The following is a 57671-nucleotide window of genomic DNA, read 5'->3' on the forward strand; positions in this document are numbered from 1 at the left end:
ACGTTAACCCCCGCCTGTTCAAGTACGCTACGGATCTTATCAAGGTAAAGGGGAGCCAGGGTTTCGTTGGTCACCAACATAACCTGATCGCCCGATTTCAGCGGTAAGAATGAAGCTGGTTCGTTAAACAAACCAGCCGCGATGGTGATAGGGTAACTACGTTCCCCGAGAGTAACTGTAATCCTCTCCATGACGCGACATCCACCTTAGTTACTTGTACCCGCTTACCGAGTATGTATTAAGCCAGAATCAGTTGCTTTCCAGCATATGAATAATCTGGTTTGCCACGACCTTAGCGCTCTGATCGTCGGTACGAATGGTCACGTCGGCAATCTCTTCATACAGAGGATTGCGTTCGTTGGCCAACGCTTCCAGAACTTCACGAGGCGGAGCTTCTACCTGCAACAGCGGGCGTTTCTTGTCGCGCTGCGTACGCGCAAGTTGTTTTTCGATTGTCGTTTCAAGATACACCACGACGCCACGCGCGGAGAGACGGTTACGCGTTTCACGTGATTTTACAGAGCCACCGCCGGTTGCCAGCACAATACCCTGTTTTTCCGTCAACTCGTTGATGACTTTTTCTTCGCGATCACGGAAGCCGTCTTCACCTTCTACATCGAAGACCCAGCCCACATCAGCTCCGGTTCGTTTCTCAATCTCTTGATCAGAATCGTAAAATTCCATATTGAGTTGTTGAGCTAACTGGCGCCCAATAGTGCTTTTTCCGGCACCCATAGGCCCAACCAGAAAGATATTGCGTTTCTCTGCCATTTTTTCGGTACTACTAAGACAATTCGTTAATGATAAACCCGCGTCGCAGACACCTTGCGCAGCAGGACATGAACTGAAACCTCATAAGATATTGCGAGAGTCAGACTGAAAATTATCTCAATACTCCAACGGGTTTGGCAACTGAATAAATTACCAAGACATATTGTAGACAACCCCGGAGGCAGCGTCGCCGGATAGCGACGAGAAGAACCAACTCTCAAATCGGTACTCCTTGTATGCTAAATACACCCCCACGTCAAATCCCTGAAACGTGTTCAGTGCAAAAACAGCGCGATTTCAGGCATAAATTATTCTGCCGCAACCAGTCTGGGGGTAATGAACACCACCAGTTCGCGCCGCTCGTTCTCTTTTCCATCATGGCTGAAAAGGGAACCAAGCCAGGGGATATCGCCTAACAGCGGGACGCTATCTTTAGCGGATTTGTTCTTGCGCGAAAAGATGCCGCCCAGCGCCAGCGTTTCGCCGCTTTTAACCTCGACCTGCGTATCGATCTCCTGCTTATCGATCGCCAGCACTTCGCCATCCGCCTGCTGTAGCACCTGGCCGGGAACGTTCTGGCTGATGTGAAGTTTCAAGCGAATGCGCCCCTTCGGCAAAACGGTGGGCGTCACCTCCATCCCCAGCACCGCTTCTTTAAACTCCACGGACGTCGCCCCGCTCTCGCCGCTGGAGACCTGATACGGGATTTCGCTCCCCTGCTTAATACTGGCGGGTTGCAGGTGCGAAGCCAGCAGTCGTGGGCTGGCGATAATATCAAGTTGCTGCTTCTGCTCCAGGGCGGAAAGCTCAAGATCCAACAAACGACCGTTGATGCGCCCGATGTTAAACCCGACGCGAGACGTGGCGGCCGCGACGGACAAATCGCTGGCAAGCGACGTCACCTGCCCTGGCGACCCGGCCTGTTGCGCGTCCGCCAGCGTCCACTTTACCCCCAGCTCACGCAGGCTTTTTTCATTTATGGTGACGATATGCGCCGCCAGTTCAACCTGCTCAACGGGGAGATCCATTTGCGCTGCCCACGTTTCCAGCGCCGCCAGCGCGGCGTTGTTATCCCGAAGCAATAACCGGTTGGTGCGCTTATCTACCGTCATACTGCCTTTGGCGCTCAGCAGCTTTTCTCCCGCTTTTGCCAGTTCGGAGGCATCGGCGTATTGCAGAGAAATACTGCGATCCTCCAGCGGTAAGTTGGCCCGCAGCCTTGTCTGCTCGGCCTCCTGCCGCGCGGCGTTTTCGTTTTGCCAGTGAACCGAGTGAACATGCAGAATATTCCCCTCCTGGCGCAGCACCAGCCCGGCGCTTTTTATGACCGTCTGCACCGCCTGCTTCCACGGCACATCCGTCAGACTCAGCGACAGCGAACCGCTGACGTCAGGCGAGACCACCAGATTCTTCTTCTCCTGCGCGGCAAGCGCCTGCAATACCTGAACAACAGGAACATCATCCACCACCAGCGTCACGTTTTGCGCTTTCCCCGCCTGTACGGCGGGCATCACGGCGATCAACGCTGCGGCTATCCATCGCTTCATTCACTTCTCCTTGTCGTTGCCACCGCCACTGTGACGGTTCACAGCCTTTACCGGTCTCAAGCGTTATGCTGTCTGCCGTCAGTCGGGAAATCGTCCAGCCGTTCTCCAGCACCTGATATTGTTCGACGCGCCGCCACTTCTGCTGGCTGTCTTTGAGAATGCCAGTCAGGCGCTCTCCCTGACTCACCACGCCCTGGTAACGCCACATCGGCAGTTCAGCGATCCGGCATCGGTCCTCCGGCGGTTTGAAGGGGTCGCGCATTCCGGTCAGCATCAGCAGGCAGCTACAGACCAACAGCCAGCGCTTAGTCATCAGTCAGCCGCTCCAGCTGTAGCGTCAACAGCAGTTCCGTCTCCTGCGGAACAAGCGAAAAGCGGTTGATGCGCATGCCACGCTCCGCCAGCCGACTGAACAGTTGCGGAACCGCCTCCCAGGAGGATGCCAGCGCCAGCTCGCCTCCCTGCGCGGAAGGCTGCCAGTGAAGAAGGCGTACCGGAGAGCGCTGAAAATCCAGAGGGGAAAAAGGCACGCGCTTGCTGGCCGACGCTAAACGAGACATATCCATTGATGCGGCGATCTGGCGCAGACCCCGCCACTGCCGGTCGATAGCCGCCCGCTGTTGCGCCAGCGCCGTTCGTTGCCGCTCCTGTTGCTGCGCGCCCGAAGAAAACGTGTATAAACAAACTAGTAATCCCAGCCCCAGGCTCCAGCCTAACCAGCAGAAGAGGCGGGTTCGCGGCAATAACCCGCACCAGAGGTCAAAAAGCGCGGCCATCTGCGAGGCTCCTTTTTAACGGGTAATGAAATTGCCAGCGTCCCTGCGCATCCTGCTGCGTTGCCCCACTCCCGGCTAACGGGAAATCAGGATGATGACGCAGCGCGGTTTCCAGCGTGTTTAACGCAAGAAATGTCGTCGCGTATCCCTCAAGTTCCAGCGTTCCCTGCTGCCAGGATAACCGGGTTAGCCACGCCTGCCCGGGCAACAGCGCCGCCATCCCTTCCAGCACGCTCTGCCAGCGCCGCGTCTGCTCATATTCCGTTTGCTGCTGCAACGCTTGCTGCCACGCGGTCTGCCGCTGCTGTAAGCGGGGTTGGATCGCCAGTAGCGCGGCGGCGCGCTCTTTCTCTGCGATCGGCCACTGTGCATCCGCCCGCTTTTGCGCCGTGAGCGTAACCTCATGGATGCACGCCAGCGCGATGGTCAGCAGCAGTGAACCGCTGAACATGACGCTCCAGAATCGCAGACATTCGCGCCGCCGGGACTGACGCCAGGGCAAAAAGTTGACCGGATGACTCATCAGCGCGGCGCCCCCATTGCTAATCCCAGCGCGATGGCAAAGGTATGGCCTTCCGGCGGAACGGGAGGCTGGCGAATGGCAACCGCGCACCAGGGTTCGAAGCCGCCCGCGCCGCACACCGTCAGACTTTCCGGCGCAATGGACAACGTCGCGGCAAGACTGTCGGCGCAGACCGCCTCTTGTAGCAGTTTTCGTCCCCACGCATAGCGCGTCGCCCACAGCCACTGTTCTTCGTCACGCCAGGCCAGACACTGCTGGTGCGCCAGCAGATAAGGAATAAAGCGCTGTAATGCGCAGGCATCCGGCGTAATCGCCGTCACCTGCATTTTCAGTTTTTGCGCCAGCGTTAATAAGGTCGCCACCTCCTTGCTTTGGGCGGCGGTCACGTTAAATGCCGGAGTCAGGGTATCTTCGCGATAGTCAAAGCGCAGGGCGTCAGGGGGCATATCCAGCTCACGCGCCATCGCGCCGGTCAGCCACGCCGTTTGTTCACGTTCGCGCAGCGCCATTTCCGGGCGCGGAAAATGCTTTTGCAGCGTCCGGCTGGCAGGGAAAGAGAGATAAATATGATGCCGGTGAGGAAGCGAACGACGCCACGGAAGCAACGCATCGACGAGCTGTTCTGGCTCGCGGAGATGCCCGTCAACGAAGGTACGTTCCGCCAGCGGCACCCGCCACCAGCGTTGTAAAGACCAGCCTGACGCGCCGCGAACCACGGCGACAGCCAGCGCCTCATGCTGCTGAATATGAAGGCCAATTTGCCAGAACCTGAAAGCCATTGCTTATGATCTCCTTATCAATGGTCGCTCTTACGGGTATATCAATGCGTCTGGCTTGCCTTTATACTACCGCGCGTTTGTTTATAAACTGCCCAAATGACACTAAATGGGAAATCTCCAGTGAAGTTCGTAAAGTATTTATTGATCCTTGCAGTATGTTGCATCCTGCTGGGAGCAGGCTCGATTTATGGCCTCTACCGCTATATCGAGCCGCAACTACCTGACGTCGCGACCTTAAAAGACGTGCGTTTGCAGATTCCGATGCAGGTTTACAGCGCGGATGGCGAGCTGATCGCGCAGTATGGCGAGAAACGTCGTATCCCGGTCACGCTTGACCAGATGCCGCCGGAAATGGTTAAAGCCTTTATCGCTACGGAAGACAGCCGCTTTTACGAGCATCATGGCGTCGATCCGGTAGGGATCTTCCGTGCGGCCAGCGTCGCGCTGTTCTCAGGCCATGCCTCACAGGGGGCAAGTACCATCACCCAGCAGCTGGCGAGAAACTTCTTCCTGAGCCCGGAACGCACGCTGATGCGTAAAATTAAGGAAGCGTTCCTGGCAATCCGCATTGAGCAGATGCTGAGCAAAGATGAGATCCTCGAACTTTACCTGAACAAGATCTACCTCGGCTACCGTGCCTACGGCGTCGGCGCGGCGGCGCAGGTCTATTTCGGTAAGACGGTCGATCAGCTCACCCTGAGCGAAATGGCGGTGATTGCCGGTCTGCCGAAAGCCCCTTCCACATTTAACCCGCTCTACTCGATGGATCGGGCGACGGCGCGTCGTAACGTGGTGCTGTCTCGTATGTTGAGCGAAGGCTACATCACCCAGGCGCAGTACGATCAGGCGCGCGGCGAAGCGATTGACGCCAATTACCATGCGCCGGAAATCGCGTTCTCAGCGCCGTATCTGTCGGAAATGGTGCGCCAGGAAATGTACAGCCGTTATGGCGAAAGCGCCTATGAAGACGGGTATCGCATTTACACCACGATCACCCGCAAAGTACAGCAGGCGGCGCAGCAAGCCGTGCGTAACAACGTGCTGGACTACGACATGCGCCACGGCTATCGCGGGCCGTCGAACGTGCTGTGGAAAGTAGGCGAAACCGCCTGGGACAACAAAAAAATCACCGACACGCTGAAAGCCCTGCCAACCTACGGGCCGTTGCTGCCCGCCGTCATTACCGGCGCGAATCCGCAGGAAGCCACCGCGATGCTCGCTGATGGCACCTCCGTGTCGCTGCGGATGGAAGGCGTACGCTGGGCGCGCCCTTACCGTTCGGATACCCAACAGGGCCCGACGCCGCGTAAAGTGACCGACGCCGTACAGACAGGCCAACAAATCTGGGTTCGCCAGATGGGTGATGCCTGGTGGCTGGCGCAAGTCCCGGATGTGAACTCGGCGCTGGTTTCCATCAACCCGCAAAACGGCGCGGTTCTGGCGCTGGTCGGCGGTTTTGACTTCAACCAGAGTAAATTCAACCGCGCCACGCAGGCGCTGCGTCAGGTCGGGTCGAACATCAAACCGTTCCTCTATACCGCCGCGATGGATAAAGGTCTGACGCTGGCGAGTATGCTGAACGACGTGCCGATTTCCCGCTGGGATGCTGGCGCCGGTTCCGACTGGCGGCCAAAAAACTCCCCGCCGCAGTATGCCGGGCCAATCCGCTTACGTCAGGGTCTGGGTCAGTCGAAAAACGTGGTGATGGTGCGGGCGATGCGCGCGATGGGCGTGGATTACGCCGCAGAGTATCTGCAACGCTTCGGTTTCCCGGCGCAGAACATCGTGCATACCGAATCGCTGGCGCTGGGCTCCGCGTCCTTCACCCCGATGCAGGTGGCGCGCGGTTATGCGGTAATGTCTAACGGCGGCTTCCTGGTAGACCCGTATTTCATCAGCAAGATAGAGACCGACCAGGGCGGCGTGATCTTCGAAGCGAAGCCGAAAATCGCCTGCCCGGATTGCGATATCCCGGTCATTTACGGTGATACCCAAAAATCCAACGTGCTGGAAAACAATAACGTTGAAGATGTCGCCATCTCTCAGGAGCAGCAAAACGCCACCGTGCCGATGCCAAAACTGGAGCAGGCTAACCAGGCGTTAGTGGCGCAAAGCGGAATGCAGGAATATGCTCCACATGTGATCAACACGCCGCTGGCCTTCCTGATTAAGAGCGCGCTGAACAGCAACATCTTCGGCGAACCCGGCTGGATGGGCACCGGCTGGCGCGCGGGTCGCGACCTGCAACGTCATGATATCGGCGGAAAAACCGGGACCACCAACAGCTCGAAAGATGCCTGGTTCTCCGGTTACGGCCCGGGCGTGGTGACTTCCGTGTGGATCGGCTTTGACGATCACCGTCGCGATCTGGGGCGCACTACCGCGTCCGGGGCGATCAAGGACCAGATTTCTGGTTATGAAGGCGGCGCGAAAAGTGCGCAACCCGCATGGGATGCTTACATGAAAGCCGTGCTGGAAGGGGTTCCTGAAGAGCCGCTGACGCCGCCTCCGGGCATTGTGACGATCAATATCGACAGAAGCACCGGGCAACTGGCAAACGGCGGTAACAGCCGCGCGGAATACTTTATCGAAGGCACTCAGCCAACGCAGCAGGCGGTGCATGAGGTGGGCACCACCATTATCGATAACGGTGAGACACACGAACTGTTTTGATCTTTTGCCGGATGGCGACGCCTGAGACGTCTTATCCGGCCTACGTTTTGTTGTAGGCCAGGTAAAACGTCAGCCGCCATCCGGCAATATAAATTACAACCGCCCCTGCCCCTTCAGCCACTCACGGACCAGGAACAGCGCGCTGACGTTTCGCGCTTCACTGAAATCCGGTTCTTCCAGCAGATCCATTAAATGCGTCAGCGGCCAGCGCACCTGCGGCAGCGGTTCCGGCTCGTCGCCTTCCAGTGATTCAGGATAGAGGTCTTCCGCTATCACAATGTTCATTTTGCTGGAAAAATAGGACGGCGCCATGCTGAGCTTTTTGAGGAACGTCAGATCGTTCGCACCAAACCCAACTTCTTCTTTCAGTTCCCGGTTCGCCGCTTCAAAAACGGTTTCGCCAGGGTCGATCAACCCTTTGGAGAACCCCAGCTCATAAGACTCCGTGCCCACGGCATATTCACGAATCAGAATCAGGTGATCGTCTACGATCGGCACAATCATTACCGCTTCACGAGTGGACGGACGCATACGCTCATAGACGCGGCGCACGCCGTTGCTGAATTCGAGATCCACACTTTCGACGTTAAACAGCCGGGATTTCGCGACAGTTTCAACTTTCAAAATGGTGGGTTTTTGTAATGATTTGCTCATCGTGAGAATCTATGCAGTGAAATCTGGTGCCATTGTGCGATATACAGCACGGTTTCGGCAATGTGAATTGCCGTTTATTTACATTTATGTAACGTAGCAAAAATTAATTCCCATTTAAAATTAAAAGTCAATAGGTTGAAATAACTCCAGGAATTTGCTGATATTCCGCTTTTGGTGGGTTTGCTATGATCCGCGTTCACTGGGATGCGCGTAAAAATGCTCAAGTTCAACTCCACGCTTGCCGATAGCCAACCACAGCATCACATTTATTCGACAGGGTGCGACTGACCACGCCTGACAGACTTAGTAAGATGGGGAAAGCATGAGCACCATTTTGATTTTCTTAGCTGCTTTGCTGGCCTGCTCTCTACTGGCAGGATGGCTACTCAGAGTAAGAGCCAGGCGGCAGAATCTGCCCTGGATCAGCGCCTTTTCAGACGCCGCGACGCGCAAGCTAACGCCGGAAGAGCGCAGTGCGGTTGAAAACTATCTCGACAACCTCAGTCAGATTCAGCAGGTGCCGGGGCCGACAGGCGCCAGCACCGCTCCCGTGTCGTTAACGCTGAATGCCCAGAGTAATAACGTCATTATTCTGACCCATTCCATTACGCGTTACGGCATTACGACCGACGATCCCAATAAATGGCGATATTACCTTGATTCCGTTGAGGTTCATTTGCCGCCGTTCTGGGAACAGTACATCAATGACGAAAATAACGTTGAGCTGATCCATACCGATACGCTTCCTTTGGTCATCTCGCTTAACGGCCACACGTTGCAGGAGTACATGCAGGAGACGCGCGGCTATGCGCTACAGCATACCTCCTCCACCCAGGCGTCGATTCGTGGCGAAGAGAGCGAGCAAATTGAACTGCTGAACATTCGTCAGGAAACTCACGAAGAGTATGCGCTCAGCCGCCCCGCGGGGCTGCGCGAAGCATCGCTGATTGTGGCCTCATTCCTGCTGTTCTTCTGTTGTTTAATTACGCCGGATGTCTTCGTGCCGTGGATTGCGGGCGGCGCAATTCTGCTGCTCGCCGCAGGTCTCTGGGGGCTGTTCGCTCCGCCATCTAAAACCTCGCTGCGGGAGATTCACTGCCTGCGGGGAACCCCGCGTCGCTGGGGGCTGTTTGGCGAAAACGATCAGGAGCAGATCAACAATATTTCGCTGGGGATTATTGACCTGATTTACCCTGCCCACTGGCAACCCTATATCGCACAGGATCTCGGGCAGCAAACGGATATTGATATCTATCTGGATCGCCACGTCGCGCGGCAAGGGCGTTTTCTCTCCCTGCATGACGAGGTGAAAAATTTCCCGTTGCAACACTGGCTGCGTAGCGCCGTTATTGCGGGCGGATCGCTGCTGGTGCTGTTTATGCTGCTCTTTTGGATCCCGCTGGATATGCCGATCAAATTCACTTTGTCGTGGATGAAAGGCGCGCAAACCATTGAGGCCACCAGCGTTAAACAGCTCCACGACGCCGGAGTTCGCGTGGGCGATACGCTGCATCTGAGCGGCAAAGGCATGTGTAATATCCATCAGTCTGGTAGCTGGACTGCGCAGCCGAACTCCCCTTTTATGCCGTTTGATTGCTCGCAAATCATCTGGAATGACGCGCGGACGCTGCCGCTGCCCGAGTCCGATCTCGTCAACAAAGCCACGGCGCTGACCCAGGCCATCAACCGCCAGCTGCACCCGAAGCCGGAAGATGACTCCCGCGTTAGCGCGTCGCTACGTTCGGCGATTCAAAAGTCCGGGATGGTATTGCTGGATGATTTCGGCGACATCGTATTAAAGACCGCCGATCTGTGCGCCGCCGAAGACGAATGCGTGCGCCTGAAAAACGCGCTGGTGAACCTCGGCAACAGCAAAAACTGGGCCGCGCTGGTCAAACGCGCGAATGCGGGCAAACTTGACGGCGTGAACGTTCTGCTGCGCCCTGTCAGCGCGGAGTCGCTCGATAACCTGGTGACGACCTCAACCGCGCCGTTTATCTCCCGTGAAACCGCGCGCGCCGCACAGGCGCTTAACAGCCCCGCGCCGGGCGGCTTCCTGATTATCAGCGATGAAGGCAGCGATCTGGTTGATCAGCCGTGGCCGTCGATGTCCCTGTACGATTACCCCGCGCAGGAACAGTGGGGCGCATTCCAGCGCCTGGCGCAGATGTTAATGCAAACGCCGTTTAGCGCCGAAGGGATCGTCACCCGTGTCTACACCGACGCCAACGGCACGCAGCACATCGGCCTGCACCGCATCCCGGATCGTTCCGGTTTATGGCGCTACCTTGGCACGACGTTGCTGATGCTCACCATGCTGGGCTGCGCCGCTTACAACGGTATTCAGGCGTTCAGACGTTATCAGCGTAACCGCACCCGTATGGCGGAAATTCAGGAATATTATGAAAACTGCCTGAATCCAAAGCTGATCGCCTCCCCGGAAAGCCTCATCTGACAGCTCACGGTATGCTACCCTGTAGCGCATATCCGGCAAAAGCCGCCAGGATTTGGCGGCAATCTCATCTGGAGAATTCCCATGCATATTGATATTGCCTGGCAGGACGTCGATACCGTTTTGCTGGACATGGACGGCACGCTGCTCGATCTGGCATTCGATAACTATTTCTGGCAGAAACTGGTGCCGGAAACCTATGGCGCACAGCAGGGAATCACTGCACAGGAAGCCCAGGACTATATTCGCCAGCAGTATCATGCCGTGCAGCATACGCTAAACTGGTACTGTCTTGATTACTGGAGCGAGCGGCTGGGTCTGGACATTTGCGCCATGACGACGGCACAGGGGCCGCGCGCCGTGCTGCGCGAAGATACCGTGCCGTTTCTGGATGCGTTAAAAGCCCGCGGTAAACGCCGCATTCTGCTGACCAACGCGCACCCGCATAACCTGGCGGTGAAGCTGGAACATACCGGTCTGGCATCACACCTTGATTTATTACTTTCCACCCACACATTTGGTTATCCCAAAGAGGATCAGCGGTTATGGCACGCAGTGGCTGAAGAAACGGGAATAAGCGCAGAGAAAACGCTGTTTATCGACGACAGCGAACCGATTCTCGACGCCGCCGCCCAATTCGGCATTCGTTACTGCCTCGGCGTGACCAATCCCGACTCCGGCATTGCGGAAAAGCAGTATGCACGCCATCCGTCGTTGAATGATTACCGCCGACTGATCCCCTCACTGATGTGAAGGAGACGCCATGAAAGAAAAGCCCTCTGTTGAGGTCCGACTGGATAAATGGCTGTGGGCCGCACGCTTTTATAAAACCCGTGCATTGGCCCGCGAAATGGTTGAAGGCGGTAAGGTGCACTATAACGGGCAGCGCAGCAAGCCGGGCAAGATTGTCGAGCTGAATGCGACGCTGACCCTGCGCCAGGGCAACGACGAGCGGACGGTAATCATTAAAGGCATTACCGAGCAGCGCCGTCCGGCAAGCGAAGCCGTTACGCTGTATGAAGAAACAGCGGAGAGCGTGGAAAAACGCGAAAAAATGGCGCAGGCACGCAAACTTAACGCATTAACCATGCCGCACCCGGACAGGCGACCGGATAAAAAAGAGCGCCGCGACCTGTTACGATTTAAACACGGCGACAGTGAGTGACTGTCACCCGCAAGAGAGATGATTATGCCGCAACATGACCAATTACATCGTTATCTGTTTGAAAACTTTGCCGTACGCGGCGAACTGGTGACCGTATCGGAAACCCTGCAACAGATCCTCGAAAACCACGCCTATCCGCAGCCGGTAAAAACCGTGCTGGCCGAACTGCTGGTCGCCACCAGCCTGCTGACCGCCACGCTGAAATTTGCCGGTGACATTACCGTGCAGCTACAGGGCGACGGCCCGCTGAGCCTGGCGGTGATCAACGGCAATAACAACCAGCAGATGCGCGGCGTCGCTCGCGTACAGGGCGAAGTGCCGGAAAACGCGGATCTGAAAACGCTGGTGGGCAACGGCTATCTGGTGATCACCATTACACCGGAAGAAGGCGAGCGTTATCAGGGCGTGGTCGGTCTGGAAGGCGACACGCTGGCGGCGTGCCTGGAAGATTACTTCCTGCGTTCCGAACAGCTGCCGACACGCCTGTTCATCCGCACTGGCGAGGTGGAAGGCAAACCGGCGGCGGGCGGAATGCTGCTACAGGTAATGCCCGCGCAGAACGCGCAGGCAGACGACTTCGATCACCTGGCGACGCTGACCGGAACCATCAAAACCGAAGAGTTGCTGACCCTTCCGGCTAACGATGTGTTGTGGCGTTTGTACCATGAAGAAGAAGTCACGCTCTACGACCCGCAGGACGTTGAGTTCAAGTGTACCTGTTCTCGTGAACGCTGTGCGGGCGCGCTGAAAACGCTGCCGGATGAAGAAGTGGACAGCATCCTGGCGGAAGAAGGCGAGATCGATATGCACTGCGATTACTGCGGCAGCCACTATCTGTTCAACGCGATGGACATTGCGGAAATCCGCAACAACGCCTCCCCTGCCGACCCGCAGGTGCATTAATCACCGGTGAAAGGCCTGATGGCGAATCGCTCATCAGGCTTACTCATTTACAGGTCGGATAAGACGCATCCGCGTCGTCATCCGGCCTGCTCCGCAAAATTCCGCACTTTTTGTTCATTTTTTCCTTCGTGGTGAATCGATATTTTATATGTAAGGGTTTCGTAAATTTCTTACATGAATGCGATTACACTCACAACATTCCCGCAGAATACACTCATTTTTAACGTTTTAAGAACATTTTCCACAACAAAAAAGGGTTCTCTGCCATAATAAGCGCCGCTTCGTGACAGGAGTCACAGCGTTTTCGGTCAATCGTGATTTTGTCCAGATACGTAAATCTATGAGCCTCGTCGCGGTTAACAAACCCTAAAAAACCCTACAATTTCAGGTAATACATATTGGCTAAGGAGTAGTGACATGCGCGTTAACAGCTTAACCCCGCAAGATCTCAAGGCTTATGGTATCAATGACGTTCAGGATATCGTTTACAACCCCAGCTACGACCTGCTGTACCAGGAGGAACTTGATCCTACTCTGGAAGGTTACGAGCGCGGCGTATTAACGAATCTGGGCGCCGTTGCCGTTGATACTGGTATCTTTACCGGACGTTCGCCGAAGGATAAATACATTGTCCGTGACGACACCACGCGTGACACGCTCTGGTGGTCCGACAAAGGCAAAGGCAAGAACGACAACAAACCGCTGTCCCAGGAAACCTGGCAGCACCTGAAAGGGCTGGTAACTCAGCAACTCTCCGGCAAACGCCTGTTCATCGTTGACGCCTTCTGCGGCGCTAACGCGGACACCCGTCTCTCCGTTCGCTTCATCACGGAAGTCGCCTGGCAGGCGCATTTTGTCAAAAACATGTTCATCCGTCCTGCGGACGAAGAACTGGTGGATTTCAAACCAGACTTTATCGTGATGAACGGCGCGAAATGCACCAACCCGCAGTGGAAGGAACAGGGGCTGAACTCTGAAAACTTCGTGGCCTTCAACCTGACTGAACGCATTCAGTTAATTGGCGGCACCTGGTACGGCGGCGAAATGAAAAAAGGGATGTTCTCCGTCATGAACTACCTGCTGCCGCTGAAAGGCATTGCCTCCATGCACTGCTCCGCCAACGTGGGTGAGAAAGGCGACGTCGCGGTCTTCTTCGGGCTTTCCGGCACCGGGAAAACCACCCTCTCCACCGACCCGAAACGCCGTCTGATCGGCGATGACGAACACGGCTGGGATGACGACGGCGTGTTTAACTTTGAAGGCGGCTGCTACGCGAAAACCATCAAGCTGTCTAAAGAAGCCGAACCGGAAATCTACAACGCTATCCGTCGCGATGCGCTGCTGGAAAACGTCACCGTTCGCGAAGATGGCTCCATCGATTTCGACGATGGTTCCAAAACCGAGAACACCCGCGTCTCCTACCCGATTTATCATATCGATAACATCGTTAAGCCGGTATCAAAAGCGGGCCATGCAACCAAAGTCATCTTCCTGACTGCCGACGCTTTCGGCGTGCTGCCGCCGGTTTCTCGCCTGACGGCTGACCAGACGCAGTACCACTTCCTGTCTGGCTTTACCGCTAAACTGGCCGGTACTGAGCGCGGCGTTACCGAACCGACGCCAACCTTCTCTGCCTGCTTCGGCGCGGCGTTCCTGTCGCTGCACCCGACGCAGTACGCTGAAGTGCTGGTCAAACGCATGCAGGCATCCGGCGCACAGGCGTATCTGGTAAACACCGGCTGGAACGGCACGGGCAAACGTATCTCCATCAAAGATACGCGCGCGATTATCGACGCCATCCTGAACGGCTCTCTGGATAATGCGGAAACCTTTAATCTGCCGATGTTTGACCTGGCGATCCCGACCGAGCTGCCGGGCGTAGAGACACGTATTCTTGACCCGCGTAACACCTACGCGTCACCGGAACAGTGGCAGGAAAAAGCCACCGCGCTGGCGAAACTGTTTGTCGAGAATTTCGAGAAATACACCGATACCCCAGCCGGTGAAGCGCTGGTCAGCGCCGGGCCGAAGCTGTAAAGAAACACGCCGGATGGCGGCTGCGCCTTATCCGGCCTACGGAGCATACGCTGTTGTAGGCCCGGTAAGCGTAGCGCCACCGGGCGCAATGCCGGATGGCGGCTGCGCCTTATCTGGCCTACGGAGCATACGTTGTTGTAGGCCCGGTAAGCGTAGCGCCACCGGGCGCAATGCCGGATGGCGGCTGCGCCTTATCCGGCCTACGGAGCATACGTTATTGTAGGCCCGGTAAGCGTAGCGCCACCGGGCGCTGAGAAACGAAAAGGGAGGCATTTCGCCTCCCTTTCTTATGCGTCTTTCGTCGAACCCGGCACGCGAGCGACCGGAATCGGCAGCCAGGCGCGAATAGAAAGCCCACCGCGCTCGCTGGAGCCAATCTCCAGCATACCGTTATGGTTATCCACAATACGCTGCACAATCGCCAGACCCAACCCGGTGCCGCTGGTGCTGCGCGCGCTGTCGCCACGCACAAACGGCTGGAACAGGTGCTTACGCTGTTCCGGCTTAATGCCCGGCCCATCGTCTTCAACCTGGAACCAGGCGCGATGCGGTTCCGTACCACTGCTGACCTTGATCCAGCCATTGCCATAACGGGCGGCGTTGACCACCATATTGGCGATCGCGCGTTTAATCGACAACGGATGCATTTTCACCTGAATACTGCCCGGTTGCAGCGCGGTATCAATTTCCCGCTCGTAGCCGCTTTCCGCTGCAATAACCTCACCCAACACGGCATTCAGATCGGCCATCTCCATCGGCATTTCCTGACCGGTACGCAGGTAATCGATGAATTGTTCGATAATGGCGTTGCACTCTTCGATGTCCTTATTAATGGACTCCGCGAGATAGCCGTCCTCTTCACCCATCATTTCGGTAGCCAGGCGGATACGCGTCAACGGTGTGCGCAAATCGTGGCTCACGCCCGCCATCAGCAAGGTACGGTCATCAGCCAGTTGCTTCACGCCCGCCGCCATATGGTTGAAGGCGCGGGTCACAGAGCGCACCTCCGACGCGCCATACTCGCGCAGCGGCGGCGGAATCATGCCTTTCCCCACCTGCAACGCAGCATGTTCAAGATCGACCAGCGGTCGGTTCTGGATACGAATAAACAACCATGCGCCGCCTATCGCCAGCAGCATAATCGCCAGCGTATAGCGGAACAGCGGGGAGAAATCGCCCTGATGGATTTCCGTCAGCGGCACGCGCACCCAGATATTGGGCGACAGCCAGGTTTTCAGCCAGACCACCGGCGAGCTTTTGTTGACCTCAACGCGCACTTCCGTCGGGCCGCCCAGCTGCTGCGCCATCTGATGGCTTAAGAATTCATAGTGTTGCGCCCAACGCAGCCCGGCCTCTTCGGCAGCCTCGTTGGAATAGAGAGAAATTCCCAGCTCACGATAGATTTCCCGGCGGAACGCAGGCGGCACCACCAGTTGCGTGCCGTCCTCCAGTTGCAGCTTATCGGTCATCAGCATACGAACTTCGTAGGCCAGAACCTTATTAAACTGCTGGAGGCTCGGCAGAATCGCAAAGTTCAGCACCACCAGATAAGTCGTCACCAGGCTGACGAACAGCAAGGTGACGATGAGCAGTAGCGTGCGGGCAAATGAACTTCGCGGTGAGAAGCGCATTCGCCTCATGCTTTAGAACCGTCCGGTACAAAAACGTAGCCCAGGCCCCAGACGGTCTGAATGTAACGTGGATGCGCCGGATCTTCTTCCACCATGCGGCGCAGACGGGAGATCTGCACGTCGATGGAGCGTTCCATCGCAGAGTATTCACGACCACGCGCCAGGTTCATCAGCTTATCGCGGGAGAGCGGTTCGCGCGGGTGGCTGACCAGCGCTTTCAGTACCGCAAATTCACCGCTGGTGAGCGGCATCGGTTCGTCTTCGCGGAACATTTCGCGGGTGCCGAGGTTCAGCTTGAACTTACCGAAGGCGATTACCGCTTCTTCCTGCGAAGGCGCGCCCGGCAGTTCGTTCGCCTGACGGCGCAGCACAGCGCGAATACGCGCCAGCAGTTCACGCGGGTTGAATGGCTTCGGAATGTAGTCGTCGGCACCGATCTCCAGACCCACAATGCGGTCCACTTCTTCACCCTTCGCCGTCACCATGATGATCGGCATAGGGTTGCTCTGGCTGCGCAGACGGCGGCAAATTGACAGGCCATCTTCGCCAGGCAGCATGAGGTCCAGTACCATAAGATGGAAGGACTCACGGGTCAGCAGACGATCCATTTGCTCGGCGTTTGCCACGCTTCGAACCTGGAAGCCCTGCTCGGTCAGATAACGTTCCAGTAGCGCGCGCAGGCGCATATCGTCATCCACCACCAGAATCTTATAATTCTCTTGCATTGTTTTACTCCCAAAGGTTCGCAACAATTGAATGTGTGTATTCTTAAAAAAGCTTACGTTCGTCACCAGCGAATTCTGGTATAAATTCCAGGCTAAATTGTTACAAAGCATATTTAACAGCAGCTTAAGTATACAATTAATCTTGCGACACATTATTTATTCTGCTGCGGCGATCACGTAATACGTATTGTGCGCATCGCCAAATAGTCAAAGGTAAATCAACGAGATGAAAACGCCCCTGATTACCCGGGAAGGGTACGAAAAACTCAAACACGAGCTGAATTATCTCTGGCGGGAAGAGCGCCCGGAAGTCACCAAAAAAGTGACCTGGGCTGCGAGTCTTGGGGACCGCAGCGAAAATGCCGACTATCAGTATAATAAAAAGCGCCTGCGTGAGATCGACCGTCGTGTTCGTTATCTGACCAAATGCATGGAAAACCTGAAAATCGTCGATTATTCCCCGCAGCAGGAAGGCAAAGTGTTCTTCGGCGCGTGGGTGGAGATCGAAAACGATGAGGGCGATATCCGCCGCTTTCGCATCGTCGGCTACGATGAAATTTTCGGTCGTAAGGACTACATCTCCATCGACTCGCCTATGGCGCGGGCGTTGCTGAAAAAAGAAGTGGGCGATCTCGCGGTAGTACACACGCCCGCCGGCGAGGCCAGCTGGTACGTTAATGAGATCGAATACGTAAAATAGCGCCGGAACAATCTGAAGCCCCCGCTGATGACTGGCAATTTTGCCAGTCAATCCGTATAACTATCCCCTGATTTTTTACTCAGATGAAACTAAATCCATGATGAATGATTCTTTCTGCCGCATTATCGCGGGTGAAATTCAGGCACGTGCCGAACAGGTAGACGCTGCCGTTCGCCTGCTTGACGAAGGGAACACCGTGCCGTTTATCGCACGTTATCGTAAGGAGATCACCGGCGGGCTGGATGACACGCAGTTGCGTAATCTGGAGACCCGTCTGGGATATCTACGTGAACTGGAAGACAGACGTCAGGCCATTCTCAAGTCCATTTCCGAGCAAGGCAAGCTGACCGATGAGCTGGCTAACGCCATCAACGGCACGTTAAGTAAGACCGAACTCGAAGACCTCTACCTGCCCTACAAACCCAAGCGTCGCACACGCGGGCAAATCGCCATCGAAGCCGGACTTGAACCGCTGGCTGACCTGCTGTGGTCAGATCCCTCCCACACCCCGGAAACGGAAGCGGCAAAATACATCGACGCTGACAACGGCGTGGCGGATGCCAAAGCAGCCCTTGATGGCGCACGCTATATCCTGATGGAGCGTTTTGCCGAAGACGCAGCGCTGCTGGCGAAAGTGCGCGATTATCTGTGGAAGAACGCCCACCTGGTCGCGACCGTCGTAAGCGGCAAAGAGGAGGAAGGGGCGAAATTCCGAGATTACTTCGATCATCACGAACCAATCGCCACCGTCCCTTCACACCGTGCGCTGGCGATGTTCCGTGGCCGCAACGAAGGCGTGCTGCAACTGTCGCTGAATGCCGACCCGCAATTCGATGAGCCGCCCAAAGAGAGCCACTGCGAGCAGATCATCCAGGATCACCTCGGCCTGCGTCTGAACAACGCTCCGGCGGATAGCTGGCGCAAAGGCGTGGTGAGCTGGACATGGCGTATAAAAGTCCTGATGCATCTCGAAACCGAACTGATGGGCACCGTGCGTGAACGCGCGGAAGATGAAGCCATTAACGTCTTTGCCCGCAACCTCCACGATCTGCTGATGGCGGCGCCTGCTGGCCTGCGCGCGACTATGGGTCTCGATCCGGGTCTGCGTACCGGCGTGAAGGTCGCTGTAGTGGACGGCACCGGTAAACTGGTCGCCACCGACACCATTTATCCACATACCGGTCAGGCAGCTAAAGCTGCGGTGGCGGTTGCCGCGCTGTGCGAAAAACACAACGTTGAGCTGGTGGCGATTGGTAACGGCACGGCATCGCGCGAAACCGAGCGCTTCTTCCTCGACGTGCAGAAACAGTTCCCGAAAGTGACGGCGCAGAAAGTGATCGTCAGCGAAGCCGGAGCATCGGTGTATTCCGCTTCCGAGCTGGCGGCGCTGGAGTTCCCGGATCTGGACGTTTCGCTGCGCGGCGCAGTCTCTATCGCCCGTCGTCTGCAAGACCCGCTGGCGGAGCTGGTGAAAATCGATCCGAAATCCATCGGCGTCGGCCAGTATCAGCACGACGTCAGCCAGACCCAGCTTGCCCGTAAGCTGGATGCCGTTGTGGAAGACTGCGTAAACGCCGTCGGCGTCGATCTCAATACCGCGTCCGTACCGTTGCTGACCCGCGTGGCAGGCTTAACGCGCATGATGGCGCAGAATATCGTCGCCTGGCGTGATGAAAACGGTCAGTTCCAGAACCGCCAGCAGTTGCTGAAAGTGAGCCGTCTGGGGCCGAAAGCCTTTGAACAGTGCGCGGGCTTCCTGCGCATCAACCACGGCGATAACCCGCTGGATGCCTCTACCGTTCACCCGGAAGCCTACCCGGTGGTCGAGCGTATTCTTGCCGCCACCCAACAGGCGCTGAAAGCGCTGATGGGCAACAGCAGCGAGCTACGCAATTTGAAAGCGGTGGATTTCACCGACGACAAATTCGGCGTGCCAACCGTTACCGACATCATCAAAGAGCTGGAAAAACCGGGCCGCGACCCGCGTCCAGAGTTCAAAACCGCGCAGTTTGCTGATGGCGTAGAAACCATGAACGATCTGCAACCGGGCATGATTCTGGAAGGCGCCGTAACCAACGTCACCAACTTTGGCGCGTTTGTGGATATCGGCGTACATCAGGACGGTCTGGTGCACATCTCTTCCCTGTCGAATAAGTTCGTCGAAGATCCACACACCGTGGTGAAAGCGGGCGACATCGTGAAGGTGAAAGTGCTGGAGGTTGACCTGCAACGTAAGCGCATCGCGCTGACCATGCGTCTGGACGAGCAGCCGGGTGAAACCAACGCCCGTCGCGGCGGCGGCAACGATCGCGCCCAGGGCAACCGCCCGGCGGCAAAAGCGGCGAAGCCGCGTGGTCGTGATGCGCAGCCTGCGGGCAACAGCGCCATGATGGACGCGCTGGCGGCCGCAATGGGTAAAAAACGCTAATCAAGCCTTATGCTTGTAGGCCGGATGAGGTATCTATACCGCCATCCGGCCGTTATATTTGAAATTAACAATTAAATCTTACGAATTAAATTGCTTAATTCATTACCCGCCTGTTGCCAGCACTGGCAATTATCAATTCATTAACAGATGAAACCTTAATTAAACATTAGCAACGCTGAATAATGTTTAAATCAACACGTTCTTTTTAAGACGAATAAATGTTGAGCCATGTCAAAACTGACTCAATTTATTATCTATTTCTACATTCCGTCACATTTTAATCATTGATGATAAAAACCATTCTCATTATCATTGTCTTGTTGATTATTTAATCTTTCTTTCGTTGGCTAATCATCTGGTCTTATGCCGCCTTCTGAGCGCGCATGAGGTATACGTCCAGTTAGCGAGAAACAAGTAGGCCCCCTATGCAATTCATTCCAGACACGGCGTGGAAAATTACCGGTTTTTCCCATGAAATCAGCCCGGCATATCGTCAGAAACTGCTTTCACTCGGCATGTTGCCAGGTTCTTCATTTAACGTAGTGCGCGTCGCCCCATTAGGCGATCCTATTCATATCGAAACTCGCCGCGTGAGCCTGGTATTACGTAAGAAAGATCTGGCGTTATTAGAAGTGGAAGCGGTTTCCTGTTAATTCGGTGAGTCTATAAAAATGAAAAAATTAACCATTGGTTTAATTGGTAATCCAAATTCCGGCAAGACAACATTATTTAACCAGCTCACCGGCGCGCGTCAGCGTGTGGGGAACTGGGCGGGTGTTACCGTTGAACGCAAAGAAGGTCAGTTCGCAACAACCGACCATCAGGTCACGCTGGTCGATTTACCCGGTACCTATTCACTGACCACCATTTCGTCACAAACTTCCCTCGATGAACAAATCGCCTGCCATTACATTCTGAGCGGCGACGCAGACCTGCTGATCAACGTGGTGGATGCCTCTAACCTTGAGCGCAACCTCTACCTGACGCTGCAACTGCTTGAGCTGGGCATTCCCTGCATTGTGGCGCTCAACATGCTCGACATCGCGGAGAAACAGCAGGTTCGCATTGATATCGACGCGCTGTCCGCACGCCTTGGTTGCCCGGTTGTGCCGTTGGTTTCCACACGCGGCCGTGGGATTGAAGCCCTGAAACTGGCTATCGATCGCTATAAAGAAAACGAAAACGTTGAGCTGGTACATTATGCCCGGCCGTTGCTGCGCGAGGCCGAATCGCTGGCCGACGTCATGGCGGCGGATATGCCAGCGCAACAGCGCCGCTGGCTAGGCTTGCAGATGCTGGAAGGCGATATCTACAGCCGCGTTTACGCCGGTAATGCCGCGCAAAACCTTGAGGCGTCGCTCACTCGCCTGAGCAAAGAGATGGATGACCCGGCGCTGCACATCGCCGATGCGCGTTATCAGTGCATCGCCGCGATTTGCGACGTGGTCAGCAACACCCTGACGGCGGAACCCAGCCGTTTCACCGCAGCGGTAGATAAGGTCATCCTGAACCGTTTCCTCGGGTTGCCGATTTTCCTGTTCGTCATGTACCTGATGTTCCTGCTCGCCATTAACATTGGCGGCGCGCTGCAACCGCTGTTCGACGTGGGTTCCGTGGCGCTCTTTATTCACGGCATTCAGTGGATCGGCTACACGCTGCACTTCCCGGACTGGCTCACCATTTTCCTCGCGCAGGGGCTGGGCGGCGGTATCAATACCGTTCTGCCGCTGGTGCCGCAGATCGGCATGATGTACCTGTTCCTCTCTTTCCTGGAGGACTCCGGCTACATGGCGCGCGCGGCGTTCGTTATGGACCGTCTGATGCAGGCGCTGGGGCTGCCGGGTAAATCGTTCGTGCCGCTGATTGTCGGTTTTGGCTGTAACGTCCCGTCCGTAATGGGCGCCCGTACCCTGGACGCACCGCGTGAACGCCTGATGACTATTATGATGGCGCCGTTTATGTCCTGCGGCGCACGTCTGGCGATTTTCGCCGTGTTTGCCGCCGCGTTCTTTGGGCAAAACGGCGCGCTGGCGGTTTTCTCGCTGTATGTGCTGGGTATCGTGATGGCGGTACTGACCGGCCTGATGCTTAAACACACGATTATGCGCGGCGAAGCCTCTCCGTTCGTGATGGAACTGCCGGTCTACCATGTGCCGCACATCAAAAGCCTGGTGATCCAGACCTGGCAACGCCTGAAAGGCTTTGTGCTGCGTGCCGGTAAGGTCATCATCATCGTCAGTATTTTCCTCAGCGCGTTTAACAGCTTCTCCCTGAGCGGAAAAATCGTCGATAACATCAACGACTCTGCGCTCGCGTCCATCAGCCGCGTGATTACGCCTGTCTTTAAACCGATTGGCGTTCATGAAGATAACTGGCAGGCGACCGTTGGCCTGTTCACCGGCGCAATGGCGAAAGAGGTGGTGGTGGGGACGCTGAACACCCTCTATACCGCTGAAAATATTCAGGAAGAAGAGTTTAATCCGGCTGACTTCCATCTCGGCGACGAGCTGCTGGGCGCGGTCGATGAAACCTGGCAAAGCCTGAAAGACACCTTCAGCCTTAGCGTACTGGCTAACCCAATCGAAGCCAGCAAAGGCGACGGTGAAATGGCGACCGGGGCGATGGGCGTGATGGACGCGAAGTTTGGCAGCGCCGCTGCCGCATACAGCTATCTGATTTTCGTTCTGCTGTATGTACCGTGCATCTCGGTGATGGGGGCTATCGCGCGTGAATCCAGCCGCGGCTGGATGAGCTTCTCGATTCTGTGGGGGCTGAATATCGCCTACTCGCTGTCTACCCTGTTCTATCAGGTTGCAAGCTTTAGCCAGCATCCGACCTATAGCCTGGTCTGCATTCTGGCGGTCATCCTGTTTAACATCGTGGTGCTGGGGCTGTTACGGCGCGCCCGCAGCCGGGTGGATATCGAACTGCTGGCGACGCGTAAAACGGCCAGCGCCTGCTGCGCAAGCCCTGCCGGCAACTGTCACTAAGGTTGAGAACAATGGCGTCACTTATTCAGGTTCGTGATTTACTGGCTTTGCAGGGGCGTATGGAGGCAATGCAGATTAGCCGCACGCTGCATACGCCGCAGCCGATGATCGACGCGATGCTGAATCAACTGGAGAATATGGGCAGGGCTGTGCGGATTCAGGAAGATCCCGACGGCTGCCTGTCCGGTAGCTGCAAAAGCTGCCCGGAAGGAAAAGCCTGTCTCCGGGAGTGGTGGACGTTGCGTTAACGTTCTGCCGGATGGCGAACGGTAGCTAACATGTAGGCCGGATAAGGCGTTTACGCCGCTATCCGGCACTGCATAGACAATAATTATATCTTCTGCTTTAACGCCATCAACGCCTGACAAAATTCGCCGGGATGCGAAATAAACGGCGCATGGGCGGCCTTTGCAAACACCTGAGATTCACTCTCCGGCCATGCGGCATCCAGCATCGGCACGACTTTGCGCGGCACCAGACCATCCAGATAACCATACAGACGCAGGAACGGCATGGTCAGCGATTTAAGCGGCTCGCGCAGGTCGGCCGTTTTCAATATCTCCAGCCCACCGTTCAGTACCGCAACCTCCGGCATCGGCAACGCCAGCACGGCACTTTTCAGCGTGCGGGCATCCTGACGCGCGGTTTCGGTGCCTAACGTTTGCAGCGCCAGAAAACGCTCCACCGTACGCTGGAAATCTTCGCTGAGCTGCTGTTGAAATCCCGCCAGGATATCCGGCTTAATACCCGGCCACGCTTCGCGAGCACTGAAACAGGGCGATGATGCGACGGTCACCAGCGCCTGAACGCGTTCAGGATGGGTTAACGCCACCTGGCTCGCCACCAGCCCTCCCAGACTCCAGCCAAGCCAGACGGCTTTATCAGGCGCCTGTTTCAGCACATGCTCCGCCATCTGCTCCAGCGACATCGCGCCAAAACCCTGGCTGCGGCCAAATCCGGGTAAATCGACAAGATGCAGCGTGAAATGCGCGCTGAGTTCCTCACGAATGCAATTCCACACTTCCGCATTCAGTCCCCATCCGTGCAGCAGCACAAGATGGCAATTTCCCTGACCTTCAGTCTGCCACCAGATGTCATTCATCAGTTACTGTTCTCTTTTGGCTAACAAGGATGAACATATGCTAACAGTACCGGGATTATGCTGGCTATGCCGAATGCCGCTGGCGTTGAGTCACTGGGGGATTTGTTCGATTTGCACGAGAGCGGCGCGTCGCCGCGTCAGCCTGTGCCCGCAGTGTGGATTACCCGCTGCGCACGCCGCCATTCCCTGCGGGCGTTGTCTGCAAAAACCCCCGCCGTGGCAACGTCTGGTGACGGTCAGCGACTACGTACCGCCGCTGAGTTTACTTATCCACCAGCTAAAATTCTCTCGCCGCAGCGACGTCGCCGCCGCCCTTTCACGCCTGCTGTTGCTGGAAGTCTTATACGCGCACCGCGCATCGACGCTTCCGCTACCGGATCGCTTAGTCAGCGTGCCGCTCTGGCAGCGCCGTCACTGGCGCAGGGGATTTAACCAAAGCGATCTGCTGTGTCGCCCCCTGGCGCGCTGGCTGGGCTGCGGCTGGGACAGCCGAAGCGTTACGCGCCTTCGCGCCACCGCCACTCAGCACCATCTCAGCGCCCGATTGCGCAAACATAACCTGAAAAATGCGTTTCGCCTTGAATTGCCGGTACAGGGACTCCATATGGTCATTGTGGATGATGTCGTCACTACCGGAAGTACCGTCGCGGAGATCGCGCAGCTGCTTTTGCGCAACGGCGCGGCGACTGTCCAGGTATGGTGCCTGTGTCGAACCTTGTAGAGCCTCGATGATGGGCGTATTATAACCAAGTAAAATAGTCAACTATTAGGCCATTACTATGATCCATATTTCCGATGCTGCACAAGCGCACTTTGCCAAACTACTGGCAAATCAGGAAGAAGGGACACAAATCCGCGTATTTGTGATCAATCCCGGTACGCCTAACGCTGAATGCGGCGTTTCTTATTGTCCGCCGGACGCCGTGGAAGCAAGCGACACTGCCCTGAAATTTGACCTGCTGACCGCTTATGTTGATGAACTGAGCGCGCCGTATCTGGAAGATGCCGAGATCGATTTCGTCACCGATCAGCTGGGTTCTCAGCTGACGCTGAAAGCGCCAAACGCCAAAATGCGTAAGGTTGCTGATGATGCGCCGCTGATGGAACGTGTGGAGTACATGCTGCAATCGCAGATCAACCCGCAGCTTGCTGGTCATGGCGGTCGCGTCTCTCTGATGGAGATCACCGACGAAGGCTACGCCATTTTGCAGTTTGGCGGCGGCTGTAACGGTTGCTCGATGGTCGATGTGACCCTGAAAGAAGGGATCGAGAAGCAGCTGCTGAATGAATTCCCTGAGCTGAAAGGCGTTCGCGATCTGACCGAACACCAGCGCGGCGAGCACTCTTACTACTAAGATTCTGCCCGGTGGCGCGTCGCTTACCGGGCCTACAATGCATATCCCGTAGGCCGGATAAGGCGTTTACGCCGCCATCCGGCGTTTTGCCCGGTGGCGCNTCGCTTACCGGGCCTACAATGCATATCCCGTAGGCCGGATAAGGCGTTTACGCCGCCATCCGGCGTTTTGCCCGGTGGCGCGTCGCTTACCGGGCCTACAATGCATATCCCGTAGGCCGGATAAGGCGTTTACGCCGCCATCCGGCGTTTTGCCCGGTGGCGCATCGCTTACCGGGCCTACAATGTGTATCCCGTAGGCCGGATAAGGCGTTTACGCCGCCATCCGGCGTGATGATATCTTCCGCTTTTCCCCTTCGATAACATGACCTGCCTCTCATAATTTAAATTTTGCCTGCCAGGGTGATTCTCAATCGCTATATGTTACCCGTATCATTCATATGGGCACCAAACATCCCCATAACAGCCGACTAAACCAGATAGTGTTAAAGTCAATCAGTATTGGTGCCGTTACGCTTCTGTTCCCGGTTGGGGCAAGCGGAATTTTTCGTCGACACACCGACGTTACCCATAACAAATGAAAGGCCAGGTAAATCATGCCATTAGTCATCGTCGCTATCGGTGTAATTTTGTTATTACTCCTGATGATCCGCTTCAAAATGAACGGTTTCATCGCTCTCGTCCTGGTGGCACTTGCTGTTGGATTGATGCAAGGAATGCCGCTGGATAAAGTCATTGGCTCTATTAAAGCTGGTGTTGGTGGTACTCTTGGTAGCCTCGCCCTGATTATGGGTTTCGGCGCCATGCTGGGCAAAATGCTGGCAGACTGCGGCGGCGCACAGCGCATCGCGACCACGCTGATTGCCAAATTTGGTAAAAAACACATCCAGTGGGCAGTGGTATTAACCGGCTTCACGGTAGGTTTCGCACTGTTCTATGAAGTGGGCTTCGTGCTGATGCTGCCGCTGGTATTCACCATCGCAGCGGCGGCCAGCATTCCTTTGCTGTATGTCGGCGTACCGATGGCGGCAGCGCTGTCCGTTACCCACGGCTTCCTGCCTCCGCACCCGGGCCCGACCGCCATCGCCACGATCTTCCACGCCGATATGGGTAAAACCCTGCTGTTCGGTACGATTCTGGCTATCCCGACCGTAATTCTCGCTGGCCCGGTATTTGCCCGCTTCCTGAAAGGCATCGATAAGCCGATCCCGGAAGGTCTGTACAGCGCAAAAAACTTTACTGAAGAAGAGATGCCTGGCTTTGGCGTCAGCGTCTGGACTTCTCTGGTGCCGGTTATTTTAATGGCCATGCGCGCCGTTGCAGAAATGGTGCTGCCAAAAGGTCATGCCTTCCTGCCGGTTGCTGAGTTCTTTGGCGACCCGGTAATGGCAACGCTGATTGCGGTACTGATTGCGATGTTCACGTTCGGTCTGAACCGTGGCCGCTCAATGGATCAGATTAACGACACGCTGGGTTCCTCAATCAAAATCATCGCGATGATGCTGCTGATCATCGGCGGCGGCGGCGCATTCAAGCAGGTACTGGTTGATAGCGGCGTAGACAAATACATCGCGTCCATGATGAACGAAACCAACGTTTCTCCGCTGTTCATGGCGTGGTCCATCGCAGCCGTACTGCGTATCGCGCTCGGTTCTGCCACCGTAGCCGCAATTACCGCGGGTGGTATCGTGGCGCCGCTGATTGCGACGACGGGCGTAAGCCCTGAGCTGATGGTTATCGCCGTCGGTTCCGGTAGCGTCATTTTCTCTCACGTAAACGATCCAGGCTTCTGGCTGTTCAAAGAGTATTTCAACCTGACCATCGGCGAAACCATCAAGTCCTGGTCAATGCTGGAAACCATTATCTCCGTCTGCGGCCTGATTGGGTGTCTGCTGCTGGGAATGGTGGTGTAACCGAGACGATTTGTAGGCCGGATAAGGCAAAGCCGCCATCCGGCAATGTGCGCCAGAATCGCCTGATGGCGCTGCGCTTATCAGGCCTACATGTTGTCACCATAAAAAAGCCGGGAAATTCCCGGCTTTTTTTACTTCTTCTTCGCGGCCGCTTTTCGCCGTTTGTCCAAATCTTTAAGCAGTTTATTCACCTTGTCATCGGCAAACATCTTCTCAAGCGTCGTGGACAACTTGCGCCGCCAGTTCTTGTACTGGTCGCTGGTGCCTGGAATATTGACCGGCTCCGCCATGTCCAGCCAGTCTTCCGGCTGCAACCCCAGCAATGCGCTATGGCTGTCCGCAATGTAACGCTGCATTCCACGGTTGAGGATCGGCGTCATCGACATCAGCGACGCCTTATGCCCCGCGCGTTTCGGCAGGCAACCGTATTTGTGCAGCGCGTCCAGCAGACCCTGCTTCGCCAGCTCACGATCCTGATACAGCCCACGCAATATCACTTCATCCGGGTAAAGCCCCAGCATTTTGCCGAGCGTCAGGTCGCCGCTGTCCCAGTAGCCGCGCAGCGTAGGAAGGTCATGCGTCGTCGCGACTGCCATTGATTGTTCCGGGTACGCTTTCGGCGCGCGGAAGTTCTTCTCATGATCATTCTCGAAATAGAGCACTTTATACGAGTAAACGCCGCTATCGCGCAGTTTACCCACGATTTCCACCGGCACCGTCCCCAGATCTTCGCCAATCACCATGCAGCGATGACGTTTACTTTCCAGCGCCAGAATAGAGAGCAGGGCGTCCACCGGGTAATGCACATACGCCCCGTGATCCGCCGTTTCACCGTAAGGAATCCACCACAGACGCAGCATCGACATAACATGATCGATACGCAAAGCGCCGCAGTTCTGCATATTGGCGCGCAGCAGTTCAATAAACGGCTCATAGGCGCGAGCGGCGATGATGTGCGGGTCCATCGGCGGCAGTCCCCAGTTCTGCCCCAGCGGGCCGAGGATATCCGGCGGCGCGCCCACCGATGCTTTCAGGCAATACAGCTCACGATCGCACCAGGTTTCCGCCCCGCCCTCCGCAACCCCTACCGCCAGATCGCGATACAGGCCAATCGGCATATCATAACCCTGGCATACCGCCCAACAGGCGGCAAACTGGGTATACGCCAGCCACTGTAACCAGAGGTAAAAGTCCACCTCATCGCGGTGATCTTCACAGAACTGTTTCACTTCCGGCGAGTTCACTGACTGATACGCTTCCGGCCAGACCGGCCAGCCCCAGCGCAACTCATCTTCCTTCACCTGATGCGTGTGCAGCGCGTCAAATGCCGCCTGCCAGTACAGGCTGTCGCCTTCCTGGGCGACAAAGTGGCGAAACGCCGCCATCTGCTCGTCATCACGAAGCGCAAAACCTTTCCATGCCATCCGCAGGGCGGTCATTTTCAGCGCGGTAACAGCAGAATAATCAACCCATTCGGCGTCCCGTGCGCGCTGCAATGTCTGCTGCGTCGCCGGCATGTTCCACCAGGCCTGCGCCTCTTTGCTCAACCGGAAATCGTCAACGGCATTCACGTCGATATAAATGACATTCAGCCAACGGCGGGATGAGGGGCTGTACGGGCTGGCGCTCTCCGGGTTTGCCGGGTAGAGGGCGTGAATCGGGTTCAGGCCAATAAATGCGCCGCCGCGTTTCGCAACATCCGTCAGCATCGACTGGAGATCGCCAAAGTCGCCAATCCCCCAGTTTTTTTCCGAACGCAGGGTATAAAGCTGAACGCACGCCCCCCATAGCTTCTGTCCGGTCAGCAGCGCCTGCGGCTCATAGCAGCGTTTCGGCGCCACGATGATCCGGCAGTGCGTGCGCTGTTCGCCCTGAGTCAGGGTCAGCGTGTGATACCCCTCCGGCAGCTTTGCCGGAAGCGTAAAGGCTTTACCGCCGGTGGCGTGCCCCTTGTGCTGTACGCCCTCCTCGGTGGTCAGCAGCCAGCTAAAATCGCCGCTGCCTTCTACCGCCAGCGGCATCTTCTTGCCTGCGGTATACACCATCACATTCGGCACTGGCGTCACCGCCACCTTCGTGGCGGCGGTGGCGCAGTGCATCGCATCAAGCAAACGCCGTTTGGTTTCGGCGCCAATCGACTGCGGTTTACCGTGGGCATTGATGTAATTGGGGCTGATCCCCGCCGCCAGCGCGGCATTATCCAGACGTTTGCGTTCCATGGCGCTTCCTTAGCGTTTTGCCTGCCAGATACGAGCCTGATAATCGCGGATGGAGCGATCCGAGCTGAACATCCCGCAACGCGCGGTGTTCAGGATCGTCGCCCGGGTCCAGGCATCCTGGTCGCGATACAGCACGTCCACCTGCTTTTGTGCCGCAACGTAGGCGGCAAAGTCCGCCATCACCAGGTACGGGTCGCCCCCCTGTTTGCCAATGCTGTGCAGCATCTGATCAAAAGCGTGCTTGTCGCCGTTGCTGTATTTGCCGCTTTCCAGCTCCTTCAGCACCGCGTCCAGCACTTTGTCTTTCTTACGCCATTTCACCGGGTCGTAGCCCTTGGCCTTCAGCCGTTTCACCTCTTCCACGGTATGACCGAAGATAAAGATGTTCTCGTCCCCGACCTGTTCGGCGATCTCAACGTTCGCCCCATCCAGCGTACCGACCGTCAGCGCGCCGTTCAACGCCAGCTTCATATTGCCGGTGCCGGAGGCTTCTTTACCGGCAGTAGAGATCTGCTCAGAGACGTCCGCCGCCGGGATCAGCATTTCCGCCGCCGAAACGCAGTAGTCCGGCAGGAAGACCACTTTCAGCTTATCGCCGACTTTCGGGTCGTTGTTGATGGTTTCCGCCACCTTGTTAATGGCGAAGATGATGTTTTTCGCCAGATAGTAGCCCGGCGCCGCTTTTGCGCCAAACAGGAACACGCGCGGCACGCGGTCTGCTTTCGGATTTTCGCGGATCTCTTTGTACAGCGCCAGAATATGCAGCAGGTTCAGGTGCTGGCGCTTATATTCGTGCAGGCGCTTAATCTGGATATCGAAAATCGCCTGCGGGTTGATTTCAATCCCGGTGCGCATTTTCACAAATTCGGCCAGGCGGACTTTATTCGCCTGTTTAATCTCACGATACGTTTTGCGGAACGCCGCGTCGTCGGCGAATTTCTCCAGGTTGATCAGTTGATCGAGGTCGTTAGCCCACTCTTTCTTCAACGACTTATCCAGCAGCGCCGCAAGTGCCGGGTTGCACTGTTTGATCCAGCGACGCGGCGTAATGCCGTTGGTCACGTTGTGGAATTTGTTCGGCCACAGCTGGTGGTATTCCGGGAACAGATCCTTCACCACCAGATCGGAGTGCAGCGCCGCAACGCCGTTGACCGCAAAGCCGCTGACCACGCACATATTGGCCATCCGCACCTGCTTGTCGTGCACTACCGCCAGCTTCGCCCACACCTGCTTATCGCCCGGCCAGGTTTTATCAACCTGTTTCTTAAAGCGGTCATTAATCTCTTTGATGATCTGCATATGGCGCGGCAGCAGCGCTTTCACCAGTTTCTCATCCCAGCACTCCAGCGCTTCCGGCATCAGCGTATGGTTGGTGTAGGCGAACGTTTTACTGGTGATGGCCCAGGCGTCGTCCCAGCTTAGCTGGTGCTCATCGAGCAGCACGCGCAGCAGTTCAGGGATAGCGATGGTCGGGTGAGTATCGTTGAGTTGAATGACCTCATACTCCGCCAGCTCATGCAGTTTGCGCCCCGCCAGGTGGTGACGGCGCAGAATATCCGCTACCGAGCAGGCGCACTGGAAATACTGCTGCATCAGGCGCAGCTTTTTGCCTGCGGTGTGGTTGTCGTTCGGATAGAGGACTTTCGTCAGTTTTTCCGCGTCGATCCCCTGCTGCTCCGCGCGCAGGAAATCGCCGTCGTTGAATTTGGTCAGGTTAAACGGATGCGCATGCGCGGCCTGCCACAAACGCAGCGGCTGTGCGACGCCGTTCCGGTAGCCAAGCACCGGCAAGTCCCACGCCTGCCCGGTGATCACAAAACCCGGTTCCCAACGCCCGTCCTTCGTCACTTTACCGCCAATACCGACCTGAACATCAAGCTGTTCATTGTGACGGAACCACGGGTAGCTACCGCGATGCCAGTCATCCGGCGCTTCCATCTGTTGCCCATCGACAAAAGACTGACGGAACAGCCCATACTGGTAGTTCAGGCCATAGCCCGTTGCGGACTGGCCTACCGTCGCCATAGAGTCCAGGAAACATGCCGCCAGACGCCCTAAACCACCGTTGCCCAGCGCAGGATCAACCTCTTCCTCCAGCAGGTCGGTCAGGTTGACGTCGTGCGTTTTCAGCACATCGCTCACCGCCTGATACCAGCCCAGATTCAACAGGTTGTTCCCGGTCAGGCGGCCAATCAGGAATTCCATCGAGATGTAGTTAACATGACGCTGGTTTTTAGCCGGTTTCGCCGCAGGTTGCGCGCTGAGCAATTCAGCCAGTGCGCCGCTAACGGCCTGCCACCACTGGCGAGATGTCATCTCATGAGCCGACAGTAAACCGAAACGCTGCCACTGACGCATCAGGGCAGCCTGAAAGTGATCTTTGTTGAAGGTAGGCTGTGACATAGAAATTCCGAATCCTCAGGTAATAAAACAACGTTATCGTTAGTTTGCCTGGCTCGATGTTGACCTTCCTCATCCCACCCGGGATTAGGCAGGGAGGAGTAGTGGGGATGAGCATAAAAGTGTGATCGCCGCCACTTAAAGGTAGTGGATTGCCGGTGAATACGTCGAATTACCGCACAGCATACCTGCGACTGCACGCCGTTTTACGCACGATGACACAAATAATTAAATCGCGGAGGTTTATTGAAAGTGAATATGTAAATGCGGAAATAGTTTCTACCCTGAAATATCAAACCCATTCAGTTATTTCCGTTCCTGAATAATTCCCTGAGTTCATTACTTCCTGACTTTCATTAAAAAGTACAGTAACCACACAGAGGAAATGGCATTATTTGGGGCAGGCAGGATCGGGCACCATCCCAGTCTCCACGCACACTCAGACCGTGCTAAACCGTTTCTTGCAATGGATATTTAGAATTGTGACAGAGTGCAAATTCAGACACACAAAAAACTTGCATAGCTTGCATTAAACCGGTTTCTGTCCGACCTTATATCTATTAATTACGAAGCGCAAAAAAAATCGCATTTCCCCATTTCCTCACAGTGAAGTGATTACTATGTTGATTCCGTCTAAATTAAGTCGTCCGGTTCGACTCGACCATACGGTGGTTCGTGAGCGCCTGTTGGCTAAACTTTCCGGCGCGAACAATTTCAGGCTGGCCCTGGTAACAAGCCCTGCGGGCTATGGGAAAACCACGCTTGTTTCACAGTGGGCTGCCGGGAAAAACGAGTTAGGCTGGTTCTCGCTGGATGAAGGCGACAACCAGCAGGAGCGATTCGCCAGTTATTTAATTGCCGCGCTTCAGCAGGCAACGGGCGGGCATTGCTCCACCAGTGAAGTCATGGTGCAAAAACGCCAGTACGTCAGCCTGACCTCCCTTTTCGCGCAACTCTTTATTGAGTTGGCTGAGTGGCATCGCCCGCTTTATCTGGTCATTGATGATTACCATCTGATCACAAACCCGGTGATCCACGACGCGATGCGCTTTTTCCTGCGTCATCAACCCGAAAATCTCACGCTGGTCGTGCTGTCGCGTAATTTACCGCAGCTCGGCATCGCTAATCTGCGCGTTCGCGATCAGCTGCTGGAAATCGGCAGCCAGCAATTAGCCTTTAACCATCAGGAAGCAAAACAGTTCTTTGACCGCCGTCTGTCCTCGCCTATCGAAGCCGCCGAGAGCAGCCGGATGTGCGACGACGTCGCCGGTTGGGCAACCGCGCTACAGCTTATCGCCCTTTCCGCCCGCCAGAACAATAACTCCGCGCACCAGTCTGCGCGACGCCTGGCGGGAATTAACGCCAGCCATCTGTCTGATTACCTGGTCGATGAAGTGCTGGACAACGTGGACGTGAGTACCCGGCATTTTCTGCTGAAAAGCGCCATCCTGCGTTCGATGAACGATGCGCTGATCGTGCGCGTGACGGGCGAAGAGAACGGGCAGATGCGTCTGGAGGAGATTGAGCGTCAGGGGCTGTTCCTGCAACGCATGGACGATACGGGCGAATGGTTCAGCTATCACCCGCTGTTTGGCAGTTTCCTGCGTCAGCGTTGCCAATGGGAACTGGCGACCGAGCTGCCGGATATCCACCGCGCTGCCGCCGAAAGCTGGATGGCGCAAGGTTTCCCCAGCGAAGCCATTCACCATGCCCTGGCGGCGGGCGATGCGCATATGCTGCGCGATATCCTGCTGAATCATGCGTGGGGGCTGTTTAACCACAGTGAGCTGGCGCTGCTGGAAGAGTCATTAAAGGCCCTGCCGTGGGAAAGTTTGCTGGAAAACCCGCGACTGGTTCTGTTGCAGGCATGGCTGATGCAAAGCCAGCACCGCTACAGCGAAGTAAATACCCTGCTGGCGCGCGCTGAGCAAGAAATTCAGGGCATGATGGACGGTACGCTGCATGCGGAATTTAACGCCCTGCGCGCTCAGGTCGCGATTAACGACGGCAACCCGGATGAAGCGGAACGGCTGGCAAAACTGGCGCTGGATGAGCTGCCGATCGCCTGGTTTTACAGCCGTATTGTCGCCACCTCCGTACACGGCGAAGTGCTGCACTGTAAAGGCGATCTCTCCCGTTCACTGTCGCTGATGCAGCAAACTGAACAAATGTCGCGTCATCATGACGTCTGGCATTACGCCCTCTGGAGCCTGCTCCAACAAAGTGAAATTCTCTTCGCCCAGGGCTTTTTGCAGGCCGCCTGGGAAACCCAGGAGAAAGCGTTCCAGCTGATTAAAGAGCAACATCTCGAACAGTTGCCGATGCACGAGTTCCTGATGCGCATTCGCGCGCAGCTTCTGTGGGCATGGGCGCGTCTTGACGAAGCGGAAGCCTCCGCCCGCAGCGGTATTGATGTGCTTTCCGCATTCCAGCCGCAGCAGCAATTGCAGTGTCTGGCGCTGCTGGTGCAGTGCTCGCTGGCGCGCGGCGATCTGGATAATGCCCGCACGCAGTTGAACCGTCTGGAGAACCTGCTGGGCAACGGCCAGTATCACAGCGACTGGATTTCCAATGCCGATAAGGTTCGCGTGATTTACTGGCAGATGACGGGCGATAAGAAGTCCGCCGCCAACTGGCTGCGTCATACGCCGAAACCAGAATTTGCCAACAACCACTTCCTGCAAGGCCAGTGGCGTAATATCGCCAGGGCGCAGATCCTGCTGGGTGAGTTTGAATCCGCAGAGATTGTGCTGGAAGAGCTAAACGAAAATGCCCGTAGCCTGCGTTTAATGAGCGATCTTAACCGTAACCTGCTGTTGCTTAATCAGCTGTACTGGCAGGCCGGACGTAAAAACGACGCCCAGCGGGTGTTGCTTGATGCGCTGCAACTGGCGAACCGTACCGGTTTCATCAGCCACTTTGTGATTGAAGGCGAAGCGATGGCGCAGCAACTGCGTCAGTTGATTCAGTTGAATACGCTGCCGGAGCTTGAACAACATCGCGCACAGCGCATCCTGCGGGAAATTAACCAGCACCATCGACATAAGTTCGCCCATTTTGACGAAGGCTTTGTGGAGCGGCTGTTAAATCACCCGGACGTACCGGAGCTGATCCGCACCAGCCCGCTAACGCAGCGTGAGTGGCAGGTTCTGGGACTGATCTATTCCGGCTACAGCAACGAGCAAATCGCTGGCGAGCTGGCGGTTGCGGCCACGACCATCAAAACGCACATTCGCAATTTATATCAGAAGCTCGGCGTCGCGCATCGTCAGGACGCCGTACAACATGCGCAGAGGCTTTTGAAAATGATGGGGTACGGGGTGTGATGATTGCCCGGTGGCGCTTACGCTTACCGGGCCTACAATCACGATGATCAGCACAACTCTAACTGAATATGGTGGTCGGTAAGTACCTGCAATACCCCTGCTGGCGGCGTCATATCGGTATAGACGGCATCCACCAGGCTAATGCTGCCCATATTCACCATCGCATTACGACCAAACTTAGAGTGATCCACAACCAGCATCACATGGCGTGAATTTTCAATAATCGCGCGTTTCGTGCGTACTTCGTGATAATCAAATTCCAGCAGCGACCCATCGCTGTCGATACCGCTGATCCCCAGAATGCCAAAATCCAGGCGGAATTGAGAGATGAAATCGAGCGTCGCTTCGCCAATAATGCCGCCGTCACGGCTGCGAAGCTCACCGCCAGCGAGAATAATGCGAAAATCCTCTTTCACCATCAGCGTGTTCGCCACGTTGAGATTGTTGGTCACAATGCGCAGGTTACTGTGATCCAACAAGGCATGCGCCACCGCTTCCGGCGTCGTGCCGATATCAATAAACAGCGTTGAACCGTTGGGGATTTGCGTGGCGACTTTCCGCGCAATACGTTCCTTCTCCGCCGTTTGCGTCGCTTTACGATCGTGCCACGGCGTGTTTACCGAGCTGGAAGGCAACGCCGCGCCGCCGTGGTGGCGCAGGATCATATTCTGCTCCGCCAGGTCGTTGAGATCCCGACGAATGGTTTGTGGGCTGACGGAGAAATGTTCCACCAGTTCTTCAGTGCTGACGTATCCCTGCTTTTTTACCAGTTCGATGATAGCGTCATGACGTTGTGTCTGTTTCATTGTTATTCCCTGGAATTTTGCCGGATGGCGACGCCTGGCGTTTTATCCGGCCTACCGACCGTGCATTTTTAGTAGGCCGGATAAGGCGTTTCGCCGCCATCCGGCGCAACCCCAATCATGTTCGTTTTCGCGCATTCACCGTGTCAGCAAATGCCATCGCCAGCCCCACGGCCAGCCCGGCGATGTGCGCACCGTTCGCCATCGACATGCCAAACACATCAAACCACCCGGCAACAATCCAGATCAACGCAAAAGCAATAAGCCCACGCTGTAGATATATGCCGCTTTGCGGATCGCGTTCACCACGTAGCCAGGCGTAGCCCATCAGCGCGTAAACCACGCCGGAAAGCCCACCAAACCACGGGCCGCTGAACTTCTGCTGTACATAACCGCTCAGCAATGCGCTGATGACGGTAATAACGATCAGTTTTCCGCTGCCCAGACGCTTTTCCACCGCCCCGCCGATATACCACCACCACAACAGGTTGAAGAGGATATGCATTAACGAGAAGTGCATAAACGCATGGGTGAAATAGCGCCAGAACTCAAATTTCAGTGACGGATCAAACGGCCACGCCAGCCACACCATGACGCTCTGCGCGCCGACGATGCTCATCACAACGAACACCAGGATACAGGCGATCATAATAAGCCAGGTGACCGGGCCCGCCCTCTCGCGCAATGTGGCGATAAACGGGAAACGGCGATAGTGCAGCCCGCTGCCGGTATGACCGGACTGCCAGCTTGCCGCCAGATAACGCGGATCGGCGGGATTTTCCAGAAAGCGCGCCAGCTCCGCCCGCACGCGCTCGGCCTGAGATTCGTCCGCCAGCCAGACATCGCTTTGATGATGTTGTTGAATCGTCAGGATAACGCCCTGCGTCGCCATGTAATCAACAAATGCCTGCGCCACGCGGGGGTTAGCAAAAGAGGTAATCATCAACATTGTTGCTGTCGCTTAGTCCACACAAAAGAGGACAGTATATAGGCCCTTCCGGCTTCAGGCTGCATCTTTGTGGGCTTAAGCGCCAAATGCCACCTCTGAGGGGAAATGGCGGTGCCAGGCATCAAACCCGCCATCAATACTGTAAACCGCGTCATAACCCTGTTGTAGCAGGTACTGTGCCGCGCCTTTGCTGCTATTGCCGTGATAGCACATCACCATCACCACGGTATCGAAATCATGGTCGCGCATAAACGCGCCCAGCGTATCGTTGGTCAGATGGAACGCCTGCGGCGTGTGGCCCATCGCATAGCTTTGCGGATCGCGGATATCCACCAGCACCGCCGTTCCCTGGTGCAGTTTCTGGTGAGCTTCTTCGACATTAATACATTCAAACTGATCCATGAGTCTCTCTTTCTTTTATATGCAGGCTTTATATGCAGATGGCTATTTTACCGTTCAGTGTACGTCGCCGGGGTAAGTAAACGCCATAATGTTATATGTATCACTCTAAAATGTTTTTTCGATGTTACCACCAGCTCGTTTTTTTGCTATTATGCTCGATAACGAACATTTTTGAGCTTTAACGAAAGTGCAAGAGGGTAGCATGGAAACCAAAGATCTGATTGTGATAGGCGGGGGCATTAACGGTGCGGGTATCGCGGCAGACGCCGCCGGACGTGGTTTATCCGTGCTCATGCTGGAAGCGCAGGATTTGGCCTGTGCAACCTCTTCCGCCAGCTCTAAATTAATTCACGGTGGCTTGCGCTACCTTGAACACTACGAATTCCGCCTGGTCAGCGAAGCGCTGGCCGAACGTGAAGTGCTGCTGAAAATGGCGCCGCACATCGCCTTCCCGATGCGCTTCCGCCTGCCTCACCGCCCGCACCTGCGCCCGGCATGGATGATCCGAATTGGTCTGTTTATGTACGATCATCTGGGCAAACGCACCAGTCTGCCCGGTTCAACCGGTTTGCGTTTTGGCGCAGATTCGGTGCTGAAACCGGAGATCGTGCGCGGTTTCGAATATTCTGACTGCTGGGTAGACGATGCGCGTCTGGTTCTGGCAAACGCCCAAATGGTGGTGCGTAAAGGCGGGGAAGTGTTAACCCGTACCCGAGCGACCTCTGCCCGTCGTGAAAACGGTCTGTGGATCGTAGAAGCGGAAGATATCGATACCGGTAAAAAGCACACCTGGCAGGCGCGTGGTCTGGTCAACGCCACGGGGCCGTGGGTAAAACAGTTCTTCGACGACGGTATGCACCTGCCTTCACCCTACGGCATTCGTCTGATCAAAGGCAGCCACATTGTGGTGCCGCGCGTGCATACGCAGAAACAGGCTTATATCCTGCAAAACGAAGATAAGCGTATCGTATTTGTGATTCCGTGGATGGATGAGTTCTCAATCATCGGCACCACTGACGTTGAGTACAAAGGCGATCCGAAAGCAGTGAAAATTGATGAAAGCGAAATCAATTACCTGCTGAAAGTCTATAACGCGCACTTCAAGAAACAACTGGGTCGCGACGATATCGTCTGGACCTACTCCGGCGTGCGTCCGCTGTGCGACGACGAGTCCGATTCTCCGCAGGCGATCACCCGTGACTACACGCTGGATATCCACGATGAAAACGGCAAAGCGCCGCTGTTGTCGGTATTCGGCGGTAAGCTGACCACTTATCGTAAGCTGGCCGAACACGCGATGGAAAAACTGTCGTCCTATTACCAGGGTATTGGCCCGGCCTGGACTAAAGAGTGCGTGCTTCCTGGCGGGGATATCGGCGGCGATCGTGAAGATTACGCGGCCAAACTGCGCCGCCGCTATCCGTTCCTGACGGAGTCGCTGGCGCGTCATTATTCCCGCACCTACGGCAGCAATACCGAGTGGATACTCGGCGAAGCCACCTCCGTTGCCGAGTTAGGTGAAGATTTCGGTCACGAACTTTACGAAGCGGAGCTGAAGTATCTGGTGGATCACGAATGGGTACGTCGTGCGGACGACGCGTTGTGGCGCCGCACCAAAGAAGGGATGTGGCTCAACGCCGAGCAGCAGTCCCGCGTGAGCCAGTGGCTGGCGGAATATATTGGCAAACGTCAGTTGTCGCTGGCGTCGTAATGACAATGCCGGATGGCGGCTACGCCTTATCCGGCCTACAAAACAGTCCACAGGCCCGGTAAGCGTCAGCGCCACCGGGCCTTTTGCCGGATGGCGGCTAACGTCTTATCCGGCCTACAGCTAGTCCTGTCCCTTGTTACAACCTTACCGAATCAATGTGCCAGATATTTTCGGCATACTCCTTGATCGTCCTGTCGGAAGAGAAATACCCCATATTGGCGATATTGAGCATCGCTTTCGCGGTCCACTCTTCGGGATGACGATACAATTCATCCACCTTATCCTGACAATCAACATAGCTACGATAATCCGCCAGCACCTGATAGTGGTCGCCAAAGTTAATCAACGAATCCACCAGATCACGGTAGCGCCCCGGCTCTTCCGGGCTGAACACGCCGCTGCCGATCTGCGTCAGCACCTGGTGCAGCTCCGTATCTTTTTCGTAATACTCGCGCGGTTTATAGCCCTGCTTGCGCAGTTCTTCCACTTCTTCCGCCGTATTACCAAAGATAAAGATATTCTCCGCCCCCACATGCTCCAGCATCTCGACGTTTGCGCCGTCCAGCGTACCGATGGTCAGCGCGCCGTTAAGCGCAAACTTCATGTTACTGGTGCCGGACGCTTCCGTACCCGCCAGCGAAATCTGCTCAGACAGGTCGGCGGCAGGAATAATGACCTGCGCCAGGCTCACGCTGTAGTTCGGGATAAACACCACTTTCAGCTTATCGCCAATCTGCGGATCGTTGTTGATCACCTTAGCAACGTCATTGATCAGGTGAATAATGTGCTTCGCCATGTAATAGGCCGAAGCCGCCTTACCGGCAAAGATATTCACGCGCGGCACCCATTCCGCCTCAGGATCTTCCTTGATGCGGTTATAACGCGTAATCACATGCAGCACATTCATCAACTGACGTTTGTACTCGTGAATACGTTTAATCTGCACATCAAACAACGCCTTCGGATTGACCACCACGTTCAACTGCTGAGCGATGAGTATTGCCAGCCGTTTTTTGTTTTCCAGCTTCGCCTGGCGCACCGCGTGATTCACCAGCGGGAAATCGCAATGCTGCTGTAGTTCGCTTAGCTGGCTGAGATCCGTACGCCAGGTGCGCCCGATATTTTCGTCCAGCACCTCAGAAAGCGACGGGTTCGCCAGCGCCAGCCAGCGGCGCGGCGTCACGCCGTTGGTCACGTTGCAGAAGCGGGTCGGGAAGATACTCGCAAAATCAGCAAACAGCGACTGCACCATCAGGTTAGAGTGCAGCTCCGACACGCCATTCACTTTATGGCTCACCACTACCGCCAGCCACGCCATACGGACGCGACGACCGTTGGACTCATCGATAATCGACGCCCGCCCCAGCAGAGCGGTATCGTTGGGATACTGCTCCTGCAACGTTTTCAGGAAATAGTCGTTAATCTCAAAGATGATCTGCAAATGACGCGGCAGGATTTTACCCAGCATATCCACCGGCCAGGTTTCCAGCGCTTCGCTCATCAGCGTGTGGTTGGTGTAGGAGAAGACCTGGCAGCACACCTCAAACGCATCGTCCCAGCTGAATTTGTGCTCATCAATCAACAAGCGCATCAGTTCCGGGATCGACAGCACCGGGTGAGTATCATTGAGGTGAATGGCGATTTTATCCGCCAGGTTGTCATAGGTTTTATGCAGCTGGTAGTGGCGGCTCAGAATGTCCTGTACCGTTGAGGAAACCAGGAAGTACTCCTGACGCAGGCGCAGCTCGCGCCCCGAATAGGTGGAGTCATCCGGGTAAAGTACGCGGGATACGTTTTCAGAGTGGTTTTTATCCTCTACCGCCGCGAAATAGTCGCCCTGGTTAAATTTACCAAGGTTGATTTCGCTACTGGCCTGAGCGCTCCACAGGCGCAGCGTGTTGGTGGCGTCGGTATCATAGCCCGGGATAATCTGGTCATAGGCCACCGCCAGAATCTCTTCGGTTTCAATCCAGCGGGCTTTCTTGCCTTCCTGCTGAATTCGCCCGCCGAAACGCACTTTGTAGCGCGTATTATGGCGCTTGAACTCCCACGGATTGCCGTATTCCAGCCAATAGTCCGGGGACTCTTTCTGCCGCCCCTCGACAATGTTCTGCTTGAACATGCCGTAGTCGTAGCGAATTCCATAGCCGCGCCCCGGCAGACCCAGGGTCGCCAGCGAATCAAGGAAGCACGCCGCCAGACGGCCAAGACCGCCGTTGCCAAGACCGGGGTCGTTCTCTTCATCAATCAGTTCTTCGAGATCCAGCCCCATCGCTTCCAGCGCCCCTTTAACATCGTCGTAAATACCCAACGATAACAAGGCATTGGAGAGGGTTCGGCCAATCAAAAATTCCATCGACAGGTAATAGACCTGACGGGTTTCCTGCGACAGTTGAGCACGGTTAGAACGCAGCCAGCGTTCCACGAGGCGATCGCGCACCGCGAACAGCGTGGCGTTCAGCCATTCATGTTTATTGGCAATGACCGGATCTTTACCAATCGTGAACATCAGTTTGTAGGCAATAGAATGCTTAAGCGCTTCTACGCTAAGAGTGGGCGATGCATAAGTAAATGGAGCATTCATATAGGTGATTCCTGGATAACTATTTCAAGCGATAGTAAAGCTCGCGGTAAGACTTCGCCGCGACTTGCCAGCTAAAATCCATGGCCATAGCCTGGCGTTGCACAAACCGCCAGAGCGAAGGTCGGGACCACAACACGAAAGCACGCCGGATCGCCCGTAACAGAGACCAGGCATTACTATCTTCAAATACAAACCCACTGGCGATGCCGTCCGCCAGGTTTTCCAGCGAACTGTCCGACACCGTATCAGCAAGCCCACCGGTACGCCGCACCAGCGGCAGCGTGCCGTACTTCAGTCCGTATAACTGCGTTAAGCCGCACGGCTCAAAGCGGCTGGGCACCAGAATGACATCCGCCCCGCCCATGATGCGGTGAGAGAAGGCTTCGTGATAGCCGATCTGCACGCCCACCTGGCCTGGGTGTTCCGCCGCCGCCGCTAAAAATCCCTCCTGCAATACCGGATCGCCCGCGCCCAGCAGCGCCAGTTGCCCGCCCTGCTCCAGCAATCCTGGTAACGCCTCCAGCACCAGATCCAGCCCTTTCTGGCTGGTCAGACGGCTGACCACGGCGAACAGTGGCGCTTTGTCATCCACTTTCAGCCCCATCGCAATCTGTAGCTGGCGCTTGTTCTCCGCTTTCTCCTCCAGCGAATCACGCGTATAGCGCGCCGCCAGCAGCAGATCCGTTTCCGGGCTCCAGATTTTCTCATCCACGCCATTCAGCACGCCGGACAGACGCCCTTCCTGATGACGCTGACGCAGCAGGCCTTCCATCCCGTACGCGAACTGCGGCTCGGTAATTTCACGCGCATAGGTCGGGCTCACCGCCGTAATATGGTCGGCGTAATACAACCCCGCCTTCAGGAATGAAATCTGCCCGTTAAACTCCAGACCATGCATGTTATAGAACGACCATGGCAGTTGGATGTCATCCATGTGATGTGCATAAAACATGCCTTGATAGGCCAGGTTGTGTACGGTAAACACCGATTTCGCCGGACGCCCGCGCGCAGCCAGATACGCAGGCGCCAGGCCTGCATGCCAGTCGTGCGCATGCACCACATCCGGGCGCCAGAATGGATCAAGCCCGCAGGCCATTTCACATCCCACCCATCCCAACAGCGCAAACCGCAGGACGTTATCGGTATAGGCGAATAAATTCGTATCGTGATAAGGGCTTCCCGGACGGTCATACAGATGCGGCGCATCAATCAGGTAGATTCCCACGCCGTTATAATGCCCGAACAGGAGCGTAATTCTTCCCGCAAAGGTATCGCGCCGGGTCACTACCTGCGCATCCGGGATGCCCCGACGAATATCAGGAAATGCAGGAAGCAGCACACGAGCATCCACACCATCCGCAATCTGTGCCGCAGGCAACGCGCCAATCACATCCGCCAGACCACCTGTTTTTAGCAGGGGGAACATCTCTGAACATACATGTAAAACCTGCATTATCGCTCCTGTTTGACCTGCAATTTGCGCAGCATTTCACGCGTGACCAGCACAATGCCTTCCTCTGAGCGGTAGAAACGACGGGCATCTTCTTCCGCATTTTCGCCAATCACCATACCTTCCGGGATTACGCAGGCGCGATCGATGATGCAACGACGCAAGCGGCATGAGCGTCCAACCCAGACCTCTGGCAGCAGGACTGCCGAATCGATGTTACAGAATGAGTTCACCCTCACGCGCGGGAACAGGACGGACTGCACCACCACCGAACCGGATATAATGCACCCGCCGGAGACCAGCGAGTTGAGCGTCATGCCGTGGCTGCCGGAGCGATCCTGAACAAATTTCGCAGGCGGCAGAGACTCCATGTGCGTGCGGATCGGCCAGTCCTGATCATACATGTCGAGTTCCGGCGTCACCGAGGCCAGGTCGAGGTTGGCTTTCCAGTAGGCTTCCAGCGTACCCACATCGCGCCAGTAAGGTTCAGATTCGGGATCGGACTGCACGCAGGACAGCGGGAATGGATGCGCATATGCCATACCAGCTTTGGTGATTTTTGGGATGATATCTTTACCGAAATCGTGGCTGGAGGTGTCGTCTTTGTCGTCCTCCTCCAGCAACTCATACAGATAATCGGCGTTGAAAATGTAGATCCCCATGCTGGCGAGAGATTTCGTCGCGTCGCCAGGCATGGCTGGCGGATTCGCCGGTTTTTCAACAAACTCGATGATCTTGTCGCTCTCGTCCACCGCCATCACGCCAAACGCGGTGGCCTCTTCAATCGGCACCGGCATACACGCCACGGTGCAGCGCGCTCCTTTTTCGAAGTGGTCGATCAGCATGCGCGAGTAGTCCTGCTTGTAGATATGATCGCCCGCGAGGATCACCACATATTCCGCTTTATAGCGACGAATGATGTCCAGGTTCTGGGTCACGGCATCCGCCGTTCCACGATACCAGTTTTCGCCCTGCATCCTTTGCTGGGCGGGAAGCAGGTCGACGAATTCGTTCATCTCTTCGCTGAAGAATGACCAGCCGCGCTGAATATGCTGTACCAGAGTATGAGACTGGTATTGCGTAATCACGCCAATGCGGCGGATCCCGGAGTTAATACAGTTGGATAAGGCAAAATCGATGATGCGGAACTTACCGCCAAAGTGCACGGCAGGTTTGGCACGTTTGTTGGTTAAATCTTTCAGGCGTGTACCACGGCCACCGGCCAGGATCAGGGCAACAGATTTTAATGGCAGCTGGCGCGCCAACATTACACGATCGTTCTTCTCTAAACTCACCATGACTAACTCCTTTTTTATCATCTCTGGAACACACACAGTCCGTGCGCAGGTCCCTGCCAGACAGCCGTAATCACCGGATTATCCTCTCCAGCGAATGGGGGAATAGCGTGCCACTCCCCTTCAGGTAAAACGATATCTGTCACCTCAAGCGTGGCGTTTATCGCGATAAGGAAGCGGTCTGAAAGCAGGATCTGCATCTGTTTCGGCCCGTTTTCCCACTCGCCCGCGCTTAAGGGCTCTGCATTTTTATTCAGCCAACGAACATTGCCGTCATTTTCTTCCCACCAGCGATTTCCCACTAATGCCGGTATCTGCTGGCGAAGATGAATCAATGCAGCGGTAAAGGTGGTTAGCCCACTGTTTGCCTGCTGCCAGTCCAGCCAGGTTAATGCGTTATCCTGGCAGTAAGCGTTATTGTTGCCGTGCTGGCTATGGCCGTGTTCATCGCCCGCCAGCAGCATCGGCGTTCCCTGAGAGAGCAACAACGTGGTCAGCAGGGCGTGAATGCTGTCGCGCCGCCGTTCAATCAGATCCAGCGTGCCGCCTAATCCCTCTTTACCATGATTATCACTGTAATTGTTGTTGGTGCCGTCCCGATTTTCCTCACCGTTCGCCTCATTGTGTTTCTGATTGAAACAAACACAGTCGCGCAGCGTAAAACCGTCATGCGCGGTGATCAGATTGACGGACGCATTGGGCAGGCGATCGTGGCGTTTAAACACATCGCTGGAACCGGCGAAACGTCCGGCAAACTCACCGAGGGGCAGATTGCGTTGCAACCAGAAGCGGCGGGCCGCGTCACGGAAATGGTCGTTCCACTCGGCAAACGGCGGCGGGAAATTCCCCACCTGATAGCCGCCTTCGCCGATATCCCAGGGCTCAGCAATGAGCTTCACGCTCGACAATACCGGGCAATTGTTGATGGCGGTAAACAGCGGCGCATCCTGACGGAACGCCGGGGTGCGCCCCATCACGGAGGCCAGATCAAAACGAAAACCGTCCACATGGCATGTTTCAACCCAGTAGCGCAGGCACTCGCACGCAAACTCCACCACGCCAGGATGGCTCAGATTGAGGGTGTTGCCGCAGCCGGTCCAGTTGTGATAGTCACCATCCTCCTTGATCCAATAATAGCTACGGTTGTCGATTCCGCGCAGGGAGAAGAGCGGCCCGTCGAGATCCAGCTCCGCGCTATGGTTCAGCACAATATCAAGAATGACTTCAATACCGGCTTTATGCAGCGCTTTGATGGCATCACGAAACTCATCCAGCGCCGTTTCCGGGGAGCAGGCATAAGCCGGATGCAGCGCGAACATCGCCACCGGGTTATAGCCCCAGTAATTCGACAGCCCCAGGCGCTGTAAGCGCGGTTCACTGGCAAAATGCGCCACCGGCAACAGCTCCAGCGCGGTAATGCCCAACTGCTTGAAATACGCGATCATCACCGGATGGCCCAGCGCCTTCCAGGTGCCGCGAATCTCTGACGGGATCGCCGGATGCAGGTACGTCAGCCCCTTCACATGCGCTTCGTAGATGACCGTGTTGCCCCACGGCGTGCGCGGCGGGGCGTCATCTTCCCAGTCATAGCGGTCGGCGGTGACAACGCATTTCAGGGCAACAGCGGCATTATCACGATGGTCCGGCTCGTCGTACCCGCCGTGCAGCAGCGGGTTATCCTTCAGCTCTCCTTCAACGCGGCGAGCGCAGGGATCGATAAGCAGTTTTGCCGGGTTAAAGCGGTGCCCTTGCGCGGGTTGCCACGGGCCGTGTACGCGATACCCGTAGCGCAGGCCGGGCCTGGCGTCGGCAAGGTAGCCGTGCCAGACATCGCCGCTGCGCCCCGGCAGGTCATACCGCTGCTCATTGCCGAGCGCATCAAACACGCACAGTTCAACGCGCTCCGCATGCGCCGAAAAAAGCGTGAAGTTGACGCCATGACCGTCATACGTCGCGCCATGCGGTGTCGCTTTGCCGGTTGCCAGTTGCGTCATTCACCCTCCCGCACAAGCCAGATGGTGGCCAGCGGCGGCAGCGTCAGACTCAATGAGTGCTGGCGGCCGTGGCTGGCGATCTCGTCGCTGTGCACCACCCCGCCGTTGCCGGTATTGCTGCCGTGGTAGTGCATGGAGTCGGTATTCACAATCTCCCGCCATTTCCCTGGCTGATTGATGCCAAAACGATAGTCATGGCGCGGCACCGGGGTAAAGTTGCTGGCGACGATGATTTCATTGCCGACTTTATCGCGGCGGACAAAAATCAGCACCGAACGTTCGTTATCATCCACCACCAGCCATTCAAAACCGTAAGCATCAAAATCAAGTTCATGCAGCGCTTTATGGTGGCGATAGGTATGGTTGAGATCGCGCACCAGCCGCTGTACGCCGTGGTGCCAGTTGTCGCCGCCTTCCAGCAGATGCCAGTCAAGGCTGGCGTCGTGGTTCCACTCGCGCCCCTGGGCGAACTCGTTGCCCATAAACAGCAGTTTCTTACCAGGGAACGCCCACATCCAGCCGTAATAGGCGCGCAGGTTGGCGAATTTCTGCCAGGCGTCGCCAGGCATACGGTCGAGAATCGATTTTTTGCCATGCACCACTTCGTCATGTGACAGCGGCAGGACAAAGTTTTCGGTGTAGTTGTAGAGCATGCCGAAGGTCAGCTTATCGTGATGATACTGGCGATGAACCGGGTCCAGCTTCATGTAGTCCAGCGTGTCATGCATCCAGCCCAGGTTCCATTTGTACCAGAAACCCAGTCCGCCCATATCCTGTGGTCGGGACACGCCAGCAAAGTCAGTGGACTCCTCAGCCATGCTCACCGCGCCAGACACCTGCTCTCCCAGAATACGGTTGGTATTGCGTAAGAACTCAATGGCTTCCAGGTTCTCACGCCCGCCGAACTCGTTGGGGATCCACTCGCCTTCTTTGCGGCTGTAGTCGCGGTAAATCATCGACGCCACGGCGTCTACACGCAGCGCATCAATGCCGAAACGCTCAATCCAGTAAAGCGCGTTCCCGACCAGATAGTTGCTGACTTCACGGCGCCCGTAGTTATAGATAAGCGTGTTCCAGTCCTGGTGATACCCTTCACGCGGGTCGCTGTGCTCATACAGTTTGGTGCCGTCGAAATCCGCCAGACCAAAATCATCCGACGGGAAGTGGCCCGGCACCCAGTCAAGAATGACGTTCAGACCCGCCTGATGAGCGGCATTGATGAAATAGCGGAAGTCATCGCGCGTGCCGAAACGGCGGGTCGGCGCATACAGCCCGGTCGGCTGGTAGCCCCAACTGCCATCAAAGGGATGTTCATTAACAGGAAGCAGTTCGAGGTGGGTAAAGCCCATCCATTTTACGTATGGAATAAGCTGATCCGCCAGTTCGCGGTAGCTCAGCCAGAAATTGTTATCGGTATGACGACGCCACGAGCCCAGATGCACTTCATAGATGGAGACTGGCGCATCGAACCGGTTGGCTTGTTTGCGCTCTTCCGTCTGCACCACTTTTTCCGGTAGACCGCAGATCAGCGAGGCCGTTTCCGGGCGCATTTGCGCTTCAAACGCATACGGGTCGGCTTTGATTCTCAGCTTGCCATGCGCATCGATCATCTCGAATTTGTACAACTGACCGTGTTGCGCGCCGGGAATAAACAGCTCCCAGATACCGCTCTCTTTGCGCAGGCGCATCGGGTGGCGGCGACCATCCCAGTAGTTGAATTGCCCAACGACGGAGACGCGCTGGGCATTCGGCGCCCAGACGGAAAAACGGGTTCCAGTAACGCCGTCCATTGTGTCGGCATGTGCGCCCAGCGTTTCATACGGGCGTAAATGCGTGCCTTCAGACAGCAACCAGGCATCCATTTCCTGGATCAGAGGGCCAAAACGGTAAGGATCGTCAATCAGATTCTGCTGTCCATGCCAGACAACAGCGAGCTGATAGCGAAAGAAATTTTTGCGTCGGGGGAGCACACCGCTAAAAAAACCGCGTGAGTCGATACATTCCAGTTTGCCGACTTTACGTCCGGTTTTCGGTTCAATCACCCACACTTCGGTGGCATCAGGCAATAGGGCGCGGACTTCCAGTCCCGCGGTGGTTTGGTGCATACCAAGTACGGAAAAAGGGTCCGCAAAATGACCCGCAATTAGCGCATTAATCACGTCTCTATCGATACGATCGGACATGGCTGTCTTCCTGTTTTATGGTGTCACCCCTTCCAACTGATCTTCGACATCAGGTTGTGACACTTCTTTGACCTGAACGGCGCAGCACCAATGTGCATCCTCTCTGCCCCGTCCCACCTTCAGGCTAAGGCTTAATACCTCCGGTATTAAGACACCCTTAAAGAATAGCCAATGCTTTATCTTACTCCTGGTAAATATTGGAACATCTGCGCTTACTCCTGTATTACGCAAAAAAAAGGGTGACTCAGCACCCAACATTTAAACTCTGTTTTGTTTGCCGGATGGCGGCGATGCGTTATCCGGCCTGATGATTCACGTTATTGGTGGGCCTGATAAGCGTCGCGCCACCAGGCCATCCACAATTACGCCAGCTGACGCAGCATACGGCGCAGCGGTTCTGCCGCGCCCCAAAGCAGCTGATCGCCAACGGTAAAGGCGGAGAGGAACTCCGGCCCCATGTTCAGCTTACGCAGGCGGCCAACCGGCGTGGTGAGCGTGCCAGTAACGGCTGCCGGGGTTAACTCACGCAGGGTAATATCACGATCGTTGGGTACCACTTTCGCCCACGGGTTGTGCGCGGCCAGCAGTTCTTCCACGGTCGGAACAGACACGTCTTTTTTCAGTTTAATGGTGAACGCCTGGCTGTGGCAGCGCAGCGCGCCGACGCGCACGCACAGACCATCCACCGGGATCACGGAAGAGGTGTTGAGAATTTTGTTGGTTTCCGCCTGGCCTTTCCACTCTTCGCGGCTCTGGCCGTTATCGAGCTGTTTGTCGATCCACGGAATCAGGCTGCCCGCCAGCGGTACGCCAAAGTTATCAACCGGCAGGTCGCCACTGCGGGTCAGGGTCGTCACTTTGCGCTCAATGTCGAGGATCGCGGAAGAAGGCGTCGCCAGCTCATCGGCTACGTGACCGTACAAGTGGCCCATCTGCGCCAGCAGTTCGCGCATATGACGCGCGCCGCCGCCGGACGCCGCCTGGTAAGTCGCAACAGAAACCCAGTCCACCAGGTCATTAGCAAACAGACCGCCCAGCGACATCAGCATCAGGCTGACGGTACAGTTACCGCCGACGAAGGTTTTAATGCCGTTGTTCAGGCCGTCGGTAATGACATCCTGATTAACCGGATCAAGAATAATGATGGCGTCGTCTTTCATGCGCAGCGAGGAGGCCGCGTCAATCCAGTAGCCCTGCCAGCCGCTTTCACGGAGCTTTGGATAGATTTCGTTGGTATAATCGCCGCCCTGACAGGTCACAATGATATCAAGCGCCTTCAGCGCGTCGAGATCAAAGGCATCCTGAAGTGTGCCGCCGGGCGTACCGCCGAACGTCGGCGCTGCCTGCCCAAGCTGGGAAGTAGAAAAGAAAACAGGGCGAATGGCATCGAAGTCGCGCTCTTCAACCATGCGTTGCATGAGTACAGAGCCGACCATACCGCGCCAGCCGATAAAACCAACATTTTTCATAGCGTTTTTTTCCTGCAAAGATGTGTGCTGTGTATGCAAACCAGTGTCCTACTGGTTCTTCCTTCACCATACAAAAAGCAGCCAAAGTCGCAAGTGAAATTAATCAATGATAGCGAAGCCATCAGTAATGCGACTTATCCCGCTTCCTAAGCAAGCAGAAAGTCCGCAGTAATTATCAGGGAATTTGAGTTATGAATGAAATCATTTCAGCGGCAGTTTTATTGATCCTGATTATGGATCCACTCGGAAACCTGCCCATTTTCATGTCCGTACTGAAACATACCGAACCAAAGCGCCGCCGGGCGATTATGGTTCGCGAGCTGTTTATTGCGCTTTTACTGATGCTCATTTTCCTGTTTGCGGGCGAGAAAATTTTGGCCTTTCTCAACCTGCGGGCGGAAACCGTGTCGATCTCCGGGGGGATTATTCTGTTCCTGATCGCCATTAAGATGATTTTCCCCAGCGCATCAGGCAACAGCGCCGGACTCCCGGCGGGCGAAGAACCGTTTATCGTACCGCTGGCTATCCCTCTGGTGGCGGGCCCGACCATCCTGGCGACGCTGATGCTGTTATCGCATCAGTATCCGAACCAGATGGGGCATCTGGTCATCGCTCTGCTGATCGCCTGGGGCGGCACGTTTGTGATTCTGCTGCAATCGTCGCTGTTCCTGCGTCTGCTGGGCGAGAAAGGGGTTAACGCGCTGGAACGTCTGATGGGGTTGATTCTGGTGATGATGGCGACCCAAATGTTCCTGGACGGCATTCGGATGTGGATGAAAGGCTGAGGATGAAAAGCCGGGTGGCGCTTGCCCGGCCTACGGTGTGGATATGTGCTCACTTGTAGGCCCGGTAAGCGGCGCGCCACCGGGCAACAAGACTCAGCTCAGAAGCTGGAACGCAATCATACCGACAATCGCGCCGACGGTGCCGAGAATGGTTTCCATCATCGTCCAGGTCTTCAGCGTTTGCGCTTCGGTCGCGCCAGTGAATTTACCGAACAGCCAGAAACCGGCGTCGTTTACGTGGCTGACCACGATAGAACCGCCCGCGATACAGATAGACAATGCCGCCATCTGCGCGCCGGAGAAGTTCAGTTGTTCCACCACCGGCATCACCAGCCCCACCGCCGTTAAGCACGCGACGGTCGCGGAACCCTGAATGATACGCACCGCTGCCGCCAGCACGAAGCAGGTGATGGCAATCGGCAAGCCCATGCCGGTTAACGCTTCGCCCAGCGCCGGGCCAACGCCGGAATCCACCAGAACCTGCTTGAACACGCCGCCTGCGCCAATCACCAACAGAATAATGCCCGCCGGTTGCAGCGCCTGACCGCAGATCGCCATGACTTTATCTTTCGCCATCCCCTGACGCACCGCCAGGCCATAGATTGCCACCAGGCACGCCACCAGAATCGCGGTGAACGGGTGGCCGATAAACTCAAACCATTCGTAAGCGCTGGAACCTTCCGCGACAAAGCGCGCGGCGATCGTTTTCAGCCCTACCAGCACCAGCGGCAGCAGGATCAGCGAGAGGCTGAAGCCAAACGACGGCATTTTACCTTCGCCCAGATGCGGTTCGGTAATGTCGTCCGGGACGTGCAGTTCCACATAGCGGCCAATGAAATTACCAAACAGCGGCCCGGCGATGATCATGCCAGGGATTGCCGCGCACAGACCAATCAGGATCATCCAGCCAAAATCAGCGTGCATTTGGGACGCCAGCAGCATCGGCGCAGGCCCGGGCAGCAGAAACGCCGCAGCCGCCGCCACGCCCGCAAACAGCGGAATGACCAGCTTCACAAGGTTTGTTCCGGTATGGCGCGCCATAGAGAATGCGACGCTGATCAGCAGCACAATGGCGACTTCAAAGAACAGCGGCAGCGCGCAAATCAGCCCCGCCAGACCAATTGCGTAATGCGCGCGGCTGTGGCCGAAAGATTTGAGCATTTTGACGGCAATCTGATCGACTGCGCCCGTCTCATGCAAAATTTTGCCGAACATGGCGCCCAGTGCGACGACAATCGCCAGGAAGCCAAGCGTACCGCCCATCCCTTTTTCCATCGTCGCCGCGATTTTATCGAGCGGCATACCGGAAAAAAGACCTGCGCCAATAGACACCACCATCAAAGCAACGAAGGCGTGCATACGCGCCTTCATCACTAAAAACAGCAGCAGTAAAACAGAACCTACTGCTGTTAAAACAAGCGTTAATGTACTCACTACTTACTGCCTTTGTTAATGACCTCAATGGTGCTTGCCACGACACCTTCCAGCGGCTGATCGATATTCACCACCAGTACATCGCTCTCGTCAGCGCCCGGCTCTTCCAGTGTGTCAAACTGAGTTACCAGCATCTGCGTTTTAAAGAAGTGGCCTTTACGTGCCTTCAGGCGGCTTTCGATAACGTCAAAATCCCCTTTCAGGTAGATGAAAGACAGGTTTGGGTTACCGTCGCGCAGCAGGTCGCGATAGTGTTTTTTCAGTGCGGAACAGACAATCAGCGATACCTTATTGGTTCGCTGCATCGCAAACGCCGCATCGTTCAGCGCCTGTAACCACGGCTTGCGGTCGTCGTCATTCAACGGCTCGCCGGAGGCCATTTTCATGATGTTGCAACGCGGATGGAGAAAATCGCCATCAAGAAACGCGGCATGCAGCTGATGCGCCACTTCGCTGGCGACAGCGGATTTGCCACTGCCTGATACGCCCATCAGAACGTAAATGTGGTGATCATGGTTAGTCGTGCTCAAAGTGGTGCCCCCACAGTACAAGGATCAGGAATTGTTACGGGTAACTGTTATCGGTAACATTGTCCAGCCGGACCAGAATAGAAGCAATATCCATTCGTGGCAGAAGTGAATAAGTGTGAGCTACTTCAAATTTGTTGGACTAAATAGATCCACCCGGTGACAAGGTGAAACCTAAATCTAACATTTTAGGCGTCACCGCTTCACCGCGTATGCGCGCCAGCAGGCGCTCTGCGCCGATACTGCCCATCCGCTCACGCGGCGTAAGTACGCTGGCCAGACGCGGTTCCATCACCTGACCAATGTCGTGGCCGTGGAAACCGGCAATCGCCATATCATCAGGAATTTTGAGCCCTAAACGCTGGCATTCGAACGCCGCCCCGACGGCAAGGTCATCGTTGGTACAGAAAATACCGTCCAGTTGTGGGTATTCACGTCTTGCCTGGCGGATCAGCTCAATCCCGGAAGAGTAAGACGACGATTGCTCCACCATCACGCTGTAGGGCACCAGCCCGGCGTCCAGCATGGCCTGTTCATAGCCCTTCTGTTTGATGATAGTACGTTCGTCGAGGCGCGCCCCCAGATAGGCGATATGACGATGGCCGCGCGCGATAATCGCGGCGGTCATCTGACGCGCGGCTTCAAAGTTGTCAAAACCGACGGCGATATCGAGGCATGGCGATTTGCTGTCCATCAGCTCCACCACCGGAATGCCCGCGACTTCAATCATTTTGAGCGTGCGCGGCGTATGGGTACGTTCAGTGAGGATTAACCCGTCAATGTTCCATGACAGCATCGACTCCAGACGTTCCTGTTCCATTTCCGGCTTATAGCCGTAGTGCGCCAGCATCGTCTGGTAGCCGTGGGCATCGGTGACGGTCTCAATTCCGCGTAACACCTCGGCGAAAACCTGGTTGGTTAACGACGGCAGCAGAACGCCCACCGCACGGCTGGTCGCGTTAGAAAGAATATCGGGAGCACGATTGGGAATGTAACCCAGTTCATCAAGTGCAGCAGCGATCTTGCCCCGCAGCGCGACGGAGACCTGCTCCGGGTTACGCAGAAAACGGCTGACCGTCATTTTGGTCACGCCTACGCGGTCAGCCACATCCTGAAGTACGGGTCTTTTCTTTTTCATCGTCCTGAAAGGCATAAAAGGGATAGATTTCCCCAGTTTACCACGGACGTGCATGAACCTTCGCAGAGAAAACTAAGGTTGTTTTTGTATTGTGAGAAATACACTAAATCATTCGAGTTGCATCAAGGCGGCGACGCAGTGACAAATTCGTCAGGAACGAATTTGAACAACCGAAGGTTGCCTCTGGTGAGGGACAAGGATGTCCCTCATTAAATCCCCGGAAGCGTACATCAAGTACGCGACCAGGGTAAGCCAGGAAGCCAACAAAGATGCGGCTTGAAGGATGACGTGTATTTTTAAACTGGCGGCAGGTCGAACAGTAACACTTCGCTATCGCTGTCGGCATGGATGGAGATCGCCTGCTCATCCCAAATCGCCAGACCGTCGCTGGTAGACGCTTTGGTGCCGTTAATGGTGACGTTACCTTTCACCACCTGAATCCAGATGCGGCGTTCGGCGGAGATCTGGTGTACCGACTGTTCGTCTTTCAGCAGCGCCCAACGGTACAGCTCCATATCCTGATTCACTTTCAGCGAACCGTCGCGCGCATCCGGCGACAGCACCAGCTGTTTGCCCTGTACGGCGTCAAAACGACGCTGCTCGTAACGCGGCGTAATCCCGTTTTCCTGCGGCATGATCCAAATCTGATACAAACGCAGGCGGTCGGTATTGCTCGGGTTGTATTCCGAGTGACGAATGCCCGTCCCGGCGCTCATTATCTGGAACTCACCGGCAGGAACCTGCTCTTTGTTACCCATACTGTCCTGGTGTTCCACTGCGCCTTCCAGCACATAGGTCAGGATTTCCATGTCTTTATGCGGGTGCGTCCCAAAGCCCTGTCCTGCTTCAATAACGTCATCGTTAATCACGCGCAGTGCCGAGAAGCCCATAAAGTTAGGGTCATAGTAGTTTGCAAAAGAGAAAGTATGCCAGGAATCCAGCCAGCCATGATTCGCATGACCACGGTCGTTTGCTTTGCGTAAGTAGATCATTGTATTCACCCCCAGATGTTTTCGATGGAGTAAGTGTGAACCCAATCCAGACGGGATCATAGAGGGTGAAAATTGACTCCTCTGTTCAAAAATTATGAACAAGCCCAGAGGCGTTGATTTTGTTTATTTCGCAAGGGTTACAGTGGCCGGAGACGCCTGTTCAAACGCCCGCTCAAGGATCTCAAGGTTGGTGAGAACGTCAGATTCCTTGACGTAATTCGGCACGCCATGCGTAATGGTCTCGAACAGGGCGTCATAAACGCGGCCATAGTCGCCGACCTCCGGTTTCATCTCTTCTTTCACCGTCACGCCTTCGTCATTAACGTATTCCAGCAGGCCGACAGAATCATCCGCCGCAAACCCCGGTTCGCCGGGCATGATATTGGCCTTCAGGCTGGTTTCCTGCTGGTCGATGCCGTACTTCACAAACGAGCCTCTGGTGCCGTGAACGATAAATTTCGGGTAATCGATCTTCACTAAATGGCTGGTTTTAACGATGGCTTTCAGATCGCCGTAAAACAGCTGCGCTTCGAACGTATCATCCGGGTTGGCTTTATTGCGCAGGCTGCGGATGTCATAGGCCACATGGTCCGGGCGTCCGAACAGCGAAATAATTTGATCCATCGTATGCACGCCGAGGCCGTAAAACGCGCCGTCCTGCGGCAGGCCAGGTTTGGTTTCCGCAACCGGTCGGTAGTAATCAAAGTGGCTTTCAACTTCAACAATCTCGCCCAGTTTGCCGCTCTCAATCGCTTTTTTGGCGGTCAGGAAACAGGAGTCAAAGCGGCGGTTCTGGTACGGCGTGACGGTCAGCCCTTTGCTCCGCGCCAGTTCGAACAACACTTTCGCCTCGGCAAGCGTTGGCGTAAACGGTTTTTCCACCAGCACGTTTTTTCCCGCCTCCAGCGCGCGCCGGGCGTAGTCAAAATGGCTGTCCGCATGGGTACAGACGATCACCAGTTTTACCTGCGGATCGTTCAGCACTTCATCAAGATCGCTGGTGAAGTGAATATGCGAGTAGATCGGCGCCTGCTCCTCCGGCTTCGCGTGACGGCGGAAGATATGCGCAACATGCCAGCTGCCTTTACGGTTAAGAACATACGGCAGATGATAGCGGGTGGTGCTTTTACCAAAGCCAATAAATGCGCAGTGTAAGGTCATGGGAGTGTCCTTTTTGAAAGGTGATTGCATACACCATAGCGCAAACAACATGTGGGAAATAGCGGTGAAACGATCGTAGGCCGGATAAGCATAAGCGCCATCCGGCGTCACAAGAACCATTGCCGGATGACGGCTTTGCCTTATCCGGCCTACAACCTCAAGATCGGTCGTCGGCGTCGCGGTCAGATCGTAGGCCGGATAAGCATAAGCGCCATCCGGCATCACAAGCGCCATTGCCGGATGACGGCTTTGCCTTATCCGGCCTACAAAACTGACCAGCAAACCAGCCCGAAACTGAGCCAAAAAAAAAGCCAGCACCCGGCTGGCTAAAGTAATACTGGAAGCAATGTGAGCAATGTCGTGCTTTCAGGTTCTCCGCAAGGGTCTCCCTGAACGCAGAGCAATAATAATCATTCTCATTCGCACTTGTCCAATACTTTTTGCAAAAAAATGCAGTTGACTCCGTTTTTAAAGTCAATGATGTTTAAAAGGACTTTTAATCTGCTAAGGACACAGAAATGAGTGAGATAGTGATACGCCACGCGGAATCAAAAGATTACGACGCAATTCGTCAGATCCATGCCCAGCCGGAGGTGTATCACAACACGCTACAGGTTCCTCATCCTTCCAGTGCGATGTGGCAGGAGCGGCTAGCCGACCAGCCCGGCATCAAACAGCTGGTCGCCTGTATTGACGATACTGTCGTGGGGCATCTCACCATTGCGGTCATCCAGCGTCCGCGCCGCAGCCATGTCGCCGATTTTGGCATCAGTGTTGATGCGCGGTGGCAAAATCGTGGGGTCGCCAGCGCGCTGCTCCGTACCATGATCGACATGTGTGATAACTGGCTGCGTGTGGAGCGTATCGAGCTAACGGTATTTGTCGATAATGAACCCGCCGTGGCGGTCTACAAGAAGCATGGTTTTGAGATTGAAGGCACCGGCAAGAAGTACGCACTGCGTAACGGTGAGTATGTCGACGCATACTTTATGGCGCGGATGAAGTAATTTTCTCCTCCCCTCTCTCCAGGAGAGGGGAATATCCCGTAATTAAAAGTAGTCCTGCCCAATTCAGAATATCCTCAATAATATTTGGCTAAAGTGAAAACATTTATTAACTCTGTATACGAATCTGAGAATAGAGCGTAAACAGATAATAAAGAAAGGATTCACGGCTAATACATTTAGCATGCCGTTATTAAAGGATAAGGTAATAATGGGAAATATTGTCTACCTGACAATTGCAGGGGGGTTGCAAGGTGCTATTTCCGATGGATGTGGAAGCACTGCCTCAGTGGGCAACCGCTGGCAAACCGGACACGAGGATGAAATTTTCGTATTTTCACTCTCGAATAGCATAACTAGTACTGGTAAAGGTTCTCAACTGCATGGACTGCGATTTTGTAAACTGATCGATAAAAGCACGCCATTGTTTGTTAATGCTATTAACAACAACGAGCAGTTGTATATGGAGTTTTATTTCTACCGCATCAATAGATTCGGTAGATGGGAGAAGTATTATTATATTCAACTGCGGGGAGCATTTCTATCAGGTATTCAACACCAATTCAGCGAAAATAATTTAGATACAGAAACAATAACCATCAGCTATGAATATATCCTCTGCAAACACCTTATTGCCAACACTGAGTTTAGCTACCTGGCCTTGCCCGAGAACTACAACCGCCTGTTTATCCCCCGTCCAAAAACACCCGCAGATAACAGCC

At 55.5% G+C, this 57671-nt stretch carries 46 protein-coding genes (2 of these 46 cut by a window edge); 19 read left to right on the forward strand and 27 right to left on the reverse strand.

The features are described 5' to 3' along the window. The 7 genes from aroB to OGX81_RS12920 all read right to left on the reverse strand — a co-directional run. Positions 1-191, reverse strand: the start of a protein-coding gene (gene aroB, locus OGX81_RS12890) for a 3-dehydroquinate synthase (RefSeq protein WP_047460717.1). Its footprint begins 898 nt before the window's first position; the window shows 191 of its 1089 coding nt (coding positions 1-191); it begins with the start codon at positions 189-191; its stop codon lies beyond the left edge, outside the window. 58 nt (positions 192-249) lie between these two features. Then, positions 250-771: a shikimate kinase AroK gene (gene aroK / locus OGX81_RS12895; protein WP_012135498.1), complete on the reverse strand. Its 522-nt coding sequence runs from the start codon at positions 769-771 to the stop codon at positions 250-252. A gap of 308 nt (positions 772-1079) precedes the next feature. Continuing rightward, a complete protein-coding gene (hofQ, locus tag OGX81_RS12900; protein ID WP_058668190.1) occupies positions 1080-2318 on the reverse strand; it encodes a DNA uptake porin HofQ in 1239 nt (412 codons plus the stop codon). Then, the gene (locus tag OGX81_RS12905; RefSeq protein WP_012135501.1) at positions 2230-2631 is read right to left on the reverse strand and encodes a DUF2531 family protein; all 402 of its coding nucleotides are present in this window, start codon (positions 2629-2631) and stop codon (positions 2230-2232) included. The genes hofQ and OGX81_RS12905 overlap by 89 nt, the downstream gene beginning before the upstream one ends. Then, positions 2624-3094 (reverse strand): HofO family protein, encoded by a 471-nt coding sequence (locus OGX81_RS12910; protein ID WP_104868095.1) that lies wholly within the window; start codon positions 3092-3094, stop codon positions 2624-2626. Before OGX81_RS12910 ends, OGX81_RS12905 begins: the two co-directional genes overlap by 8 nt. Further along, a complete protein-coding gene (locus OGX81_RS12915) occupies positions 3078-3617 on the reverse strand; it encodes a PilN domain-containing protein (protein WP_147704709.1) in 540 nt (179 codons plus the stop codon). The genes OGX81_RS12910 and OGX81_RS12915 overlap by 17 nt, the downstream gene beginning before the upstream one ends. Beyond that, positions 3617-4396: a type IV pilus biogenesis protein PilM gene (locus tag OGX81_RS12920; protein WP_104868093.1), complete on the reverse strand. Its 780-nt coding sequence runs from the start codon at positions 4394-4396 to the stop codon at positions 3617-3619. The genes OGX81_RS12915 and OGX81_RS12920 overlap by 1 nt, the downstream gene beginning before the upstream one ends. A 120-nt stretch (positions 4397-4516) precedes the next feature. Here OGX81_RS12920 and mrcA point away from each other — a divergent pair, with 120 nt between their 5' ends. After that, entirely contained in the window at positions 4517-7069 is a 2553-nt protein-coding gene (mrcA, locus tag OGX81_RS12925) for a peptidoglycan glycosyltransferase/peptidoglycan DD-transpeptidase MrcA (protein WP_047460696.1), read from the forward strand. 93 nt (positions 7070-7162) lie between these two features. Here the strand turns inward: mrcA and nudE are convergent, their stop codons facing one another. Continuing rightward, positions 7163-7723: an ADP compounds hydrolase NudE gene (gene nudE / locus OGX81_RS12930; RefSeq protein WP_012135506.1), complete on the reverse strand. Its 561-nt coding sequence runs from the start codon at positions 7721-7723 to the stop codon at positions 7163-7165. A gap of 322 nt (positions 7724-8045) precedes the next feature. Here nudE and igaA point away from each other — a divergent pair, with 322 nt between their 5' ends. The 5 genes from igaA to pckA all read left to right on the forward strand — a co-directional run bounded on the left by igaA (position 8046) and on the right by pckA (position 14280). Further along, positions 8046-10178, forward strand: a complete 2133-nt coding sequence (gene igaA, locus OGX81_RS12935; protein WP_049012024.1) for an intracellular growth attenuator protein IgaA — start codon at positions 8046-8048, stop codon at positions 10176-10178. Positions 10179-10259: 81 nt separating this feature from the next. Next, positions 10260-10928 carry a GMP/IMP nucleotidase gene (gene yrfG / locus OGX81_RS12940; RefSeq protein WP_012135508.1) on the forward strand — a complete coding sequence of 223 codons (669 nt, stop codon included), beginning with the start codon at positions 10260-10262 and terminating at the stop codon, positions 10926-10928. Positions 10929-10938: 10 nt separating this feature from the next. Beyond that, complete coding sequence (gene hslR, locus OGX81_RS12945) at positions 10939-11340, forward strand: ribosome-associated heat shock protein Hsp15 (protein WP_049012025.1); 402 nt, start codon at positions 10939-10941, stop codon at positions 11338-11340. A gap of 24 nt (positions 11341-11364) precedes the next feature. Next, positions 11365-12243 (forward strand): Hsp33 family molecular chaperone HslO, encoded by an 879-nt coding sequence (hslO, locus tag OGX81_RS12950; RefSeq protein ID WP_024131015.1) that lies wholly within the window; start codon positions 11365-11367, stop codon positions 12241-12243. A gap of 417 nt (positions 12244-12660) precedes the next feature. Then, positions 12661-14280: a phosphoenolpyruvate carboxykinase (ATP) gene (gene pckA / locus OGX81_RS12955; RefSeq protein ID WP_012135511.1), complete on the forward strand. Its 1620-nt coding sequence runs from the start codon at positions 12661-12663 to the stop codon at positions 14278-14280. 287 nt (positions 14281-14567) lie between these two features. Here the strand turns inward: pckA and envZ are convergent, their stop codons facing one another. Continuing rightward, positions 14568-15920 (reverse strand): two-component system sensor histidine kinase EnvZ, encoded by a 1353-nt coding sequence (gene envZ / locus OGX81_RS12960; RefSeq protein ID WP_012135512.1) that lies wholly within the window; start codon positions 15918-15920, stop codon positions 14568-14570. Continuing rightward, a complete protein-coding gene (gene ompR, locus OGX81_RS12965) occupies positions 15917-16636 on the reverse strand; it encodes an osmolarity response regulator transcription factor OmpR (RefSeq protein WP_001157751.1) in 720 nt (239 codons plus the stop codon). The genes envZ and ompR overlap by 4 nt, the downstream gene beginning before the upstream one ends. Positions 16637-16862: 226 nt before the next feature. Between ompR and greB the strand changes: the two genes are divergently transcribed. The 5 genes from greB to feoC all read left to right on the forward strand — a co-directional run bounded on the left by greB (position 16863) and on the right by feoC (position 23002). Next, positions 16863-17336 carry a transcription elongation factor GreB gene (gene greB, locus OGX81_RS12970; RefSeq protein WP_012135514.1) on the forward strand — a complete coding sequence of 158 codons (474 nt, stop codon included), beginning with the start codon at positions 16863-16865 and terminating at the stop codon, positions 17334-17336. Between the two features lie 97 nt (positions 17337-17433). Continuing rightward, positions 17434-19764 carry a Tex family protein gene (locus OGX81_RS12975; RefSeq protein ID WP_110123645.1) on the forward strand — a complete coding sequence of 777 codons (2331 nt, stop codon included), beginning with the start codon at positions 17434-17436 and terminating at the stop codon, positions 19762-19764. Positions 19765-20189: 425 nt separating this feature from the next. Beyond that, complete coding sequence (feoA, locus tag OGX81_RS12980; protein ID WP_012135516.1) at positions 20190-20417, forward strand: ferrous iron transporter A; 228 nt, start codon at positions 20190-20192, stop codon at positions 20415-20417. A gap of 18 nt (positions 20418-20435) precedes the next feature. After that, positions 20436-22754 carry a Fe(2+) transporter permease subunit FeoB gene (feoB, locus tag OGX81_RS12985; protein WP_012135517.1) on the forward strand — a complete coding sequence of 773 codons (2319 nt, stop codon included), beginning with the start codon at positions 20436-20438 and terminating at the stop codon, positions 22752-22754. An 11-nt stretch (positions 22755-22765) separates the two neighbouring features. Further along, positions 22766-23002: a [Fe-S]-dependent transcriptional repressor FeoC gene (gene feoC / locus OGX81_RS12990; RefSeq protein WP_012135518.1), complete on the forward strand. Its 237-nt coding sequence runs from the start codon at positions 22766-22768 to the stop codon at positions 23000-23002. 83 nt (positions 23003-23085) lie between these two features. Here the strand turns inward: feoC and bioH are convergent, their stop codons facing one another. After that, positions 23086-23856 (reverse strand): pimeloyl-ACP methyl ester esterase BioH, encoded by a 771-nt coding sequence (bioH, locus tag OGX81_RS12995; RefSeq protein WP_047460677.1) that lies wholly within the window; start codon positions 23854-23856, stop codon positions 23086-23088. Between the two features lie 37 nt (positions 23857-23893). Between bioH and gntX the strand changes: the two genes are divergently transcribed. The 3 genes from gntX (at position 23894) to gntT (ending at position 27123) form a co-directional block, all read left to right on the forward strand. Further along, entirely contained in the window at positions 23894-24577 is a 684-nt protein-coding gene (gene gntX / locus OGX81_RS13000; protein WP_104868090.1) for a DNA utilization protein GntX, read from the forward strand. A 58-nt stretch (positions 24578-24635) separates the two neighbouring features. Continuing rightward, positions 24636-25211: a Fe-S biogenesis protein NfuA gene (gene nfuA, locus OGX81_RS13005; RefSeq protein ID WP_012135521.1), complete on the forward strand. Its 576-nt coding sequence runs from the start codon at positions 24636-24638 to the stop codon at positions 25209-25211. Between the two features lie 595 nt (positions 25212-25806). Beyond that, positions 25807-27123, forward strand: coding sequence for a gluconate transporter (gene gntT, locus OGX81_RS13010; protein ID WP_012135522.1), 1317 nt, complete (start codon positions 25807-25809; stop codon positions 27121-27123). A gap of 131 nt (positions 27124-27254) precedes the next feature. Here the strand turns inward: gntT and malQ are convergent, their stop codons facing one another. Both malQ and malP read right to left on the reverse strand, forming a co-directional pair. Beyond that, entirely contained in the window at positions 27255-29342 is a 2088-nt protein-coding gene (gene malQ / locus OGX81_RS13015; protein ID WP_104868089.1) for a 4-alpha-glucanotransferase, read from the reverse strand. Between the two features lie 9 nt (positions 29343-29351). Further along, positions 29352-31745, reverse strand: coding sequence for a maltodextrin phosphorylase (malP, locus tag OGX81_RS13020; protein WP_058668199.1), 2394 nt, complete (start codon positions 31743-31745; stop codon positions 29352-29354). Positions 31746-32362: 617 nt separating this feature from the next. Here malP and malT point away from each other — a divergent pair. Further along, positions 32363-35068 (forward strand): HTH-type transcriptional regulator MalT, encoded by a 2706-nt coding sequence (malT, locus tag OGX81_RS13025; protein WP_012135526.1) that lies wholly within the window; start codon positions 32363-32365, stop codon positions 35066-35068. Between the two features lie 47 nt (positions 35069-35115). On the opposite strand, the gene OGX81_RS13030 is transcribed toward malT, so the two are convergent. The 3 genes from OGX81_RS13030 to glpE all read right to left on the reverse strand — a co-directional run bounded on the left by OGX81_RS13030 (position 35116) and on the right by glpE (position 37222). Beyond that, positions 35116-35874, reverse strand: a complete 759-nt coding sequence (locus tag OGX81_RS13030; protein WP_012135527.1) for a DeoR/GlpR family transcriptional regulator — start codon at positions 35872-35874, stop codon at positions 35116-35118. 115 nt (positions 35875-35989) lie between these two features. Continuing rightward, positions 35990-36820 carry a rhomboid family intramembrane serine protease GlpG gene (gene glpG / locus OGX81_RS13035; protein WP_012135528.1) on the reverse strand — a complete coding sequence of 277 codons (831 nt, stop codon included), beginning with the start codon at positions 36818-36820 and terminating at the stop codon, positions 35990-35992. 75 nt (positions 36821-36895) lie between these two features. Next, positions 36896-37222, reverse strand: a complete 327-nt coding sequence (glpE, locus tag OGX81_RS13040) for a thiosulfate sulfurtransferase GlpE (protein WP_012135529.1) — start codon at positions 37220-37222, stop codon at positions 36896-36898. A 202-nt stretch (positions 37223-37424) separates the two neighbouring features. Here glpE and glpD point away from each other — a divergent pair, with 202 nt between their 5' ends. Beyond that, the gene (gene glpD, locus OGX81_RS13045; RefSeq protein ID WP_012135531.1) at positions 37425-38933 is read left to right on the forward strand and encodes a glycerol-3-phosphate dehydrogenase; all 1509 of its coding nucleotides are present in this window, start codon (positions 37425-37427) and stop codon (positions 38931-38933) included. Between the two features lie 136 nt (positions 38934-39069). Here glpD and glgP read toward each other — a convergent pair whose 3' ends face one another. The 6 genes from glgP to asd form a co-directional block, all read right to left on the reverse strand. Continuing rightward, complete coding sequence (gene glgP, locus OGX81_RS13050) at positions 39070-41517, reverse strand: glycogen phosphorylase (protein WP_012135533.1); 2448 nt, start codon at positions 41515-41517, stop codon at positions 39070-39072. Between the two features lie 19 nt (positions 41518-41536). Then, positions 41537-42970 carry a glycogen synthase GlgA gene (gene glgA / locus OGX81_RS13055; RefSeq protein WP_012135534.1) on the reverse strand — a complete coding sequence of 478 codons (1434 nt, stop codon included), beginning with the start codon at positions 42968-42970 and terminating at the stop codon, positions 41537-41539. Then, on the reverse strand, positions 42970-44265 hold the full coding sequence (gene glgC, locus OGX81_RS13060; protein WP_024131017.1) for a glucose-1-phosphate adenylyltransferase: 1296 nt from the start codon (positions 44263-44265) through the stop codon (positions 42970-42972). Before glgC ends, glgA begins: the two co-directional genes overlap by 1 nt. 17 nt (positions 44266-44282) lie before the next feature. Then, on the reverse strand, positions 44283-46256 hold the full coding sequence (gene glgX, locus OGX81_RS13065) for a glycogen debranching protein GlgX (protein WP_047460642.1): 1974 nt from the start codon (positions 46254-46256) through the stop codon (positions 44283-44285). Then, the gene (glgB, locus tag OGX81_RS13070) at positions 46253-48439 is read right to left on the reverse strand and encodes a 1,4-alpha-glucan branching enzyme (RefSeq protein WP_012135537.1); all 2187 of its coding nucleotides are present in this window, start codon (positions 48437-48439) and stop codon (positions 46253-46255) included. The genes glgX and glgB overlap by 4 nt, the downstream gene beginning before the upstream one ends. Before the next feature lie 362 nt (positions 48440-48801). Beyond that, positions 48802-49908 (reverse strand): aspartate-semialdehyde dehydrogenase, encoded by a 1107-nt coding sequence (gene asd, locus OGX81_RS13075; protein ID WP_012135538.1) that lies wholly within the window; start codon positions 49906-49908, stop codon positions 48802-48804. A gap of 191 nt (positions 49909-50099) precedes the next feature. On the opposite strand from asd, the gene yhgN reads away from it, so the two are divergent. After that, positions 50100-50693: an NAAT family transporter YhgN gene (gene yhgN / locus OGX81_RS13080; RefSeq protein WP_012135540.1), complete on the forward strand. Its 594-nt coding sequence runs from the start codon at positions 50100-50102 to the stop codon at positions 50691-50693. Between the two features lie 93 nt (positions 50694-50786). Here the strand turns inward: yhgN and gntU are convergent, their stop codons facing one another. From gntU to OGX81_RS13105, 5 genes are all read right to left on the reverse strand, one after another. After that, entirely contained in the window at positions 50787-52127 is a 1341-nt protein-coding gene (gene gntU / locus OGX81_RS13085) for a gluconate transporter (protein ID WP_047460635.1), read from the reverse strand. Beyond that, on the reverse strand, positions 52127-52657 hold the full coding sequence (gntK, locus tag OGX81_RS13090) for a gluconokinase (protein ID WP_024131019.1): 531 nt from the start codon (positions 52655-52657) through the stop codon (positions 52127-52129). Before gntK ends, gntU begins: the two co-directional genes overlap by 1 nt. Positions 52658-52796: 139 nt before the next feature. Beyond that, on the reverse strand, positions 52797-53792 hold the full coding sequence (gene gntR / locus OGX81_RS13095; protein ID WP_024131020.1) for a gluconate operon transcriptional repressor GntR: 996 nt from the start codon (positions 53790-53792) through the stop codon (positions 52797-52799). A gap of 296 nt (positions 53793-54088) precedes the next feature. Then, complete coding sequence (yhhW, locus tag OGX81_RS13100; protein WP_012135544.1) at positions 54089-54784, reverse strand: quercetin 2,3-dioxygenase; 696 nt, start codon at positions 54782-54784, stop codon at positions 54089-54091. 123 nt (positions 54785-54907) lie between these two features. Beyond that, positions 54908-55945 carry an oxidoreductase gene (locus tag OGX81_RS13105; protein ID WP_049012101.1) on the reverse strand — a complete coding sequence of 346 codons (1038 nt, stop codon included), beginning with the start codon at positions 55943-55945 and terminating at the stop codon, positions 54908-54910. Between the two features lie 518 nt (positions 55946-56463). On the opposite strand from OGX81_RS13105, the gene yhhY reads away from it, so the two are divergent. Together yhhY and tssD are read left to right on the forward strand one after the other, a co-directional pair. Next, a complete protein-coding gene (gene yhhY / locus OGX81_RS13110) occupies positions 56464-56952 on the forward strand; it encodes an N-acetyltransferase (RefSeq protein WP_049012102.1) in 489 nt (162 codons plus the stop codon). A gap of 208 nt (positions 56953-57160) precedes the next feature. Then, positions 57161-57671, forward strand: partial view of a type VI secretion system tube protein TssD gene (gene tssD / locus OGX81_RS13115; RefSeq protein ID WP_104869097.1) — the 5' portion only. Its footprint extends 743 nt past the window's final position; 511 of the gene's 1254 nt are visible here — the first part of the coding sequence; the start codon lies at positions 57161-57163; its stop codon lies off the right edge, out of view.

Origin of the sequence: Citrobacter sp. CK206 (assembly GCF_030333125.1) — a bacterium.
Taxonomy (GTDB): domain Bacteria; phylum Pseudomonadota; class Gammaproteobacteria; order Enterobacterales; family Enterobacteriaceae; genus Citrobacter_B; species Citrobacter_B koseri.

Coding starts and splice junctions, on each gene's coding strand:
- aroK (WP_012135498.1), bottom strand. CDS start 771: ATGGCAGAGAAACGCAATATCTTTCTGGTTGGGCCTATGGGTGCCGGA.
- pckA (WP_012135511.1), top strand. CDS start 12,661: ATGCGCGTTAACAGCTTAACCCCGCAAGATCTCAAGGCTTATGGTATC.
- glpD (WP_012135531.1), top strand. CDS start 37,425: ATGGAAACCAAAGATCTGATTGTGATAGGCGGGGGCATTAACGGTGCG.
- ompR (WP_001157751.1), bottom strand. CDS start 16,636: ATGCAAGAGAATTATAAGATTCTGGTGGTGGATGACGATATGCGCCTG.
- glgC (WP_024131017.1), bottom strand. CDS start 44,265: ATGGTGAGTTTAGAGAAGAACGATCGTGTAATGTTGGCGCGCCAGCTG.
- feoC (WP_012135518.1), top strand. CDS start 22,766: ATGGCGTCACTTATTCAGGTTCGTGATTTACTGGCTTTGCAGGGGCGT.
- yhhY (WP_049012102.1), top strand. CDS start 56,464: ATGAGTGAGATAGTGATACGCCACGCGGAATCAAAAGATTACGACGCA.
- OGX81_RS12920 (WP_104868093.1), bottom strand. CDS start 4,396: ATGGCTTTCAGGTTCTGGCAAATTGGCCTTCATATTCAGCAGCATGAG.
- yhhW (WP_012135544.1), bottom strand. CDS start 54,784: ATGATCTACTTACGCAAAGCAAACGACCGTGGTCATGCGAATCATGGC.
- OGX81_RS12905 (WP_012135501.1), bottom strand. CDS start 2,631: ATGACTAAGCGCTGGCTGTTGGTCTGTAGCTGCCTGCTGATGCTGACC.
- glgP (WP_012135533.1), bottom strand. CDS start 41,517: ATGAATGCTCCATTTACTTATGCATCGCCCACTCTTAGCGTAGAAGCG.
- OGX81_RS13105 (WP_049012101.1), bottom strand. CDS start 55,945: ATGACCTTACACTGCGCATTTATTGGCTTTGGTAAAAGCACCACCCGC.
- OGX81_RS12915 (WP_147704709.1), bottom strand. CDS start 3,617: ATGAGTCATCCGGTCAACTTTTTGCCCTGGCGTCAGTCCCGGCGGCGC.
- OGX81_RS13030 (WP_012135527.1), bottom strand. CDS start 35,874: ATGAAACAGACACAACGTCATGACGCTATCATCGAACTGGTAAAAAAG.
- glgA (WP_012135534.1), bottom strand. CDS start 42,970: ATGCAGGTTTTACATGTATGTTCAGAGATGTTCCCCCTGCTAAAAACA.
- igaA (WP_049012024.1), top strand. CDS start 8,046: ATGAGCACCATTTTGATTTTCTTAGCTGCTTTGCTGGCCTGCTCTCTA.
- gntT (WP_012135522.1), top strand. CDS start 25,807: ATGCCATTAGTCATCGTCGCTATCGGTGTAATTTTGTTATTACTCCTG.
- asd (WP_012135538.1), bottom strand. CDS start 49,908: ATGAAAAATGTTGGTTTTATCGGCTGGCGCGGTATGGTCGGCTCTGTA.
- OGX81_RS12975 (WP_110123645.1), top strand. CDS start 17,434: ATGATGAATGATTCTTTCTGCCGCATTATCGCGGGTGAAATTCAGGCA.
- malP (WP_058668199.1), bottom strand. CDS start 31,745: ATGTCACAGCCTACCTTCAACAAAGATCACTTTCAGGCTGCCCTGATG.
- feoA (WP_012135516.1), top strand. CDS start 20,190: ATGCAATTCATTCCAGACACGGCGTGGAAAATTACCGGTTTTTCCCAT.
- glgB (WP_012135537.1), bottom strand. CDS start 48,439: ATGTCCGATCGTATCGATAGAGACGTGATTAATGCGCTAATTGCGGGT.
- yrfG (WP_012135508.1), top strand. CDS start 10,260: ATGCATATTGATATTGCCTGGCAGGACGTCGATACCGTTTTGCTGGAC.
- bioH (WP_047460677.1), bottom strand. CDS start 23,856: ATGAATGACATCTGGTGGCAGACTGAAGGTCAGGGAAATTGCCATCTT.
- gntX (WP_104868090.1), top strand. CDS start 23,894: ATGCTAACAGTACCGGGATTATGCTGGCTATGCCGAATGCCGCTGGCG.
- glgX (WP_047460642.1), bottom strand. CDS start 46,256: ATGACGCAACTGGCAACCGGCAAAGCGACACCGCATGGCGCGACGTAT.
- hofQ (WP_058668190.1), bottom strand. CDS start 2,318: ATGAAGCGATGGATAGCCGCAGCGTTGATCGCCGTGATGCCCGCCGTA.
- glpE (WP_012135529.1), bottom strand. CDS start 37,222: ATGGATCAGTTTGAATGTATTAATGTCGAAGAAGCTCACCAGAAACTG.
- hslR (WP_049012025.1), top strand. CDS start 10,939: ATGAAAGAAAAGCCCTCTGTTGAGGTCCGACTGGATAAATGGCTGTGG.
- malT (WP_012135526.1), top strand. CDS start 32,363: ATGTTGATTCCGTCTAAATTAAGTCGTCCGGTTCGACTCGACCATACG.
- greB (WP_012135514.1), top strand. CDS start 16,863: ATGAAAACGCCCCTGATTACCCGGGAAGGGTACGAAAAACTCAAACAC.
- OGX81_RS12910 (WP_104868095.1), bottom strand. CDS start 3,094: ATGGCCGCGCTTTTTGACCTCTGGTGCGGGTTATTGCCGCGAACCCGC.
- hslO (WP_024131015.1), top strand. CDS start 11,365: ATGCCGCAACATGACCAATTACATCGTTATCTGTTTGAAAACTTTGCC.
- envZ (WP_012135512.1), bottom strand. CDS start 15,920: ATGAGGCGAATGCGCTTCTCACCGCGAAGTTCATTTGCCCGCACGCTA.
- nudE (WP_012135506.1), bottom strand. CDS start 7,723: ATGAGCAAATCATTACAAAAACCCACCATTTTGAAAGTTGAAACTGTC.
- yhgN (WP_012135540.1), top strand. CDS start 50,100: ATGAATGAAATCATTTCAGCGGCAGTTTTATTGATCCTGATTATGGAT.
- nfuA (WP_012135521.1), top strand. CDS start 24,636: ATGATCCATATTTCCGATGCTGCACAAGCGCACTTTGCCAAACTACTG.
- gntR (WP_024131020.1), bottom strand. CDS start 53,792: ATGAAAAAGAAAAGACCCGTACTTCAGGATGTGGCTGACCGCGTAGGC.
- feoB (WP_012135517.1), top strand. CDS start 20,436: ATGAAAAAATTAACCATTGGTTTAATTGGTAATCCAAATTCCGGCAAG.
- malQ (WP_104868089.1), bottom strand. CDS start 29,342: ATGGAACGCAAACGTCTGGATAATGCCGCGCTGGCGGCGGGGATCAGC.
- glpG (WP_012135528.1), bottom strand. CDS start 36,820: ATGTTGATGATTACCTCTTTTGCTAACCCCCGCGTGGCGCAGGCATTT.